This window comes from Acidovorax sp. AC410 (assembly GCF_979253235.1).
The window spans coordinates 234,633-290,244 of sequence record NZ_CEEDCG010000001.1 but is presented as its reverse complement, the minus strand read 5'-3'; the positions used below and the strand labels follow the sequence as shown (position 1 = coordinate 290,244).

General features: G+C 65.3%; 53 protein-coding genes and 1 tRNA gene (1 of these 54 running past the window's edge). 36 read left to right on the top strand and 18 right to left on the bottom strand.

Annotated elements, in window-relative coordinates; all coding sequences use genetic code 11:
• Positions 1–135 precede the first annotated feature (135 nt).
• Both AC0IZS_RS01290 and AC0IZS_RS01285 read right to left on the bottom strand, forming a co-directional pair.
• Positions 136–621: a peroxiredoxin gene (locus AC0IZS_RS01290; RefSeq protein WP_322596052.1), complete on the bottom strand. Its 486-nt coding sequence runs from the start codon at positions 619–621 to the stop codon at positions 136–138.
• A 199-nt stretch (positions 622–820) separates the two neighbouring features.
• On the bottom strand, positions 821–1,198 hold the full coding sequence (locus tag AC0IZS_RS01285) for an Mth938-like domain-containing protein (protein ID WP_471633987.1): 378 nt from the start codon (positions 1,196–1,198) through the stop codon (positions 821–823).
• A gap of 145 nt (positions 1,199–1,343) precedes the next feature.
• Between AC0IZS_RS01285 and AC0IZS_RS01280 the strand changes: the two genes are divergently transcribed.
• From AC0IZS_RS01280 to AC0IZS_RS01250, 7 genes are all read left to right on the top strand, one after another.
• Positions 1,344–2,579 (top strand): pyridoxal phosphate-dependent aminotransferase, encoded by a 1,236-nt coding sequence (locus AC0IZS_RS01280; protein WP_471633986.1) that lies wholly within the window; start codon positions 1,344–1,346, stop codon positions 2,577–2,579.
• A 37-nt stretch (positions 2,580–2,616) separates the two neighbouring features.
• A complete protein-coding gene (locus tag AC0IZS_RS01275; protein WP_471633985.1) occupies positions 2,617–3,657 on the top strand; it encodes a DUF1176 domain-containing protein in 1,041 nt (346 codons plus the stop codon).
• An 11-nt stretch (positions 3,658–3,668) separates the two neighbouring features.
• Positions 3,669–5,003 carry a homoserine dehydrogenase gene (locus AC0IZS_RS01270; RefSeq protein ID WP_471633984.1) on the top strand — a complete coding sequence of 445 codons (1,335 nt, stop codon included), beginning with the start codon at positions 3,669–3,671 and terminating at the stop codon, positions 5,001–5,003.
• Between the two features lie 42 nt (positions 5,004–5,045).
• Positions 5,046–6,476 carry a threonine synthase gene (gene thrC, locus AC0IZS_RS01265; RefSeq protein WP_471633983.1) on the top strand — a complete coding sequence of 477 codons (1,431 nt, stop codon included), beginning with the start codon at positions 5,046–5,048 and terminating at the stop codon, positions 6,474–6,476.
• A 138-nt stretch (positions 6,477–6,614) separates the two neighbouring features.
• Positions 6,615–7,160 (top strand): molybdopterin-guanine dinucleotide biosynthesis protein B, encoded by a 546-nt coding sequence (gene mobB, locus AC0IZS_RS01260; RefSeq protein WP_471633982.1) that lies wholly within the window; start codon positions 6,615–6,617, stop codon positions 7,158–7,160.
• Positions 7,157–8,395 (top strand): molybdopterin molybdotransferase MoeA, encoded by a 1,239-nt coding sequence (locus AC0IZS_RS01255; protein WP_471633981.1) that lies wholly within the window; start codon positions 7,157–7,159, stop codon positions 8,393–8,395. Before mobB ends, AC0IZS_RS01255 begins: the two co-directional genes overlap by 4 nt.
• Complete coding sequence (locus AC0IZS_RS01250; protein ID WP_471633980.1) at positions 8,392–8,643, top strand: MoaD/ThiS family protein; 252 nt, start codon at positions 8,392–8,394, stop codon at positions 8,641–8,643. The genes AC0IZS_RS01255 and AC0IZS_RS01250 overlap by 4 nt, the downstream gene beginning before the upstream one ends.
• Positions 8,644–8,666: 23 nt before the next feature.
• Here the strand turns inward: AC0IZS_RS01250 and dapA are convergent, their stop codons facing one another.
• From dapA to AC0IZS_RS01230, 4 genes are all read right to left on the bottom strand, one after another.
• The gene (gene dapA, locus AC0IZS_RS01245) at positions 8,667–9,572 is read right to left on the bottom strand and encodes a 4-hydroxy-tetrahydrodipicolinate synthase (protein ID WP_471633979.1); all 906 of its coding nucleotides are present in this window, start codon (positions 9,570–9,572) and stop codon (positions 8,667–8,669) included.
• 268 nt (positions 9,573–9,840) lie between these two features.
• A complete protein-coding gene (locus AC0IZS_RS01240; RefSeq protein WP_471633978.1) occupies positions 9,841–10,182 on the bottom strand; it encodes a hypothetical protein in 342 nt (113 codons plus the stop codon).
• Between the two features lie 32 nt (positions 10,183–10,214).
• Positions 10,215–11,342 (bottom strand): acyltransferase family protein, encoded by a 1,128-nt coding sequence (locus tag AC0IZS_RS01235; RefSeq protein WP_471633977.1) that lies wholly within the window; start codon positions 11,340–11,342, stop codon positions 10,215–10,217.
• Between the two features lie 86 nt (positions 11,343–11,428).
• Complete coding sequence (locus AC0IZS_RS01230; RefSeq protein WP_471633976.1) at positions 11,429–11,683, bottom strand: hypothetical protein; 255 nt, start codon at positions 11,681–11,683, stop codon at positions 11,429–11,431.
• A 63-nt stretch (positions 11,684–11,746) separates the two neighbouring features.
• Here AC0IZS_RS01230 and AC0IZS_RS01225 point away from each other — a divergent pair, with 63 nt between their 5' ends.
• The 5 genes from AC0IZS_RS01225 to AC0IZS_RS01205 all read left to right on the top strand — a co-directional run bounded on the left by AC0IZS_RS01225 (position 11,747) and on the right by AC0IZS_RS01205 (position 17,161).
• A complete protein-coding gene (locus tag AC0IZS_RS01225) occupies positions 11,747–11,977 on the top strand; it encodes a hypothetical protein (RefSeq protein ID WP_179681553.1) in 231 nt (76 codons plus the stop codon).
• Positions 11,974–12,465, top strand: a complete 492-nt coding sequence (gene moaE / locus AC0IZS_RS01220; protein WP_471633975.1) for a molybdopterin synthase catalytic subunit MoaE — start codon at positions 11,974–11,976, stop codon at positions 12,463–12,465. The genes AC0IZS_RS01225 and moaE overlap by 4 nt, the downstream gene beginning before the upstream one ends.
• A 146-nt stretch (positions 12,466–12,611) precedes the next feature.
• The gene (gene clpB, locus AC0IZS_RS01215; RefSeq protein WP_471633974.1) at positions 12,612–15,221 is read left to right on the top strand and encodes an ATP-dependent chaperone ClpB; all 2,610 of its coding nucleotides are present in this window, start codon (positions 12,612–12,614) and stop codon (positions 15,219–15,221) included.
• Positions 15,222–15,272: 51 nt separating this feature from the next.
• Positions 15,273–15,614, top strand: coding sequence for a hypothetical protein (locus tag AC0IZS_RS01210; RefSeq protein WP_471633973.1), 342 nt, complete (start codon positions 15,273–15,275; stop codon positions 15,612–15,614).
• A gap of 107 nt (positions 15,615–15,721) precedes the next feature.
• Complete coding sequence (locus tag AC0IZS_RS01205) at positions 15,722–17,161, top strand: coniferyl aldehyde dehydrogenase (RefSeq protein WP_471633972.1); 1,440 nt, start codon at positions 15,722–15,724, stop codon at positions 17,159–17,161.
• Here AC0IZS_RS01205 and AC0IZS_RS01200 read toward each other — a convergent pair.
• Together AC0IZS_RS01200 and AC0IZS_RS01195 are read right to left on the bottom strand one after the other, a co-directional pair.
• Positions 17,133–18,974 (bottom strand): ATP-binding response regulator, encoded by a 1,842-nt coding sequence (locus tag AC0IZS_RS01200; RefSeq protein WP_471633971.1) that lies wholly within the window; start codon positions 18,972–18,974, stop codon positions 17,133–17,135. The genes AC0IZS_RS01205 and AC0IZS_RS01200 overlap by 29 nt on opposite strands.
• Positions 18,961–19,596 (bottom strand): response regulator, encoded by a 636-nt coding sequence (locus tag AC0IZS_RS01195; protein ID WP_471633970.1) that lies wholly within the window; start codon positions 19,594–19,596, stop codon positions 18,961–18,963. The genes AC0IZS_RS01200 and AC0IZS_RS01195 overlap by 14 nt, the downstream gene beginning before the upstream one ends.
• Positions 19,597–19,781: 185 nt before the next feature.
• Here AC0IZS_RS01195 and AC0IZS_RS01190 point away from each other — a divergent pair, with 185 nt between their 5' ends.
• The 3 genes from AC0IZS_RS01190 to AC0IZS_RS01180 all read left to right on the top strand — a co-directional run bounded on the left by AC0IZS_RS01190 (position 19,782) and on the right by AC0IZS_RS01180 (position 22,160).
• Positions 19,782–20,336 carry a hypothetical protein gene (locus tag AC0IZS_RS01190; RefSeq protein ID WP_471633969.1) on the top strand — a complete coding sequence of 185 codons (555 nt, stop codon included), beginning with the start codon at positions 19,782–19,784 and terminating at the stop codon, positions 20,334–20,336.
• Positions 20,337–20,479: 143 nt separating this feature from the next.
• On the top strand, positions 20,480–21,001 hold the full coding sequence (locus AC0IZS_RS01185; RefSeq protein WP_035202087.1) for a GNAT family N-acetyltransferase: 522 nt from the start codon (positions 20,480–20,482) through the stop codon (positions 20,999–21,001).
• A gap of 7 nt (positions 21,002–21,008) precedes the next feature.
• Positions 21,009–22,160 carry a methyltransferase gene (locus AC0IZS_RS01180; RefSeq protein WP_471633968.1) on the top strand — a complete coding sequence of 384 codons (1,152 nt, stop codon included), beginning with the start codon at positions 21,009–21,011 and terminating at the stop codon, positions 22,158–22,160.
• 26 nt (positions 22,161–22,186) lie between these two features.
• Here AC0IZS_RS01180 and AC0IZS_RS01175 read toward each other — a convergent pair whose 3' ends face one another.
• Complete coding sequence (locus tag AC0IZS_RS01175) at positions 22,187–22,732, bottom strand: hypothetical protein (protein WP_471633967.1); 546 nt, start codon at positions 22,730–22,732, stop codon at positions 22,187–22,189.
• Positions 22,733–22,874: 142 nt separating this feature from the next.
• Here AC0IZS_RS01175 and AC0IZS_RS01170 point away from each other — a divergent pair, with 142 nt between their 5' ends.
• Positions 22,875–23,840, top strand: a complete 966-nt coding sequence (locus AC0IZS_RS01170; RefSeq protein WP_471633966.1) for a tRNA dihydrouridine synthase — start codon at positions 22,875–22,877, stop codon at positions 23,838–23,840.
• A gap of 1 nt (position 23,841) precedes the next feature.
• Here AC0IZS_RS01170 and AC0IZS_RS01165 read toward each other — a convergent pair whose 3' ends face one another.
• From AC0IZS_RS01165 to AC0IZS_RS01125, 9 genes are all read right to left on the bottom strand, one after another.
• A complete protein-coding gene (locus tag AC0IZS_RS01165; protein ID WP_471633965.1) occupies positions 23,842–25,701 on the bottom strand; it encodes a phospholipase D family protein in 1,860 nt (619 codons plus the stop codon).
• 114 nt (positions 25,702–25,815) lie between these two features.
• Complete coding sequence (locus tag AC0IZS_RS01160; RefSeq protein WP_471633964.1) at positions 25,816–27,018, bottom strand: ammonium transporter; 1,203 nt, start codon at positions 27,016–27,018, stop codon at positions 25,816–25,818.
• Positions 27,019–27,206: 188 nt separating this feature from the next.
• Positions 27,207–28,334, bottom strand: coding sequence for a bifunctional diaminohydroxyphosphoribosylaminopyrimidine deaminase/5-amino-6-(5-phosphoribosylamino)uracil reductase RibD (gene ribD / locus AC0IZS_RS01155; RefSeq protein WP_471633963.1), 1,128 nt, complete (start codon positions 28,332–28,334; stop codon positions 27,207–27,209).
• Positions 28,335–28,370: 36 nt separating this feature from the next.
• Complete coding sequence (locus tag AC0IZS_RS01150) at positions 28,371–28,820, bottom strand: type IV pilin protein (protein WP_471633962.1); 450 nt, start codon at positions 28,818–28,820, stop codon at positions 28,371–28,373.
• A gap of 29 nt (positions 28,821–28,849) precedes the next feature.
• A complete protein-coding gene (locus AC0IZS_RS01145) occupies positions 28,850–32,449 on the bottom strand; it encodes a pilus assembly protein (protein ID WP_471633961.1) in 3,600 nt (1,199 codons plus the stop codon).
• Positions 32,450–32,544: 95 nt separating this feature from the next.
• On the bottom strand, positions 32,545–33,330 hold the full coding sequence (locus AC0IZS_RS01140; protein ID WP_471633960.1) for a pilus assembly PilX family protein: 786 nt from the start codon (positions 33,328–33,330) through the stop codon (positions 32,545–32,547).
• Between the two features lie 21 nt (positions 33,331–33,351).
• Complete coding sequence (locus tag AC0IZS_RS01135; protein ID WP_471633959.1) at positions 33,352–34,278, bottom strand: PilW family protein; 927 nt, start codon at positions 34,276–34,278, stop codon at positions 33,352–33,354.
• A 1-nt stretch (position 34,279) separates the two neighbouring features.
• Positions 34,280–34,927 (bottom strand): type IV pilus modification protein PilV, encoded by a 648-nt coding sequence (pilV, locus tag AC0IZS_RS01130; RefSeq protein ID WP_471633958.1) that lies wholly within the window; start codon positions 34,925–34,927, stop codon positions 34,280–34,282.
• Positions 34,928–34,986: 59 nt separating this feature from the next.
• Complete coding sequence (locus AC0IZS_RS01125; protein ID WP_471633957.1) at positions 34,987–35,634, bottom strand: GspH/FimT family pseudopilin; 648 nt, start codon at positions 35,632–35,634, stop codon at positions 34,987–34,989.
• A 405-nt stretch (positions 35,635–36,039) separates the two neighbouring features.
• On the opposite strand from AC0IZS_RS01125, the gene rpsO reads away from it, so the two are divergent.
• The 20 genes from rpsO to nuoN all read left to right on the top strand — a co-directional run.
• On the top strand, positions 36,040–36,306 hold the full coding sequence (gene rpsO / locus AC0IZS_RS01120) for a 30S ribosomal protein S15 (RefSeq protein WP_005793232.1): 267 nt from the start codon (positions 36,040–36,042) through the stop codon (positions 36,304–36,306).
• A gap of 208 nt (positions 36,307–36,514) precedes the next feature.
• Positions 36,515–38,764, top strand: coding sequence for a polyribonucleotide nucleotidyltransferase (gene pnp, locus AC0IZS_RS01115; RefSeq protein WP_471633956.1), 2,250 nt, complete (start codon positions 36,515–36,517; stop codon positions 38,762–38,764).
• A gap of 103 nt (positions 38,765–38,867) precedes the next feature.
• Positions 38,868–39,854, top strand: a complete 987-nt coding sequence (locus AC0IZS_RS01110) for an NAD(P)H-quinone oxidoreductase (protein WP_471633955.1) — start codon at positions 38,868–38,870, stop codon at positions 39,852–39,854.
• Between the two features lie 2 nt (positions 39,855–39,856).
• On the top strand, positions 39,857–40,618 hold the full coding sequence (tpiA, locus tag AC0IZS_RS01105; protein WP_471633954.1) for a triose-phosphate isomerase: 762 nt from the start codon (positions 39,857–39,859) through the stop codon (positions 40,616–40,618).
• Positions 40,619–40,646: 28 nt separating this feature from the next.
• Entirely contained in the window at positions 40,647–41,027 is a 381-nt protein-coding gene (gene secG / locus AC0IZS_RS01100; RefSeq protein WP_471633953.1) for a preprotein translocase subunit SecG, read from the top strand.
• A 115-nt stretch (positions 41,028–41,142) separates the two neighbouring features.
• Positions 41,143–41,227: transfer RNA gene (locus AC0IZS_RS01095), tRNA-Leu, on the top strand.
• 74 nt (positions 41,228–41,301) lie between these two features.
• On the top strand, positions 41,302–41,661 hold the full coding sequence (locus tag AC0IZS_RS01090; RefSeq protein ID WP_322596017.1) for an NADH-quinone oxidoreductase subunit A: 360 nt from the start codon (positions 41,302–41,304) through the stop codon (positions 41,659–41,661).
• 27 nt (positions 41,662–41,688) lie between these two features.
• On the top strand, positions 41,689–42,168 hold the full coding sequence (locus AC0IZS_RS01085) for a NuoB/complex I 20 kDa subunit family protein (RefSeq protein ID WP_007849129.1): 480 nt from the start codon (positions 41,689–41,691) through the stop codon (positions 42,166–42,168).
• A 9-nt stretch (positions 42,169–42,177) separates the two neighbouring features.
• Positions 42,178–42,786 carry an NADH-quinone oxidoreductase subunit C gene (locus tag AC0IZS_RS01080; protein WP_471633952.1) on the top strand — a complete coding sequence of 203 codons (609 nt, stop codon included), beginning with the start codon at positions 42,178–42,180 and terminating at the stop codon, positions 42,784–42,786.
• Between the two features lie 27 nt (positions 42,787–42,813).
• Positions 42,814–44,067, top strand: a complete 1,254-nt coding sequence (locus AC0IZS_RS01075; protein ID WP_471633951.1) for an NADH-quinone oxidoreductase subunit D — start codon at positions 42,814–42,816, stop codon at positions 44,065–44,067.
• A complete protein-coding gene (nuoE, locus tag AC0IZS_RS01070) occupies positions 44,064–44,591 on the top strand; it encodes an NADH-quinone oxidoreductase subunit NuoE (protein ID WP_471633950.1) in 528 nt (175 codons plus the stop codon). The genes AC0IZS_RS01075 and nuoE overlap by 4 nt, the downstream gene beginning before the upstream one ends.
• Positions 44,588–45,946 carry an NADH-quinone oxidoreductase subunit NuoF gene (gene nuoF / locus AC0IZS_RS01065; protein ID WP_471633949.1) on the top strand — a complete coding sequence of 453 codons (1,359 nt, stop codon included), beginning with the start codon at positions 44,588–44,590 and terminating at the stop codon, positions 45,944–45,946. Before nuoE ends, nuoF begins: the two co-directional genes overlap by 4 nt.
• Before the next feature lie 15 nt (positions 45,947–45,961).
• On the top strand, positions 45,962–48,097 hold the full coding sequence (nuoG, locus tag AC0IZS_RS01060; protein ID WP_471633948.1) for an NADH-quinone oxidoreductase subunit NuoG: 2,136 nt from the start codon (positions 45,962–45,964) through the stop codon (positions 48,095–48,097).
• On the top strand, positions 48,094–49,176 hold the full coding sequence (gene nuoH / locus AC0IZS_RS01055) for an NADH-quinone oxidoreductase subunit NuoH (RefSeq protein WP_322596011.1): 1,083 nt from the start codon (positions 48,094–48,096) through the stop codon (positions 49,174–49,176). The genes nuoG and nuoH overlap by 4 nt, the downstream gene beginning before the upstream one ends.
• Positions 49,177–49,188: 12 nt before the next feature.
• The gene (gene nuoI / locus AC0IZS_RS01050) at positions 49,189–49,701 is read left to right on the top strand and encodes an NADH-quinone oxidoreductase subunit NuoI (RefSeq protein WP_121453038.1); all 513 of its coding nucleotides are present in this window, start codon (positions 49,189–49,191) and stop codon (positions 49,699–49,701) included.
• 53 nt (positions 49,702–49,754) lie between these two features.
• Positions 49,755–50,423 (top strand): NADH-quinone oxidoreductase subunit J, encoded by a 669-nt coding sequence (locus AC0IZS_RS01045; RefSeq protein WP_471633947.1) that lies wholly within the window; start codon positions 49,755–49,757, stop codon positions 50,421–50,423.
• Positions 50,420–50,728: an NADH-quinone oxidoreductase subunit NuoK gene (nuoK, locus tag AC0IZS_RS01040; RefSeq protein ID WP_005793248.1), complete on the top strand. Its 309-nt coding sequence runs from the start codon at positions 50,420–50,422 to the stop codon at positions 50,726–50,728. The genes AC0IZS_RS01045 and nuoK overlap by 4 nt, the downstream gene beginning before the upstream one ends.
• Before the next feature lie 31 nt (positions 50,729–50,759).
• Positions 50,760–52,811 (top strand): NADH-quinone oxidoreductase subunit L, encoded by a 2,052-nt coding sequence (gene nuoL / locus AC0IZS_RS01035; protein ID WP_471633946.1) that lies wholly within the window; start codon positions 50,760–50,762, stop codon positions 52,809–52,811.
• A gap of 13 nt (positions 52,812–52,824) precedes the next feature.
• Positions 52,825–54,300, top strand: coding sequence for an NADH-quinone oxidoreductase subunit M (locus tag AC0IZS_RS01030; protein ID WP_471633945.1), 1,476 nt, complete (start codon positions 52,825–52,827; stop codon positions 54,298–54,300).
• Between the two features lie 24 nt (positions 54,301–54,324).
• Positions 54,325–55,612: the 5' portion of an NADH-quinone oxidoreductase subunit NuoN gene (gene nuoN, locus AC0IZS_RS01025; RefSeq protein WP_471633944.1), read on the top strand. The gene runs 206 nt beyond the window's last position; 1,288 of the gene's 1,494 nt are visible here — the first part of the coding sequence; the start codon lies at positions 54,325–54,327; its stop codon lies off the right edge, out of view.

Sequence of the window (55,612 nt, the reverse complement as noted above, 5' to 3'; positions counted from 1 at the left end):
CTGGAGGCCAAGGCGGCTTTGTCGGGGAGGGCGGTCGTTGCGAAATCCGGAAGCATTGGCCCCATTATGCCCATTCCCGGTGGCGCCTACGCTCCGGGCGGGAAGGGCTGTTGCGAACGCGCCCGCAACCTGGTTTCAGGCAGCTTTCTTCAGGGCCTTGATGCCCTTGACGGCCTTGAGCACTTCGTCCACGTGGCCGGGTACCTTCAGGCCGCGCCATTCCTGCACCAGCAGGCCGTCGGGGCCGATCAGGAAGGTGCTGCGCTCGATGCCCTTGACCTTCTTGCCGTACATGATCTTGTTCTTGACCACGCCGAACATGTGGCACATCTTCTCTTCGGTGTCGGCGATCAGCTCGAACGGCAGTTCCAGCTTTTCCTTGAAGTCGTCGTGCGACTTCATGTTGTCGCGCGACACGCCGAACACGGCAGCGCCGGCCTTCACGAAGTCCTTGTACTTGTCGCGGAACTGCATGGCCTCCGTCGTGCAGCCCGGGGTGTTGTCCTTGGGATAGAAGTACAGAACCAGAATCTGGCCAAGGTGGGAGGTGTTGGAGACCTTGATTCCACCGGTTGCGTTGGCTTCAAATTCAGGGAGGGGTTTGTTGACAACGATCGCCATATCACTTCAATCTCTCAGGATGTAGTCGTTGATAAGCCAGGGGAGTGGGTGTTATTGCTTTTGGAAGGCCCCTGACCGCAACCGGAGATTTTACCCTGAAACGGACTCTTTCGCGAATCGCATTCTGTAACCAAAGTACACAGACCGGAACCTGTTCGGTACCTGCGGACCCTGTAGCGCGGGTATCCGGGCCCTGGCGTCAGGGGGCGGGCTCCAGCAGCAGCGCTGCAACCACATTGCGGCCCTCGCCGGCCAGGATGTTGTAGGTGCGGCAGGCGGCGGCGGTGTCCATGGTTTCCAGGCCCAGGCGGCGCGCCATCAGCGGCTGCAGCCACGCGGGCGGTGGAAAGCGGTTGCGCTGGCCGCTGCCGAAGATGACCAGCTCGGTCTCGAGTGCCGCCAGCTCGGCAAAGTGTTCGGCCGTGAGGTCCTCGAAGCGCGTGCAGGCCCAGGCCTGGCGCAGCCCGTTCGAGCCGACGATCACGCTGTGGGTGATCTTTTCGCCATCCACCCCGATCCAGCCCGGGCCATAGCCCGTGACGGTTTGTGCGTTGGCTTTGTCCGGCTGGAATTTCATGGTGTGCGGTGGGTGCGCGCGCTGCGGGCCCCCGGGCCCGCCTCGCTGGTGATCTGTGGTCAAATTATAGGTTTCGCCCATCGGCCGGCCCCGTTGGCTGACCCTGGCGCGAACCGCACTTTTTCTCCACCGCACCCTCCAGCGCATGAAAACCGTCCAGAAATCCGCCAAGCTTGCCAACGTCTGCTACGACATCCGGGGCCCGATCATGGACGCGGCCAAGCAGATGGAGGAAGACGGCCACAAGATCATCAAGCTCAACATCGGCAACCTCGCGGTGTTTGGCTTCGACGCGCCCGAAGAGATCCAGCAGGACATGATCCGCAACCTGCCCAATTCGGCCGGCTACTCGGACAGCAAGGGCATCTTCGCGGCCCGCAAGGCCGTGATGCACGAGACGCAAAAGCAGGGCATCAAGGGCGTGGCGCTCGACGACATCTACCTGGGCAATGGCGCCAGCGAACTGATCGTGATGGCCACCAACGCCCTGCTGGACAACGGCGACGAGTTGCTGCTGCCCTCGCCCGACTACCCGCTGTGGACGGCGGCGGCCAGCCTCTCGGGCGGCACGCCCGTGCATTACCTGTGCGAAGAGGCCAATGGCTGGATGCCCGATCTGGCTGACATCCGCGCCAAGATCACGCCGCGCACCAAGGGCATCGTGGTCATCAACCCGAACAACCCCACGGGCGCGCTGTACTCGGACGAGTTGCTCAAGGGCATCGTGGCCACCGCGCGCGAACACGGCCTGGTGATCTTTGCCGACGAGGTCTACGACAAGGTGCTGTACGACGGGGCCACGCACACGGCCATTGGCTCGCTCAGCGAAGACGTGCTCACGCTCACCTTCAACTCGCTGTCCAAGAGCTACCGCTCCTGCGGTTACCGCGCGGGCTGGCTGGTGGTCTCGGGCGACAAGAAGCCGGCGCGCGACTACATCGAGGGCCTGAACATGCTCTCCAACATGCGCCTGTGCGCCAACGTTCCGGGGCAGTGGGCCATCCAGACCGCACTGGGCGGCCACCAGAGCATCAACGAGCTGGTTTGCGAGGGCGGGCGCCTGCGCAAGCAGCGCGACCTGGCCTACGAGCTGATCACGGCCATCCCGGGCGTCACTTGCGTGAAGCCACGCGCGGCGCTGTACATGTTCCCGCGCCTGGACCCCGCCATCTACCCCATCCAGGACGACCAGCAGTTCTTCCTGGAGCTGCTGCAGGAAACCAAGGTCATGCTGGTGCAGGGCACGGGCTTCAACTGGGCCGCGCCCGACCACTTCCGCATCGTGTTCCTGCCCCACGAGGACGACCTGCGCGACGCCATCGGGCGCGTGGCACGCTTCCTGGAGCAGTACCGCAAGCGCCAGCAGACCGCGGCTGCCTGAGGCGGCCGGGCCCGCTGACCGACAGGAGACCTGCCCCATGCGCAACCGCCTTGCCGCCCGTGTCCTGGCACTGCTCGCCTGCCTGCCTGCGCTGGTGCTGGCGGTGCAGGCCGCCGACAAGGCGCCCGTGGGCTTCACGCACAAGGACTGGGCGCTGCAGTGCGACAACACGCGAGCCTGCCGGGCCGTGGGCTACCAGGCGGAAGCCGGGGACTCCGAACCCGTCTCCATCCGCCTGACGCGCGAAGCCGGGCCCGGCACGCCGGTACTGGTGGATTTGCAGGTGTCGACCGAGAAGGCCACGCCGGCGTCGCTGAACCTCAAGGTGGGCAAGCTCTCGCTGACCGGCCTCGCAGGCGACATTCCCCGCGTTCCCGCCGGCCAGGTGGCGGCATTGCTGCAGGAGCTGCAGAAGAACGACGAAGCCGTCGTCACGGCGGGCAAAGACCGGTGGGTGCTGTCGCTCGCCGGAGCCAACGCGGTGCTGCTCAAGATGGACGAGGCCCACGGCCGCGTCGGCACGCCAGGCGCCCTGGTGCGGCGCGGTACCCAGGCCGAGTCCTCGGTGCTGGCCGCCGTGCCGGCGCCGGTGGTCCATGCCGTGCGCCCGCTGCCTGAGCGCAAGGGCGATGCCGCACTTGCCAGGCCGCTGCTGGCCGCCATCGACGCCAAGGAGGTGGCCGGGCGCTGCAATGGCGACGCGCCCCAACCTGCCAACGTGCAGGTGCATCGCCTCACAGATGGCAAGGTACTGCTGGCCATCCCCTGTGCCATGGGCGCCTACAATTTCGGTGGACTCAACTGGCTGGCCAACGACCGCCCGCCCTACCAGCCGCAGCAACTCGACGCCGAAGGCGAATTCGATGCTGCGGACGCATCGATCCGCTCCTCCATGAAGGGACGCGGCATCGGTGACTGCTGGTCCATCGAGGAGTGGCATTTCGACGGCCGCAGCTTCGTGCGCACCGGCGAATCGGGCGACAGCATGTGCCGAGGCTTTGCCGGCGGCGCCTGGCAACTGCCTGCCTACACCGCCAAGGTGGTTCTGCCCACCAACCCCGTTTCCAGGAAACCCTGATTTTTATGACCATGAAACCCATCCAAGTAGGCCTGCTGGGCATCGGCACCGTCGGCAGCGGCGTGTTCAACGTGCTGCAACGCAACCAGGAAGAAATCCGCCGCCGCGCGGGCCGCGGCATCGAGATCACCATGGTGGCCGATCTGGACGTCGAGCGTGCCCGGGCCGCAGTGGGTGCTGGCATCCAGGTCGTCAACGACGCGCGCGCCATCATCGCCAACCCCGACATCGACATCGTCATCGAGCTCATCGGCGGCTACGGCATCGCGCGTGCGCTGGTGCTCGAGGCCATCGCTGCCGGCAAGCACGTGGTCACCGCCAACAAGGCGCTGCTGGCCGTGCATGGCACCGAGATCTTCGCGGCCGCATCGGCCAAGGGCGTGATGGTGGCCTTCGAGGCCGCCGTGGCCGGTGGCATCCCCATCATCAAGGCGCTGCGCGAAGGCCTCACGGCCAACCGCATCCAGTGGATCGCCGGCATCATCAACGGCACCACCAATTTCATCCTGTCCGAGATGCGCAGCAAGGGCCTGGATTTCGACGTGGTGCTCAAGGAAGCGCAGCGCCTGGGCTATGCCGAGGCCGACCCCACGTTCGACATCGAAGGCGTGGACGCCGCGCACAAGGTCACGCTGATGAGCGCCATCGCCTTCGGCATCCCGGTGCAGTTCGACAAGGCCTACGTCGAAGGCATCACCAAGTTGGGTGCGGCCGACATCAAGTATGCCGAGCAACTGGGCTACCGCATCAAGCTGCTGGGGATCACCAAGCGCGCGGACAAGGGGATCGAGTTGCGCGTGCACCCGAGCCTGGTGCCCTCCAAGCGCCTGATCGCCAACGTCGAAGGCGCCATGAACGCCGTGGTGGTGCAGGGCGATGCCGTGGGCACCACGCTGTACTACGGCAAGGGCGCGGGCAGCGAGCCCACCGCCAGCGCCGTGATCGCCGACCTGGTGGACATCGCCCGCCTGCACACGGCCGACCCCGAGCACCGCGTGCCGCACCTGGCCTTCCAGGCCAATACGCTGACCGACGCCATGGGCACGCTGCCGCTGCTGCCCATGAGCGAAGTGGTCACCAGCTACTACCTGCGCCTGCGCGTGGCCGACCAGGCCGGCGTGCTGGCCAAGGTCACCGGCCTGCTGGCCGAGGCCGGCATCAGCATCGACGCCATGCTGCAGCGCGAAGCCGATGAGGTGGGCGGCGAGGGATCCACGCAGACCGACCTCATCATCCTCACGCACGACACGCGCGAAGGCACCATGGACACCGTGCTGGCCCAGATGCAGGCCCTGCCCACCGTGCTGGCCCCCATCACGCGCATCCGCAAGGAAGAACTCAACTGACGCAGCCGGCACCTGCGTTGTGAACGCAGACGGGACACCACCATGAAATACCTCAGCACCCGCGGCCATGCAGACCGCAAGCAGTTCTGCGACATCCTGCTCGAAGGCCTGGCGCCCGATGGCGGCCTGTACCTGCCCGAGCACTATCCGCAGGTAGACGACGCCATGCTCACGCGCCTGCGCAAGGCCTACCACGAGCAGGGCTACGCCGAGCTGGCCTTCCAGATCCTGTCGCTGTACATCGACGACATCCCGGCCGCCGACCTCAAGGCCCTGTGCGAGAAGACGTACACCGCCGAGGTCTTCGGCACCGGCGAGATCGTGCCCCTGCGCCACCTGGAAAACAGCCTGTGGCTCGAAGCCCTGTCCAACGGCCCCACGCTGGCCTTCAAGGACATGGCCATGCAGCTCCTGGGCAACCTGTTCGAATACGAGCTGGGTCGGCGCGGCGAAGAGCTCAACATCCTGGGCGCCACCAGCGGCGACACCGGCAGCGCGGCCGAGTACGCCATGCGCGGCAAGAAGGGCGTGCGCGTCTTCATGACCAGCCCGCACGGCCGCATGAGCGCCTTCCAGCAGGCGCAGATGTTCAGCCTGCAGGACGAGAACATCCACAACATCGCCATCGAGGGCGTGTTCGACGACTGCCAGGACATCGTCAAGGCCGTGAGCAACGACCTGCCCTTCAAGCGCAAGTACAAGATCGGCACGGTCAACTCCATCAACTGGGCGCGCCTGCTGGCCCAGGTGGTCTACTACTTCGCCGGCTACGTGCAGGCCACGGAGCGCAACGACCAGCAGGTCAGCTTCACGGTGCCGAGCGGCAACTTCGGCAACATCTGCGCCGGCCACGTGGCACGCTCCATGGGCCTGCCGATTGCGAAACTGGTGCTGGCCACCAACGAGAACGACGTGCTCGACGAGTTCTTCCGCACGGGTGTGTACCGCGTGCGCAGCAGTGCCGACACGCATGAAACGTCCAGCCCTTCGATGGACATCAGCAAGGCCAGCAATTTCGAGCGCTTCGTGTTCGACCTGCTGGGCCGCGATGGTGCGCGCACCAAGGCCCTGTTCGGCGATGCGCTGGCCAAGGAGGGCCAATTCGACCTGAGCGCTGACCCGCACTTTGCCGAGGCGGCCACCCGCTACGGCTTCGAGAGCGGCAAGAGCACCCATGCCGACCGCCTTGCCACCATCCGCGACAACTTCCAGCGCCATGGCGTGACCATCGACACCCACACCGCCGATGGCGTGAAGGTGGCCCTTGCGCACCACAGCGACCCGACCGTGCCCATGATCGTGCTGGAGACGGCCCTGCCGATCAAGTTCGCCGAGACCATCGTGGAAGCCCTGGGCCAGGCGCCCGAGCGGCCCGCGAAGTTCGCCGGCATCGAAGACCTGCCCAAGCGCGTGCAGGTGATGCCGGCCGACGTGCGCCAGGTGCAGGCCTACATCGAGCGCCACTGCCAGTGAGGCGCCACCTGCCCGCCGCGCCATGGTGCGCCGGGCAGCAATGAGCGCCTGTCGTTCGGGACGCCCTGGGGTGTCCCTGTCGCTCTGTGACGGAGCTTGGTGGACCATGGATGCCATGGCCTTGCGCAGGAGCATGGAATGAAGGTGGTAGGTTTTGCAGGGTTTTCCGGCAGCGGCAAGACCACGCTGGTCGAGCAGCTCATTCCCGAGATGCGGCTGCGCGGCCTTCGGGTCTCGGTGGTCAAGCACGCGCACCACAGTTTCGACATCGACCACGTGGGCAAGGACACCTGGCGCCACCGCGAGGCCGGTGCCTTCGAGGTGGTGGCCGCCTCCGACCGGCGCCTGGCGCTGGTGCGCGAGTTCGAGCAGCCCGCCGAGCTCACCGTACACCACCTGCTGGCCGAGCTCTACCAGGGCGTGGACTGGGTGCTGGTGGAGGGCTTCAAGGACAGTGACCTGCTCAAGGTCGAGGTCTGGCGTGCCCCCGAGGCCGGCCAGGACGCCAAACCCGTGCGCTATGCCGAAGACGATTTCGTGGCGGCGGTGGCCACCGATGCGCCGGAGCGACTGCCGGTGCCCACGGGCCTGCCCCTGCTCGACCTGAACGACCCCGCGCAGGTCGTGGACTGGCTGCTGCACTATGCCGAGCGCTTCGAATACGACTGGGATCTGCACCAATGAGACCTCTCACCGCTTTCAAGCCCCTCAAGTCCCTGGCCGACGCACTGACCGAACTGCTGGAGCGCGCCACCCTGCTGGCAGGCACCGATACGGTCACCACCTTCGATGCGGACGGCCGGGTGCTGGCCCAGGACGCCGTCTCGTCGCTGCAGGTGCCTCCCAACGACAACAGCTCCATGGACGGCTACGCCGTGCGCCGCGCCGACGTGGCGACTGCAGGCACGGTGTTGCCCGTGTCGCAGCGCATTGCCGCCGGCAGCGCGGGCGCTCCTCTGCAGCCGGGCACGGCCGCGCGCATCTTCACGGGCGCGCCGATCCCCGAAGGCGCTGATGCGGTGCTGATGCAGGAGGACTGTGAAGCCCTGGACGATGGCAGCAGCGTGCGCGTCAACACCGTGCCGGCTGCTGGCCAATGGATACGCCGGGCCGGCGAGGACATCACCCGCGGCGCCGTGGTGCTGTCCGCCGGCACCCGCCTCACGCCCGCCGAGCTGGGCCTGGCGGCGAGCATCGGCCTGCACCAGCTGCAGGTGGCACGCCGCCCGCGCGTGGCGCTGTTTTCCACCGGCGATGAACTGGTCATGCCGGGGGATGTGCCGCCCGAACAGATGCGCCCGGGCGCCATCTACAACAGCAACCGCTTCTTCCTGCGGGCCATGCTGCTGCGCCTGGGCTGCGAGGTGACCGACCTGGGCATCGTGCCCGACCGGCGCGATGCGACCGTGCAGGCCCTGCAACAGGCGAGCGAGGCCCACGACCTGATCCTCACCAGCGGCGGCGTGTCCGTCGGTGAAGAGGACCACATCAAGCCCGCCGTGGAGTCGCTCGGAACGCTGGACCTCTGGCAGATCGCCATGAAGCCGGGCAAGCCCTTTGCCTATGGGCGCATCGGCAGCGCCCACTTCATGGGGCTGCCCGGCAACCCGGTGTCGAGCTTTCTGACCTTTGCACTGCTGGTGCGCCCCTTTTTGCTGCGCCTGCAGGGCGTGCAGGCCGTGGCACCGCGCGCGCTGCCCGCCACGGCGCATTTCGCCTGGCCCCGGGCCGACAAGCGCCGGGAGTTCCTGCGCGTGCGGCACAACGCGGCGGGCGGGCTGGACCTGTTTTCCAACCAGAGTTCGGGTGTGCTCACCTCCGCCGCCTGGGGCGACGGCGTGGTGGACAACCCCGCTGGCCAGACCATTGCACCGGGCGATACGGTGCAGTTCATTGCCTTTGCGGAGCTGCTGGGATGAAGATCACCGTGCGCTATTTCGCCTCCATCCGCGAGGCCATCGGCCAGGGCAGCGAGGCCGTGGACACCGCTGCCGCGACCCTGGGTGAACTGCGCGATGAGCTGATCGCGCGCGGCGGCGCCCATGCCAGCAGCCTGGCGCGGGGCCGGGCCGTGCGCATGGCGCTGGGCCAGGTGATGAGCGGCGAGACCGCCGCCCTGCACGAAGGCGCCGAGGTGGCGTTCTTCCCGCCCGTCACGGGCGGCTGAACCTGTCGCGCACTGCGCCCAGGCTACAGGGCGCGCAGGCGCTGTACCAGTGCTGGCGAGGCCACCATCATGGGTGCGCGCAGCTCACTGCACATCTCTCCGGCGTGCGCGAGCATGGCCTTGAGGGGGGCGGGGTTGGGTTCTGCAAAGCAGGCCTCGATCCACGGTTGCAGGGCCTGCCAGGCGCGGCGGGCCTGGGACAGATCGCCCCCGCGCAGCAAGCCCACCAGTTCCACAAACTGCGCTGTCTGCCAGTGCGCGCAGGCAGAGATGGCGCCCGCGCCGCCCAGTGCCAGCGTATTGAAGATTTGCGCGTCTTCACCCGTCAACACCTGGAGGCGGCCATCCGCGATCAGGACTTGCGTCTTGGCAGAGCTGCCGCCGCAGTCCTTGATGGCCTGGATGCGGGGGTGTGCCGCCAGTGCCAGCAGGGTCTCGCAGGTGAGTGTGGCGCCCGTGCGGTAGGGAATGTCGTAGATGACCACAGGTACCGTGCTGGTGTCGGCGATGGCGCGGAACCAGTGCAGCAGGCCGTCTTGTGACGGGCGGATGTAGTGCGGCGCGGACACCAGCAGGCCCGCCAGGGGGTAGCGCGCCAGGGTCTGCACCTGGTCAAGCACCTGCCCCTGGTGGTAGCCCGAGACACCCATCACCACGGGCAGGCCGCGAGCGGCTTCGAGCACGGTTTCCAGCACCTGCAACTGCTCGGCCTTGTCCAGGGCTGCGGCCTCGCCGGTGGAGCCGCAGGCGACGAAGCCTGAGACGCCTTCGGCGCGCAGCCGGGCTGTCAGGGTGGCCAGGGCAGGGTGGTCCACCGCGCCGTCCTTGAACGGCGTGACCAGAGCGATCCAAAGACCGCTGAAGACGGGGAGGACGGGGTGGTTGGCTGCAGCAGGTACGGCCGCAGTGGCAATCGTCAGGGGGGACATGCGAAAACATCCTTTCAGGTTCGACCAAGGGAAGAACCGCCAGGCTGCGCGCGCGGAATACCGGGAAAGAAAGGGAGGAAGGGGAAAAGGGAGCTGTCTTTCTGCCAGGGGTTCCGTCGCTCATCCGGACGGAACCACAGCTCCGGTCAGATGAGCTCTGGTTTTTTGGCTTTGACCACGCACTGCACGGCCACCGCGGGTGCGGTGTTCAGGGCTGGGGTGCAGTGGGTGGTCATGGCACGCAGTATAGCGGCAGGAGCCTGTTGCGTCAGTCCTGCCCGGGCGCCGGTTCCACGGGGGGGATGAGCTCGGGGCACTGCCAGACCAGCAGCTCGGCCAGGCGCGTCACGATCCAGGTGGCCTCGGGCACGGAGACGCCGGACTCGCCCGCGCACAGCCCGGCATGGATGCGCCGCAGGATCTCGGTCTCGGAAGGGGCCTGCACGTGGTAGAGCGTCTGGGCATGCTCCACCAGGTGCCCGGCCAGGTCCTCGCACAGCTCGTAGCGCGTGCGCACCACACTGGCCGGCTCGCGCAGGCGCTGGCGGGCGTCGCTGTACACGGCCATGAAGGAGGGGGGAACGTGGATCTGGTTGTCGTCGTCGTGCATGGCGCAGGCAGTTCGAAATGGCAGTGGAAGGGTCAGGCCGCGGCGCTGTTCGGCACGCTGCTGCGGTTCTTGCTGCGAAAGCGCTTGCCGTATTCGATCATCGGCTGCTCTACGGCGTAGTACAGCCCGGTGGCCAGCAGCAAGGTGGCAATGACGACGCCCAGGTGGGCGCCCACGCCCGACCATTGCAGGTTGACATAGACCACGACCATCACCTTGGCATGGACAAGGTACAGCGAATACGAAATCTTGCCGATGTAGCGCACCAGCACGTCCTGGATCGGCGGCAGCTTGAGGAACAGGATGAACACACAGGCCAGGCCCACGGCGGCCAGCGGCTGCGGCGCAAAGCCCGTGACTACCTGCCACTGCGACCACAGCAGGATCAGCAGCAGCGCCACGGGCCACAGGACGCTGCTGGGGATGCGCCTGAGCACCTTCTCGTAGCGGTAGATCACCGTGCCCATCACGAAGAAGTACAGGTAGCCCACGATGTTGGACTTGATCAGCGCATGCTGTAGCACGGGTGAGTACTCCACGCCGACGCTGCGCGCCTGGCCCAGGTACAGGAAGTCGAGCGCACCGGTGTTGGCCGCCTTGATCCAGGCGACGGACAGCAGCGTGGACAGGGCCAGCACGGCCAGCCAGAAATGCCGCCAGCGCACGCGGTGCGCCACCAGGGCCAGCAGCACCACGATGGCGTACCAGAACAGTTCCACCGTGAGCGTCCAGCCTACATGCACGCGGTCGAAGAAAAGGCTGCTGCGCACGGACAGTTGCTGCAGGTTGAGCAGGTTGAGCAGGAAATGCGGGTAGTCGTTGACCACCAGTTGCCGGAACCCGGGAACCAGCGCCATCTCGACCAGCACGATGCCCACCAGGGCCACCCAGTACACCGGGAAGATGCGAAAGAACCGCGCCTTGGCATAGTCGCCCAGGGAGTTGCGCTCGGCGCTCTGGATGATGAGGTAGCCCGAGATCAGGAAGAACAACTGCACGCCGATGCCGCCGCCATCGGGGCCGAACAGCGGCACCGGAATGCCGGCGTAGACCGAGAAGTGGTGCAGGGCCACCGAAAGGATGGCGCAGGCGCGCAGGACGTCGATGTTGTTGTCGTGTTCTACCGATCGCAGGCGCTGCGTGATGTCAGAAAATTTCATGGACAGGAGGTCGGTCCGCCCGGCATGGGCGGTTTGGCGTCCCTGGGGGCGCCGTTGGCATCAAATATTGGCGACGGCCCGGCGGCTCAGTCGGGGGTGAACAGCCGCTCGAACCTCACCCGGTCCGCGTCCAGCTCGAAGGTCACCACCTGGCCCATCTTCATGTCCGAGAGCCGGCAGGCGGCAAACAGCGTGGTCTGGCCGGCCAGGTCCATGCTATCGAGGTCCACCAGGGCATAGGGATGGGGCACGAACACCTCGTGCGCGAAGATGTCCTTGCTGCGGTTGCGCGGCGACGGGTAGAGCTTGTATTTTTCGGTGGTGATGGTTTGTGTGGCCATGGGGGGTACAGTTCTGCCGGATGCTACAGACAATCGACTTCATTTTTCAGAAAAAACAATTCCATGGCAAAACCCAAGAGTGAATGGCCCGCCAAGGTACTGGCGTTGATCCAATCAGGCAACCACCCTGCGGCCATTGCGCAGGTCAAAGTGGCCCCGACCGTGACCGACGTCACGCGTTTGCAGGCCCTGGTGGCCAAGCTGCCCCGTACCCCCGCCCTCGTGCAGCTGGAAAAGGTGCTCGAAGAGGAGCGCGCCCTTCTGGCCGCCCCGCGCCTGCACCGTTCGCCATGATGTCGCCCCAGGCACGCAGCGTCTCCATCCAGACGGCGGACTTCGATCTGTCCGCCGAGGTTGCCGCGCTGCGCCATGGGGACCGCCGCGTGGGCGCGGTGTGCGCCTTCGTGGGCACGGTGCGCGACCGCAACGACGGCGACGACGTGGCCTCCCTGGAGCTGGAGCACTACCCGGGCATGACCGAGAAGTCCATCGCTGCGATGGTGGATGCGGCCTGCGAGCGCTTCGAGCTCTTTGGGGTTCGTGTGATCCACCGGGTGGGGTTGCTGCAGCCCCTCGATCAGATCGTGCTGGTGGCGGTGACCAGCGCCCACCGGGGCCAGAGTTTCGAGGCCTGCGAGTTTCTGATGGACTACCTCAAGACCCAGGCGCCGTTCTGGAAGAAGGAGGTCACGCCTGCCGGCGCGCGCTGGGTCGATGCGCGCGTGAGCGACGACGCAGCGCTGACCCGCTGGGGCATCGCTGCGTCCAATGTCGACATGTAAGTGTTGGTAATAGCGCGCGCTGGGCCGCAAAAGCGGGCGCGCACGAGCAGGGTCTGGTACTGCCCGCTGGCCTGACCGGGCCCGGGATGCTTGAAATACTTACCGAAAGTCCCCATATGTGACGCAATTCGGAAGGACATTCACCCATGCGTCTCGACAAATTCACCACCAAGTTCCAGGAAGCCCTGAGCGACGCCCAGACGCTCGCCCTGGGCAATGACAACGCCTATATCGAGCCTGTACACATGCTCGTGGCCATGCTGCGCCAGGAGGACGGGCCGCGCGCGCTGCTGCAGCGCGCCGGTGTCAATGTGCAGGGCCTGCTGGCCGCAGCGGAAAGCGCAGTCAAGCGCCTGCCGGCCGTGCATGGCCAGGACCAGGTGCAGGGCGGGCCCGAGCTCGGCCGCGTGCTGCAGGCCACCGAGAAGGAGGCCATCAAGCGCGGCGACCAGTTCATCGCCAGCGAGCTGTTCCTGCTCGCGCTGATCGACAGCAAGGGCGAGGCCGCCACCCTTGCCAAGGACAACGGCCTCACGCGCAAGAGCCTGGAGGCGGCCATCGAGGCCGTGCGCGGCGGCCAGAAGATGGACAGCCCCGACGCCGAAGGCCAGCGCGGAGCGCTCGCCAAGTACTGCATGGACCTGACCGAGCGCGCCCGCATGGGCAAGCTGGACCCGGTGATCGGCCGCGACGACGAGATCCGCCGCGCCATCCAGGTGCTGCAGCGGCGCACCAAGAACAACCCCGTGCTCATCGGCGAGCCCGGCGTGGGCAAGACCGCCATCGTGGAAGGCCTGGCCCAGCGCATCGTGGCCGGCGAGGTGCCCGAGTCGCTCAAGGGCAAGCGCGTGCTCAGCCTGGACATGGCGGCCCTGCTGGCCGGTGCCAAGTACCGTGGCGAGTTCGAGGAGCGCCTGAAGGCGGTGCTCAACGAGCTGGCCAAGGACGAGGGCCAGACCATTGTCTTCATCGACGAGCTGCACACCATGGTGGGCGCCGGCAAGGGCGAGGGGGCCATGGACGCGGGCAACATGCTCAAGCCGGCCCTGGCGCGCGGCGAGCTGCACTGCGTGGGTGCCACCACGCTCGACGAATACCGCAAGTACATCGAGAAAGATGCCGCGCTGGAGCGCCGCTTCCAGAAGATCCTCGTGGGCGAGCCCACGGTGGAGGCGACCATCGCCATCCTGCGCGGCCTGCAGGAGAAGTACGAGGTGCACCATGGCGTGGACATCACCGACCCGGCCATCGTGGCCGCGGCGGAGCTGTCGCACCGCTACATCACCGACCGCTTCCTGCCCGACAAGGCCATCGACCTGATCGACGAGGCGGCGTCCAAGATCAAGATCGAGATGGACTCCAAGCCCGAGGTGATGGACAAGCTCGACCGCCGGCTGATCCAGCTGCAGATCGAGCGCGAGGCCGTGCGCCGCGAGAAGGACGAGTCCTCGGTCAAGCGCTTCGGCCTGATCGAGGAGGAGATCGTGCGCCTGCAAAAGGAGATCGCCGACTACGACGAGATCTGGCAGTCCGAGAAAGCCCAGGCCCAGGGCAGCGCGCATGTGCGCGAAGCCATCGACAAGCTCAAGTTCCAGATCGAGGAGTTCACGCGCAAGGGCGACTTCAACAAGGTGGCCGAGCTGCAGTACGGCAAGTTGCCGGACCTTGAGCGCCAGCTCAAGGAAGCCCAGGCCAAGGAGGCCGGCAAGGATGGCGTGGCCAGCGCGCCGCGCCTGCTGCGCACGCAAGTGGGTGCCGAAGAGATCGCCGAAGTGGTGAGCCGCGCCACGGGCATCCCCGTGGCCAAGATGCTGCAGGGCGAGAAGGACAAGCTCTTGCAGATGGAAGGCAAGCTGCACGAGCGCGTGGTCGGCCAGGAAGAAGCGATCACCGCCGTGGCCAATGCCATCCGCCGCTCGCGCTCGGGTCTGTCCGACCCGAATCGCCCCACGGGCTCGTTCCTGTTCCTGGGCCCCACGGGCGTGGGCAAGACCGAGCTGTGCAAGGCGCTGGCGGGTTTCCTGTTCGACAGCGAGGACCACCTGATCCGCATCGACATGAGCGAGTTCATGGAAAAGCACTCGGTGGCCCGCCTCATTGGTGCGCCCCCGGGCTACGTGGGCTACGAGGAGGGCGGTTACCTGACCGAGGCCGTGCGCCGCAAGCCCTATAGCGTGCTGCTGCTCGATGAGGTGGAGAAGGCCCACCCCGACGTGTTCAACGTGCTGCTGCAGGTGCTCGATGATGGCCGCCTGACCGATGGCCAGGGCCGTACCGTGGACTTCAAGAACACGGTGATCGTGATGACCAGCAACATCGGCTCGCACCTGATCCAGGCCATGGTGGGGCAGGACGCCGAGGACATCAAGGAAGCGGTGTGGGGGGAACTCAAGAACCATTTCCGACCCGAATTCTTGAACCGCATCGATGAGACGGTGGTGTTCCACGCGCTGGATGCGAAGAACATCGAGGCGATTGCACGCATCCAGCTGCAACTGCTTGAAGCGCGACTGGCCAAGATGGATCTGCAGCTGCAGATCTCTGCGCCAGCGCTCGAAGAGCTGGCCAAGGTGGGGTTCGATCCGGTGTTTGGTGCCCGTCCGCTCAAGAGGGCCATCCAGCAGCGCATCGAGAATCCCTTGTCCAAGCTGCTGCTGGAAGGCCGGTTCCCGCCCAAGAGCGTGATCCCGGTGACGGTGGATCCGGTGCTGGACCCGGGTGTCTTCCAGTTCGGCGGGGCGTCTGAGCCCGCTTGACGGGAAAAAGGGCGGCCCTGGGAGGCCGCCCGTTGAAAGGAAAGGTGTCGTTTGAACAATCTTGTTTCGGCTCTGGTGCGCTTTACCGTGCGTGCCCTGGTGCTGGCCATGGGGCTGGTGGTGTTCCTGAGCCTGCTGGCTGCAGCGCTGGTGCTGGGTTTGGCGTGGGCAGCGCGCGCGACCTGGGCACGGCTCACGGGCCGGCCCATGACCCCCTGGGTCATGCGGGTCGACCCGCGCACGGGATTCAGCGCTGCCATGCGCTCCAGGGCGCAGTGGGGCGCTGCACGCCAGCCCGATGCGGCCGCCGAGCCGCCAGCGCCGTCGCGGCGCGGCGGGGTGCTTCCCGGGGCCGTGGAGGTGACCGACGTGGAGCCGCGCGAGCTGCGCTGAGCGCTGGTGCAAAGCCGCAGCAGGCGCTGAAAGCGGTGCTCGGCATGCCCCTCTAGACGCGCCGGCATGGTCCGGCGGCAGGGGCCGGGCGCTCTATCATGCGCTCCATGACACCAGCCGACATCCACGCCCTTTTTGAAACCCAGCGGCAGGCAAGCCGCACCCAGGTCGAGGTGCCTTTGCTCGTGCGCCGCGAGCGCCTGCTGCGCATGCGCAAGCTGCTCGATGAAAATGGGCCCGTGCTGGCGGCGGCCGTGCAGGCCGATTTCGGCATGCGCTCGCCCCGGCTCACCGAGGTGGCGGATTTCTTCGTGCTGCGCACGCTGCTGTCGCACACCTTGAAGCACCTGGCGCGCTGGATGAAGCCGCAGAAGGTGCGCACGCCCATCTACCTTCAACCTGCCTCCGCGCACATACAGCGCCAGCCGCTCGGGGTAGTGGGGGTGATCGCTCCCTGGAACTACCCTGTGCAATTGGCGCTTGCGCCCGCCATCACGGCGCTGGCTGCGGGCAACCGTGTGATGCTCAAGCCCAGCGAGCTCACGCCCCACACCTCGGCCCAGCTGGCGCTGCTGGTGGCGCAGTTCTTTGCGCTCGAGGAATTCTGCGTGGTGCAGGGCGATGCCAACCTGGCGGCACTGTTTGCCTCGCTGCCGTTCGACCACCTGGTGTTCACCGGCTCGACGCCCGTGGGCCGCAAGGTGGCGCTGGCGGCCGCGCAGAACCTCACGCCCACTACGCTGGAGCTCGGTGGCAAGTCGCCCTGCATCATCGACGGCCACTGCGACATGCAGGATGCAGCGCTCAAGATCGCCCATGGCAAGCTGCTCAATGCCGGGCAGACCTGCATCGCGCCGGACTATGTGCTGGTGCCGCGCGGGCGCGAGACCGAGTTTGCCAATGCCTACCGGGCCGCCGTGGCACGCCTGTTCCCGACCATCGAAGGCAATCCGGACTACGCTTCCATCATCACGCCGCGCCACCACGCGCGCCTGCGCACCATGCTGCAGCAGGCGCAGACGCAGGGGGCGGAGGTGCAGCCCATCGACCCCACGGCAGGCAAGCCGGTGGTGAACACGGTGGGCACGCTGGGCGATGGCGCAAGCCGCCAGATGCTGCCCACCCTGGTGTTCGGCGTCACTTCGGACATGCAGATCATGCAGGAGGAGATCTTCGGGCCCGTCTTGCCGGTGATCTCGTACGAGCGCCTGGACGATGCCGTGGCACACATCAATGCCGGCCCGCGGCCGCTGGCGCTGTACTGGTTCGGCCAGAGCGAGGCGGTGCGTGACGACGTGCTGCGCCGCACCGTGAGCGGTGGCGTGACGGTGAACGACACGCTGATGCACATCGCGCACGACAACCTGCCCTTTGGCGGGGTGGGCGACAGTGGCTGGGGCGCCTACCACGGGGAGCAGGGCTTTTTGCGCTTTTGCCACCAGAAGTCGGTGCTGGTGCAGTCGCGCTGGGCGATGGGCTCGCTGTTCTACCCGCCCTACGGCGCACGCTTCGACCAGGTCATGGGGCTTCTTCGCCGCTGGCTGTAGCCAGGGCATCGGGCGGCGGGGACTCTGGCACGGCGCCGCTGATCAGTTGCACGATGGCATCGCGCAACTGCCCCGTGGACACCGGCTTGTGCAGCAGCAGGGCCGAGGTGGTCTGCGCGTCGCGCAGGCGCTGGGGCGAGGTGTCGCCGGTCATGATGATGGCCGGCACCGCTACGCCCAGGTAGGCGCGCAGGGCCTGCAGCACCTGCTTGCCGGTTTCTTCGTGGCGCAGGCGGAAGTCGGTGATGATCAGGTCGGGCGTGCTGTCCTCGATGTGATCGAGGGCATCGGCGCTGGATTCGGCCGTGGTGCAGTGGCAGCCCCAGCTTTGCAGCAGGGCCTGCATGCCCAGGCGCACCGACTCGTCATCGTCGATGGCCAGCACATGCAGGCCCGTGAGATCGAAGTGGTTGAACGAGGGCGGGGCTTCGTCCTCCAGAGCGCCCTGCCAGGCGTCGAGCCAGAGCCGGAACACCGAGCCCCGCCCGGGACGCGAACTCAGCTCCACCGAGGTGCCCATCTCGCGCGCCAGGCGTTTCACGATGGCCAGACCCAGCCCCAGGCCCTTGCGGCGGTCGCGCTCGGGGTTGCCCAACTGGTGGAATTCCTGAAAGATGTTGTCCCACTGGCTTTGCGGTATGCCGGCCCCGGTATCCCACACCTCCAGCGCGATGCGCCGCCCCCGGCGGCGGCAGGCGATCAGCACGCCGCCGCGTGCGGTGTAGCGCAGCGCGTTGGAGATGAAGTTGTGCATGACCAGCATGACCAGCGAGCGGTCGGCATAGGCTGCGGTGGAGGTCTCGTGCGTGCGGTACACCAGCCCCGCATTGTCGGCCTGCACGCCGAATTCCTGCTCCAGCGCGGTCAGCAGGGGCTGCACGGCGAAGGCAGCGGGCCGCATCTTGACGACGCCGGCCTCCAGCCGCGAGTAGTCGAGCAGGGTGGTGAGCATTTCCACGGCCGCGCTGGATGCGGCCTGCGCGTGGCCCAGCACGGTCAGCTGGTGCGGGCTCATGGGGCTGCGCTGCAGGGTTTCCAGGAACAGGCCCATGGCATGCAGCGGCTGGCGCAGGTCGTGGCTGGCGGCGGCGAGAAAGCGGGATTTGTCCCGGTCGGCGCGCTCGGCTTCTTCTTGCGCGGCCAGGGCGCGCTGCGATTCGGCGCGCAGCTCGGCCACCAGCCGCTCATTGTCGAGCTTGAGGGCGATGCTGCGGCGGGTGGCCGTGTCGCCCGTGCTGGCCTGCAGCCCGGTGAGGGCGTAGTACACCAGCACCAGGAACAGGGCAGGCCACATGGCAGGGCCGCCGCTCATGGCCACGGCCACGAAGATGCCCCCGACAGCGCAGCTGAGGTAGGTGATGTAGGCACGGTACAGCGGAGCCCCCAGGCCCAGCGCACCGGAGGAGACGGTGCTGACAATGCCGATGGCGTAGATCACGCTTTCGGGATAGCCCCAGTACAGCACCACGTAGCCCAGGCTGCCCCAGCTCAGGCCCATGGCGGCCATGCAGGCCATGAGCTTGCGTGCCGAGTGCAGCACCGGGTCGCGTTGCGGCGCCATGCCGCGCAGCGTGATGTACACCCCGATGACCACCAGCGCGTGCGAGACCAGCCAGATGCTGACCACCTGGGTGTCGGCCACGCGCGCCATCACCCACAGGGTGCCCAGCGCCGTGGCCAGGGACGCCAGCAAGGTCATGGGGAAGTTCTGGCGCAGCAGCGTGACCTGCTCGCGCAGCACCTCGTCGCGCTCCCAGCGCCGGCGTGCCCAGGGCCAGCGCGGGATCAGCGGCAGGGCTTCAGACAACGTCATGGAGCGGCGGCATGGACAGGCCCAGGCGCTGCGCGGCCAGCAGCGCGGCACTGCGGCTGTTGACGCCCAGCTGCGCAAAGATGGCAGCCACATGCACGCGCACGGTGTTCTCGCTCAGGCCCAGGTGGCGCGCGATGACCTTGTTGGGCTTGCCGGTGCACAGCAGCGACAGCACTTCGAGCTGGCGCGCAGTGAGGCTGGGCGCAGCAGGTGCGCGCAGGGAGGCGGTATTTCCGCTGTTCGCGGGAAAGCAGGGCTGGCCGGAGAGTGCGACGCTGATCGCCTCCAGAATGTCCTCGCCGCTGGCCGATTTGGGCAGGAAGCCATCGGCGCCACGCGAGCGGGCTTCGTAGACCGCATCGGGTGCGATGCTTGCAGATACGAGTACGATGCGGGCGGTTGGATACGATTGACGCAGAAGGCGCAGGCCGTCGAGTCCGCTCATGCCCGGCAGCTGGATGTCCAGCAGCACCAGGTCCACCGGGGCCGGGGGCAGGGCACAGGCTTCGGCGATCGAGCCGGCTTCGGCAATCGAGCCGACGGAGGGGTGGTCCTGCACGATCAGGCGCAAGCCGGTTCGGAACAGGGTGTGGTCGTCAATGAGCAACAGGCTGGCGGGCATGCCATGAGTATTGCGCACAACACCCCACGAGGGAACGGGTGTGAACTAGTCCATTTGTGCGATGGACGCAATGGCAGGCGGTTTTTAGACTTTCCTCCATGCAGTGACCCTGGTACCGTACGGGATCGGCGTACTGTGGCGGTTGGGTCGGCCCAACCTTCTTCCAACCACCAGGGGAATACAACATGGCTGCCAGCGCTCTTTCGAACCCAACGCCTTCATCGCCCGAGCACAAGCCCTCTGCGGGCGTGGGAGTGGGCGGCAATTGCATTGCACAGATCGTGCATGACAACTGCCCGGACCTGCTGGCATCGGCGGGCGTGATCATCGAGCACCTGGATGCGCAGGCCGGCAATTGGCAGTTTTCGATCGACAATGGCCTGACCTGGCGCAGCGCCCGCACCGACCTCATCAACCGCCCGGGCTGCATGGGCCTGGCGCTGGACCGCGATGCCCGCCTGCGCGTGCTGCCTTTCAGCGGCCACCGGGTGAGTGGCGTGCGCATTGTGTTCCATACCGTGCAGCGCAGCCACGGCCAGGGCAGCGGCAGCTACCGCGCCTATGCCCCGGATGAGCGCGATGGGGGCTCGCGCAGCGTGACCCTGGTGGTGGGGTTGAATGCCGTCAACGGCATGCCGCCCGAGGTGAAGGTGCCCCGCCCGCGCAACAAGCGTGCGCTGGCCCAGTCGGCCCGCGAACGCGCAGGCGATGGCCTCGGAGGCTCGCTGGCCCTGGCCTGACAAGGCATTTGGGGTCGCTTTCGGGGGCTGGTCTGCAAGGGACTGCAGGCCCGGGTACCCTACCGGCGAGGGGTGAAAAACCGTTTGCGGCGACAATGCCGGTCCTTTCGTTTTTTCACACCCTGTTTTCGTTCGGTTTTTTCATGTCCAGTATCCAGGTTCGTCCCGCTACGCTTCGCGATGCCAAAGCCATCGCCCAGATCCACACCGTCTCCGCCCAAGAGGCTTACAAAGGGCTGGTGCCAGACGAGCAATTGAAGTCCATGTCCTCCGTCGACAAGCGCCAGGCCTACTGGCGCGAAGCCATCGAGTATTGCGAGCCCCAGGTGCAGGTGGCCATCGATGGCGAGAAGATCGTCGGTTTTGTCGGCTATGACCGCTCGCGCGATGAGAAGTCCCGCCCCACCACAGGCGAAATCTGGGCCATCTACGCCGCCCCCACCCACTGGAACCAAGGCGTCGGCCTGGCCCTGTGGGATGCTGCCCGCGATGGTCTCCAGGAAGAAGGTTGCACCAATGTCACGGCCTGGGTGCCGCTGCGCAACGAGCGCGCCATCCGTTTCCACGAAATGGCGGGCTTCAAGCAAGAACTTTCCACCGCCAAGACCAATGTGATCGGTGGCGTCAAGATCGAAGAAGTGCGCCTGAAGCGCCCCATCAACTAAGGCTTCGATGATCGAGTGGAACCACCTGGGCCAGGCCCACAGTGCCCAGTGGCGCTCCGAGAGCAGCGCCCCTGTCCCCCGCCGGGTGGTGACCGCTGATGACACCCTGTCTGCCGATACCGCCTACCGCCTGGCCTGCGAGGGCACGGGCCTGCTCTGGCAGGGCGACTTCCAGAACGCGCGCATGCTGCTGCAGGCGCTGATGCGCCGGGTGGACCGCAAACCGGCCAAGGCGGCGGCCAAGGCTGCCGAAAAGGCGGCGACCGCCACCCCGGCCCAGGCGTTTCACCTGCACCGCCAGGCGCAAGCCCAGCGCGCGCGGGTGCTGTCGTCGATCCTGATCCCCCTCTCGCCTGACTACGGCATCGATCTGCGTCGGGCTCCGGACTGGCGCCAGGCCTGCACCGAGGCCTGGGGGCCGGCCCGTGGCGAAAGCTCGGTGGCCACGCTGCGCGAGCTGCTGGGCCTGGTGGGCGCCTTCGAATGGCGCAAGAAGGGCGTGGAAGTGCCCGCGCTGGGCGAGGGCCCGCACAACCGCATCCACCCGCACTATGGGGTGTTCTCTCCGGTGCGGGGCGAGTATGTGGACCTGGTGGCCAATACCTCGCTGCCCACCACCGCGCTGGCGTTCGACATCGGCGCGGGCACCGGCGTGCTGTCTGCGGTGCTGGTGCGCCGCGGCGTGCAGCGCGTGGTGGCCACCGACCAGGATCCGCGCGCCATGGCCTGCGCGCGTGACAACCTCAAGCGCCTGGGCGTGCTCGATCGGGTGGAGTTGCTACAGGCGGACCTGTTTCCGCCCGGGCAGGCTCCGCTGGTGGTGTGCAACCCTCCCTGGGTGCCGGCGCGCCCGAGCTCGCCCATCGAGCATGCCGTGTACGACGAAGGCAGTCGCATGCTGCGCGGCTTCCTGGCGGGCCTGGCGGCCCACCTGGAGCCGGGTGGCGAAGGCTGGCTGATCCTGTCGGACCTGGCCGAGCACCTGGAACTGCGCCCGCGCGAGCAACTGCTGGGCTGGATTGCCGAGGGCGGGTTGCGTGTGCTGGGTCGCCATGACGTGCAGCCCCGGCATGCCAAGGTGGCCGACGCCGGCGACGCCCTGCACGCCGCCCGTGCTGCCGAGGTGACCTCTCTTTGGCGGTTGGCGGCCATCAGCTGAGCAATTGCCCCGCGAGCCCGGGGAAATTACACCGGGGATGGCGTGCTGGTGGGTTCCTGGGGCAGCAACTGGTCCATGCGGTCGCGTATGGTCTGGGCGCGCTCGGGCCCGGCCATCTGCGCCACTTCCTCCAGCAAGGCTTCACCGACGTCGAGCATGCTGGCGCGGTCGCGTGCACCGCGCAGGGCCTCGTGGAACTGCCGCGCCAGTGCGGGGTCGCGGCGCGCGAACATGCGCTCGCAGATGTCGAACAGGTACATGCGCGTGCCGGCCAGTGAGCGCAGCGCGTCGCTGGGGTTTCCTGCGGTCGGTGTCGTGGTGGGCTCGGAAATCACCAAAGGGGCTGTGGCCGCCGCTGGCGGGGGTGCCTCTGGCAGGGCGGCCGGGCCGGTGAGATAGCCCTGGCGCATGAGGTTGTCCACGATCTGCGCGCCGATGCCGTTGTACATGGCCTGCAGGTCGGACAGCGACTTGCCGTCGGCCAGCAGCAACAGGGACCGTTCGCGCAGGCTCAGCGTGCGGACGCCGGGTGACAGTTCCAGGCGGGCTTTGTCGGTTTTTTGGAGCAGCATGGTGGGGACGCGGGGCGGGCATGGAGCGGGGTGCCTGCGATTGCAGCACCCTGGCATGACGCTGTGATGACCCGGCTGCCGCACAATGGCGGGTTGCCCGCTTCCCCTGTGGGTGGTTTTTCTCTGTGACCTTGCTTCTGCGATGACCCTGCTGCTGGCCCCGATGGAGGGGCTTCTCGATTTTGTGCTGCGTGATGTGCTCACCCGCGTGGGCGGCGTGGACCGCTGCGTGTCCGAGTTCATCCGCATCACGGGCACGCTGTTGCCGGACAAGGTGTTCCTGCGCTACCTGCCCGAACTGCGCAATGGCAGCCGTACGCTGGCCGGGGTGCCGGTGCGCGCCCAGTTGCTGGGCTCCGACCCCGTGAGCATGGCCGAGAATGCGGCGCGCCTGGCGGCGCTGGGCCCCGAGGGGATCGACCTGAACTTTGGCTGCCCGGCCAAGGTGGTGAACCGCCACGGGGGTGGTGCCGCCCTGCTGCAGGAGCCCGAGCGCATCGCCGCGCTGGTGGCCGCGGTGCGGCGCGCCGTGCCGGCGCACCTGCCGGTCTCGGCCAAGATGCGCCTGGGCTTCAACGACGCGGGCCTGATGCGCGAGTGCGCGCAGGCCATGGAAGCGGGTGGCGCCTGTGAGCTGGTGGTGCATGCCCGCACCAAGGTCGATGGCTACCGGCCCCCGGCGTATTGGGAGCAGATACCGGCCATCCGTGCTGCGGTGGGGCTGCCCGTCGTGGCCAATGGCGAGATCTGGACCGTGGCCGACGCGCTACGCTGCCGCGCGGTGTCGGGCTGCGATGCCTTGATGCTGGGTCGCGGCATGGTGGCCGACCCGGGGCTGGCGCGGGCCATCCGTGCCAGTGATGCCAGTGCACCGGGGACCGACACCGTGGAATGGGACGACCTGCTGCCGCACATCGCCGCGTTCTGGCAACTGGTGTGCGACGACCTGGAGCCGCGCCAGCGCGCGGGTCGCCTCAAGCAGTGGCTGAACCTGATGCGTCGGCGCTTCCCCGAAGGCGAGGTGGCGTACCAGCATGTGCGGACGATGACGGACCAGCGTGCCATCACGGCCTGGGTGGACGCTTTGCAGGACCGCGTCACGGGCTGAATCAGAGCAGGTGGTCTGGGGCGAGCGGGCCGAGCAATTGCAGCAGCAGGCGCAACGGCGCGCTGGCATCAGGTTCCGTGGTGCTGTTTTGCAGGCCGCTGCCCTGCGGCGCATGCCACAGCAACTGGTTGCCCGGCTGCTGCAGTTCCACACGCCAGGCCAGTTCGCCCAGGGCCGGTTCCAGCTGCGTGGTGATGCGCCGGGACAGTTCGGTGCTGCGGATCAGCAGCGCGATCTCGGTGTTCTGCCTTTGCGAGCGCATATCGAGGTTCATCGAGCCGATGGCGACCAGGCGGCCATCCATCACCAGCAGCTTGGAGTGCAGCATGGCGCGCGAACTGCCCACCGAGCCGGTGGGCGAAGAGCCGCTGCCGCCCGAGGAGCCACCCGGGCTGCCGAACGCACTGCCCAGGCCGCTGAGTTCGCTGCGCATTTCGTAGAGCTCCACCCCCATGGCCAGCAGCTCCGGCCGGTGCCGGGCATAGCCGGCATGGGCAATGGGTGCGTCGTTGGACGCCAGCGAGTTGGTGAGCACCCGCACACGCACGCCACGTTGGCGGGCCTGGGCAAAGGCCTGTTTCATGTCGGGGCCGGGCACGAAGTAGGGTGAGACGATGAGCAATTCGCGCCGGGCCTGGCCCATCAGGTGCAACAGACCGTCCACCACCGTGTCGCCCTCGCCGGCATCGTTGGTGTCCGTGGAGGGGGGCGCCGCCGCGCCGCTTGCGGCTGCCGGTGCATGGCCCCCCGCAGAAGGAGCGATGCGTGCCGCTTGCAGGGCATTGGATCCGGTGGCGGGTGCCGTGGCCGGCGACGCCATGTTGGCAGGGCCTTCGGCCGGGATCTTGGCGGGCTGGTCAACCAGCACCACGGCGGGCGCCCAGACAAAGGCGGCGCTGCCCAGGTCCATGGGCTGGTAGTCCCAGATGCGGTTGTGTGGGGCTCCCGGGTGGGCAAGGGCATCCTGTCCCTGGGCCGGCACCTTGGCGGGCGGCTGCGATGCCTGGGTATTGCTGTCCAGGGCCACCTGGCGCTCCCGTTCTGCCGCGTCGGCCGCTTCGTACTGGTGGCGCATGGCGTCCAGCTCCTCGCGCGTGACCAGGGACTGCACGGGGTAGGCGCGCTGGTTGTTCCAGTAGTGGTCGAAGCTGCGCGAGAGGTCCTGCACGATGGGGCCGGCGGCCAGCACGTCCAGATCGACGAAATTGCCGGCATCGGCTGTGCCGAAGTAAGCGTCGCCCAGGTTGCGCCCGCCGGTGACGCCCATGGCGTTGTCGGCAATGAAAAGCTTGTTGTGCATGCGCTGCTGGGCCCGTGAAAAGTCCGTGACCGCGCCGAACATGCGGCCCAGCGTGGAGCCGCGCGCGCCCGTGAGCGGGTTGAACATGCGCATCTCGATGTTGGGCACGAAGGCCAGGCGCATGACCTGCGCATCGCGCCCGGCACTGTGGAAGTCGTCGAGCAGGACCCTGACCCTCACTCCACGCCCGGCGGCCGACACCACGCTCCGGAGCAGGCGCTCGGTGCTGGCGTCGGCGTGGATGGCGTAGTACTGCAGGTCCAGCGTCTTCGTTGCTGCGTCCACCAGTGCCAGGCGGCTGCTGTAGGCCGCCTGGGGCCCGCCCAGCAGCAGGAACCCCGACGGGTAGCGCCCTGCTGCGGCCTGCCGGCTGGTTTCCACCAACTGCCCCAGGGGCGTGCTGGCGGGGGAGGCGAGGGCGCTGGATTCGGGGCGGGTCACGTCCTGGGGCAGTCCCGCGCAACCCGTGGCCACCGCCACGGTGAGCGTGGCAGCCAGGGCCATCCAGCCGCAGCGGGCGGCGGTGGCAAGCTCTTTGAAAGTGGCGATGGGGGCGGGCATGGGGAGGAGGCCTTCTGGATACTACCGAAGGTATAGCCCGCGCCCCGCGCCCCCGCTGTCGGACGGCGCGCCGAAACGTAACGCCGTGTGAACGGCGCCACGCTTGGCAACTGCTTACCAGCTGACTTCGCGGTCTGGCGTGGCGCTGATCTTGTGGATGGAAAGGTCGGCGCCGTCGAATTCCTCTTCCTGCGATAGCCGAAGGCCCACGGTGGCCTTGAGGGCGCCGTAGACCACCAGCCCGCCCAGGACCGCCCAGACCACGCCCAGGGTGGTGCCGATCAACTGCGCGCTGAAGGCCACCCCGCCGAGGCCGCCCAGGGCCTTGCTGCCGAAGATGCCGGCGGCCAGGCCGCCCCAGGTGCCGCACAGGCCGTGCAGGGGCCAGACGCCGAGCACGTCGTCGATCTTCCACCGGTTCTGCGTCAGGGTGAACAGCAGCACGAAGATGGTGCCGGCAATGGCGCCCGTGACCAGTGCGCCCAGCGGGTGCATCAGATCGGAGCCTGCGCACACGGCCACCAGGCCGGCCAGCGGGCCGTTGTGTACGAAGCCCGGGTCGTTCTTGCCCAGCACCAGGGCGGCCAGCGTGCCGCCCACCATGGCCATCAGCGAGTTGACCGCGACCAGCCCCGAGAGCTTGTCCACGGTCTGCGCGCTCATCACGTTGAACCCGAACCAGCCGACCACCAGGATCCAGGCGCCGAGGGCCAGGAACGGGATGTTCGATGGCGGGTGGGCCGAGATGGCGCCATCCTTGCGGTAGCGGTTGGCGCGCGAGCCGAGCAGCACCACGGCAGGCAGGGCGATCCACCCGCCCACGGCATGCACCACGACCGATCCCGCGAAGTCATGGAACTCTTCGCCCGTGAGCGACTTGATCCAGGCCTGCACGCCGAAGTGCTGGTTCCAGGCGATGCCCTCGAAGAACGGGTAGACGAAGCCGACGATGACGGCCGTGGCGATGAGCTGCGGCCAGAACTTGGCGCGCTCGGCAATCCCGCCCGAGACGATGGCCGGAATGGCCGCCGCGAAGGTCAGGAGGAAGAAGAACTTGACCAGCGAATAGCCGCTCTGCTGGACCAGGGTCTCGGCACCTACGAAGAAGTGTGTGCCATAGGCCACGCTGTAGCCCACCACAAAGTACACCACGGTGGACACGGAGAAGTCCACCAGGATCTTGACCAGGGCATTCACCTGGTTCTTCTTGCGGACCGTGCCCAGCTCCAGAAAGGCGAACCCGGCATGCATGGCCAGCACCATGATTGCCCCGAGCAGAATGAACAAGGCGTCCGTGCCCTGTTTGAGTGCTTCCATACCATCTCCACGCGATTGTTTGATCTGTTTTGGTGCATCTCACTGCGGCATGCAATGAATGCACCAAAACCAAGCAAAAAATGCGCCAGCATGTGGCATGCGTCACCGGGGTGGTGCTGGGTTGTTTTGGTGCATGGACTCTCCAGTGGGCTGGCCCAGCTGGGCATGGACCACGGGGAGTCGGCGGGTCAGAAGTTATCGCGCCCCTGAACCCGTGCCACAATGCGCAGATCGGGTCCGATGTGCTCCACCGAAACGTATTCGAGCGAGGTCCCATCCGCCAGGGCTTGCAAAGGCGCTGTCTGGGCTATGCCCAGGCCCGGCCCGAGCAGCCGGGGTGCGAGGTAGAGCAGCAACTCGTCCACCAGCCCCTCGCGCAGGAAGGACCCGTTGAGCTTGTGGCCGGCCTCCACATGCAATTCGTTGATGGCACGCCGGCCCAGGTCCTGGAGCATGGCGCCCAGGTCCACCTTGCCCTGGGGATTGGAAAGTTGGATCACGGTGGCGCCGCGGCCTTCCAGTGCCGCCTTTCTTTCGCGGTCATCGCTGGCGGTGTAGATGAGGCAGGTGCGGCCCGGGATGGAGAACAGGCATGCCTGCAGCGGGGTCTGCAACTGGCTGTCCACGATCACCAGGTGCGGCTGGCGCGGCGTGGCAACTTCGCGCACGTCCAGGCGCGGGTCGTCATCGAGCACCGTGCCGATGCCCGTGAGCACGGCGCAGGCGCGCGCGCGCCAGGCATGGCCATCGGCCCGTGCGGCGGGCGAGGTGATCCACTGGCTCTGCCCGTTGGCCAGCGCGGTGGTGCCGTCCAGGGACGCGGCGGTCTTCATGCGCACCCAGGGCGTGCCGCGCACCATGCGGCTGAAAAAGCCGATGTTGAGCTCGCGCGATTCTGTCGCGCCAGGGCCCACGACTACATCCACCCCAGCAGCGCGCAGGCGCGCAAAGCCCTGGCCCGAGACCAGGGGGTTGGGGTCTGCCAGCGAGGCCACCACCTTGCCGATGCCGGCACCGATCAGCGCATCGCAGCAGGGCCCCGTGCGGCCCTGGTGAGAGCAGGGCTCCAGCGTGACGTAGGCGGTGGCTCCGCGCACGTCGTTGCCCAAGGCTGCCGCATCGCGCAGCGCCATGACTTCGGCGTGCGGGCCGCCGGCCTGCTGGGTGAAGCCCTGGCCGAGGACGTTGCCATCGGGCGTGGTGATGACGCAGCCCACGCGGGGATTGGGGTTGGAAAGACAAAGCGCCTGAGTGGCTAGCTCAAGCGCTTTTGTGGTGTGTTGTTGTTCCGAAGAGGTCGCCATGGTGGCGTGCATGCTAGCGCATGCGGGGCCTGTCGGATGGGGGCGGGGTCACTTGTTCCAGCAGTCGGCCACGGTAAGGGTAGCGGGAGTGAACGCCACCATGTTTCGAGTCCCTGTATTGGTCAGCGTCAGATTGCCGCACTTGTCACCTGATTGAGGTGTGCCTGCCTTGCGTGTGGCGGTCAGAGTAAAGGCGGCATTGGTGGAAGGGCCCCCTACCCCATTGCCGATGGAAATAGTGTAGCGCTTGGCTGGGTCTCCGGCCCAGGTCATATTGGTGGGGAGTGCAAGGGGGTACACCCCCGTGGCCGTCGAGGCGCGCTCCAAATACTGGGCAGCTTGCTGCAGACCGGCGCGCGCATCAGCACGGTGACCGCGCCGGATGAACTCTGTGTAGCTGGGTATCGCGACCGCAGTGAGGATGCCAACGGTGGCCACCACCGTCATGAGCTCAATGAGGGTGAAGCCTCGTTGCCGTGCAGGTATGTTGCTGTTCATTCTGTGCATCGTACATTCCTTAGGCCAGATTAACGGATCTGGCGCCAGCTAGGACGCATGGATTCCTCGGGTGGAGCGGCAAGCCTTTCGCCTCCGGGGCTTCCGCCGCCACCGCCACTGCCGCCCGTGCCCTTGGCATCCATGTCGATATTCTCGAACTTATCCTTCTTGATGATGCTGTGTGGACCCTTGGTCACTTTGGCCCGCGAGACACCCTGGTCGGCCGCAGTGTACGACTTGTCAGCGTTCATATCCACGATCTGGAACGTGGGGCGCTTTCCGTCCATGATGTTGACAAAGGTGCGGTACTGGCGCTCACCATCCACGGAGGTCGAGTCGCAGCTCTCGACGTTCGGATCCACATTGGAGCCCTTGGCGGGGACTTGCGACCACACCGTGAGGAGGTTGGTTGCGTCGTAGAACTCCAGGGGTTTCAGCAGCCGCTCGCCCACGGCAGGCAGGTCCATGTACCAGCCGTTGTAGTTGCCCCATGTCTCCAGTTTGAGTTCATCCACGACATCGACCGTGGCATAGTCGGCGCTGACATCGGTGAATTTCTGCTGCGCCAGCTTGGCCGTTGCGACACCTGTACCCAGCGCCGTGGGGGTGGGGACGCAGTCTGCACCATTGGGGCAGCTTCCGCCGCCAGGATGGACCTCCAGTCGCTTGCTCGCTCCGGTGCCCACCACGCGGTACCGGGTATTGTCCAGAACGGAGTACAGGGATTGCACATCCACATTGGATGGGTCGGTGACATCCACATTGCGGCCCGTGCCAAAGGCGACCATCATGCCGCCCACGCGCGAGGTTGTCGCCGTGGGGCCGCTGCCCGTTTTCTTGTTCCGGTCATTGGCGCGCACAGTCGGGGCCGTGGAAATCGGCTGGATCTTGGTGCGCGACGCATTGCCCAAGGCTGCCGGTCCCTGGGCCGTGAACAGCGGGCTGCCGCCGAAGGCGACCTTCCAGTTGCCAGCGGTGGCGCTGGTCAGGTCAAACTTCCACATATTGCCTCGGTTGTCTCCAGCGTAGACGACATCGATGCGGCTGTCACCATCCAAATCCACCACGCGCGGCGCGCCAAGCCCATTGTCGTTGGCATTGCCTGTACCCGCGGCCTGGGTGGTGGTGGGAATGCGCACCAGCTCACGCAGGCCGTCCAGGTACTGGATCAGCAGCACCGGGCGCTGGTTGGTGCTGTTGTAGCCGTTGCCCAGCACTACCGCCCAGCGGTTGTTGTTCATTCGTGTGATCTGCGTGGTGCGCATGGCGTCGGTTTCACTGCGCACGGGCCGGGCCGTGATGTGGCCGATGTCCTTGTCTTCTTCCACTACCTTGTCGCACATCGTTTTTTCAGCCCCCGTCATAGCGCCGCAAATGGGGGCCGCTTCGGTGGAGCCGCGTGTACGGTCGAGCTTGACAAGGGTCTGAGCATTGCCTTCGGAAAAACCGGGTACGGAGGTCGGGGACGCGGTGCCGGTGGGGTTAGTCACATCCAGCACGAAATAACCTTTGCCCCCCTGGCCCAAGGTGCCTACCAGGTAGGTGCGCCAGTCGGGGACAAAGGCCGCATAGTTGGGGTCGGTGGGATCTTGTGCGCCTCCGTTGGCGTCGATGTCCCCGGTCATGGGCGATCCGTCGACAAAATAACGGTGCTTGTTGTTGTACTGTGGGTCGGTCAGCAGGTTCAGGGTGGGTATCACCCCCCGAGGCACGTAGGCCAGCTTCTCCTGGCCATCGGCCGTTGAAAAACCGTGCAGCATGCCATCGTTTCCGCCCACGTAGATCATGGGTGGGCGTGACTTCTCGCTGCGCACGAAGTTCGCGTAGCCCTTGAGCAGCGAATCTCCTGCAGGCGCGCCGGTGTACCACACATCGGAGTTGATGATGTCGCCCTGGCGGCTCTGACGTTCGCGATAGGGCTTGGTTGCGGTATATCCGGTGTCGTCGGAACCCTCCTTGCTGCGCTCACCACGGATGTAGTCAAGCCGTTCCTGGCCTTTGGTGGCTGTTTCGACGGTGCCGCCAACATTCGTTTGCAGCCAGGTCTTCTGTGCCGTGCTGAGGTTGGCTTCGTCCGACGCCCACTTGAAAGGCACGCCACCCCGGTATTTGCTGGTGTCCCATTTGTCGCTCCAGCTCAGTACCAGACGGGTGCTTATGGTTGCCAGGGCATCCAGCTTGTCTGCGGTATTCTTGCCGCCCCAGCCTGGGTCGCTGACGGAGCTGCCGTCGGGTTTCACCCGTTCGGCAGTCACGAACCCCTTCCAGCCATTGGTGGGCTCATAGGCCGCCGTGTACTTGCCCACTTCGCTGCGCGAGACGTTGGAGCCGCTGGTGGCGCTGGCGCTCAGATCGGGATCGGTGGCGGTATTGATCTGGCCGAAGATTTCGCGGAAGGCCTTTTCCAGGTCTTCGCCTTTGGTCACTGCATAGAAGCGCCCGCGGCCGTTCAGGGCCGCATGCCACAGGTCCAGCGAACGCCTGTCTTCGGCACTCATGGCGGGCCAGGTCTTGGTGCCCGTCACCAGATCGCGGAAGCTGCCGTCATAGCCAAACGGGGTCTTTTCCGTGGGGGCTGCAATGGTGGGGGCACCCGGCCAGGTGGTGGATACGGTGCTGAAGCCGATGGTGTAGGTCACCATATGCGTCCACGTGGCTGGGTTGTAGCGTGGGTTCCAGTAGCGCTCCAGGATGGCATCCTTGTTTGCGGTGTCCTTGCCGAAATTCTCGGTGGCGGGGGCCTTTCGGTAATCCGCCGCAGGCTGCATGGTGCCGGTCAATCCCGAAGTCTGCATCGGCGTTGCCCAACTGTAGAACGCCCAGTCGGCCAATGTCTTCGTCTGGGTATCGCGGTAAAGGGCGGTTTTGGCTTGTTCGGCAGTGGTTCCCCCATACACATTGCCATCCGGCAAGGTCAGGCTGGTTGCGTTGTCGCGCTTGGCAGTGTTTGGAATGTCGTAGTCAGTACCGTTCCAGCGGCCGTCCGTCATCATGATGTGATAGGTCCGGCGGCAGGCCAGGTAGGGGCTCGCCGTTGTGCCGGGGTCCGACGCCCAGGCGCTGCTGGTGCCCAGCGGCTGGCGCATGTATTCGTCAGCCTGCTTGAACATCAGGTGGGAGGGCGTGCCGTTGGTCGCCTTCAGGTTGCTGATGAAGCTGATGAAGTTGTTGCGGTGGGCCGTGTTCAGCCGGCGCATGGAGTTGGTCTTCATGGTGGAGCTGTTGACGCTGAGCGCGTCGGGCGAACCACCGTTGTTCCACATCGCCTGCCAGGACAGCCGGATCTTCTTGTCGGGCAGCAGTGTGGTGTCGCGGAAGATACCGCCTACTCCGCCACTGCCGACCATCGTGTACTTCAACACGTTGATGCGCTTGGCGTTGGCAGGCCAAGTGCCATCGACGTTGGGTATCGTCTGGTTGTTGCTCGTGCTGGCTTCGCTGTCCAGGCGGTATTCCATACTCCCAGAATCGTCGATCGAGATGATCACATTGGGCGAGACATAGGGCTCCACTGTGCCTGGCGGCGACTGTGCCAGGTCCAGAGCCCAGGCGCCATGCGGCGCCAGCGCGGCGCTTGCCGCCAGGGCGATGAGGTGCTTGCGAAAACGGGGGGCTGCGGTGCGGGGCATGGCGCGCTCCTTGGAGGGTTGGGTATGAAAACTAGCGCCAGAACTTGTCGGTCAACGGTCCAGGCGATTTTGAAGGTTGGTATGGTGGAGCTGCTTCAGTTTTTGCGAAGTTGCCGCACATACGTCTGCTGTAGCACAGCCATCGTGTTGGGCTTGCGCCCATACGCCACAGCAGTGATGCGGTATGCCACATTGGGGCTCAAGTTCAGGCGCAGCACGTCGGGTTTGCTAGGGTCAATGATCACACTGGAATTGCTATCGTCGTAGCGCAGCAATTCAATCCAGTACCAGCCGCCCTGGTTGTTGGGGGAGGCTGCGCTCCACTGAAGGATGGGATTCGCGGGGGAGCTTGTATCTCCCTGGGTTGCGCCGGTGTACTGGCCATAGCGCGCACCGATGCCGGGCTGGGTCATGTCCTCGAGCTTGACTTCGCCAGACTTCAAATCAAGCGGTAGTGGGAGCGTTGCGTTCGTGTAGTTCCAGAAGTCTTGCCGCCCTGTGCGTTTGGTGCACAAGCCGGTGCGGCATTTGGTTGTCTGGGTGTCCAGGCTGGCCAGAAGAGGTGTGACTTCCTGCGCATCCACTGGAATCTTGTCGGCGGCGGCAGTCAGGTCGCGGCATGTGGCTGCGGTGCAGGGGGTGCCGTCTGCAAACTCGCGCCGGATGTCGAGCTCGGCGTCTTGCAGCAAGGCCTGGGCGGCCTCGAAAGCACGTTGGTAGTCGGCGTCGTTGCCCACAACCATTTCGTTGAACAGCGAAGTGCGGGACGCCCACAGTGCCAGCAGCATGGACAGCATGACGAAAACGATGACGATAAACAGCGCCACGCCTCGCTGCTGTGGGCGCAGTGGCCGGTGGTTGGGGAGGGAGGGCCTTGGCATGGGGACTTTTCTCGTCAAGGGTTACATGGAAGCGGTCAGCCCCTGGCTGCGCATCTGGAAGACGTTGCGAAACACGGAGTGGATGCGGCGCGCTCGCGCGCCGGTCAGGGTGGTCATGTCCACAGCGGTGCCGTTGCAATCGGTGTACGTGCTGCCAACGGGCATGCTGACGGACTCGGTGCCATAGAGCACCAGGCACACCTCCACTGCCTGCACGCGGCCCCAGTTGGTGCCCACTCCGGCTGCGTCGACAGTTTGTATGGTGGGGTTGCCCAGCGCGCTCACGGTGTCCTGCAGCAGGTAGCGCACCTGGAAGTTGGCAACGTTCTGCGCGATCGACTGGGCCGCCGCACTGTTGCCGCTGCATTGCAACTCACTGCCGGTGAGCTGAAAAATGCTCTCCAGGCGCTGGTCTGCATTGGCACCGTCAGGGCCGCCGACGCAGTTGCGTGCCAGCGTTTGTTCTGCGGCACTGCTGAAAACGGGCTCCGTAAAGCGGCGGTAGCCCAGGGTGACGGTCGCTGGCGTGTTGGTGCCGGCAATCGTATCCGTGGAGGGGTTGAAACCCTTGGCACTGCCCGAGGCGGGGGCGGTGGCTTCAAAACCCACGGGTGCAATGTACAGGTCTTGCGCAATGAGGGAGCTGGGATTCATGTTCAAGCGCACTGAGCCCGCCTGGCGCAGCTGCAGGCCAATGACACGCATGGCGTAGGCTGCCTGCTGTTGAATGCCGCTGGTGTCGGTCACCGTTCCTGAGATGCCGCGCGACAACGTGAGTGCGCCCATGGCCACCGCAATAGTCAACAGGCCGATGGTGACGCCCACCATCAACTCGATCAGTGTGAACCCGCGTTGTGCGCGTGGAGTTTTCAGCAGGGCTTTGTGTAGATTTCGGCCAGGGTGACGCCTGGCCGGGCAGGCGATGGGGAGGGCATTTTTTTCACGCATGTCAAACCCCTGGGCAGTAGTACATGGTGGCATTGCTGCCGGGGGCGTAGGGTGCGCAGCGGGCTGCGACAGGGATGTACTGGAGGTGGCAAGTGAAGTTGGCGGGGCAGAGAAAAGCTGCGCCATTGCTCAGGGTGCCGTCGGCGGCCCGAACCTTGGTGGCATCGATGTCATCCTTGTAGGCGGCAGTGATCTCACGCTCATTCTCGCGCCAGGCGATCATCACTCCCAGTTGGCGCCGTTGCCCAGCTGCCACGGCGGCTTCGGCTGGCGGTATGAAGATGCTGGCCTGGCCAAGGGGGAGGTTGTCCCGGACGGTCTTTTTCCAGACGGCCAGGTCATAGGTTGCCAACTGCGTGTGGGTGCAGCCGGTGGCGCAGCTGCCTACCGTTGGGGTGGCCGCGAACGTTGTGACGTAGCTGGCCATGTCTACCAACGCGTTCGGGTTGGTCTTCATGCGTTCGCCCAGGTCTTCAATAAGGCGGATGGCTTGCGCTCGGCGCAGCGAGGTTGACGTATCGGTCAGGGTGCGCATTTGGACGCCCAGGACGCCAAGGATGCCCAGAGACATGACGGCGATGGCGACCAGGGACTCGATCAGGCTGACGCCGTGTTGCGAGCCAGAGTGTCGGACGTTTGCGGAACGCATGGAAAATCCTCTTTGACCAGGGCGGGGGGTTCTTGCGGATTCGGGGTAGAGGGGGGGGCTCAGCATGCTTCGCCCCCCTTCTTGCGGACAATGCGTCCCCCGGTGCCGACACACAGGCGGGCAGAACTGATGTCGGCCATGGTTTTGGTTTCGGGTGTGATATCAAAGAACAGGTTGGTAGGAACACCTGCTCCGGCTCCCGTCGAGTGCGAGGCCATTCCCCAACGGTCTACGACGATCTTGCCCGTGCTGCCTGCCAAGCTTACTGTCATCCGGGTGGACTCTGGCACGTTTTGCAGAGCGCATTCATTGGGTTGGACTGCAGAATTGCAGGCATCCTTCAAGCCGTTGCCATTCACGTCGAAGAACACTTCCCAGCCGCAGCCCCATTGAGCTACCCCTACACCGTTGTTACAGGTTCCGGCGTCGTTGTTATCTTTCTTGAGGATGATGACGTTCCCACCTCGTTTGATGGCTTCTGAGCGCGCCAGATACATGGTGGATGTCATGCTTTCCGCCGTATCTCGAACCCGCCAACGCTCAATCAGTGGCCTGAAGCTGGGTCCGACCAGTGCGCTCAATACCGCCACAATGGCCACGACGACCATGAGTTCAATGGCCGTGAACCCGCCACTGGAGCGCGGGGCTCTGCCGGGTGTGTGAACTCCAGACCAATGATTAAGGCTCGGTGCTTGCATGATTTTCATATTAAGTGACCGGATGTGACGTGACCATGGTGTACTGACCAGTGGCATGGAAGCCGGGACGAGCGGCCGGAAGCTGTATCGCCAAGGGTACTGCCGTCGCTTCCTGCTGCCGGGCGGCCCAGGCAAGTGTGCCAGGCCGTTTTGCGCTTCCTGTTGCACTTGAAGCTGTTTTGTCGCTTGCTTTTGTGTGGTGCAGGGCGCAGGCCCTTCTGTGCCAAGTCTGGAGATTCTGGGCGCAACTGAAGGCTTCGGCAAGCCAAAAAGACCCATTTCCCAGGGCGCAGGCTATAATCCGATGGTTTTGCATGGTGCAAGACGCACGCCACCGGCCTTTCCAGCGGGTGGCGCAAGTAAAAACCGGGGTCTTCGGCGTTCTACTGCAGCCCCCATCCAAGGAAAAAACAAATGATCGCATCCTCCATCAAGGCCGAAGTCGTCAAGGCCAACGCCCGTGCTGCCAACGATACCGGTAGCCCAGAAGTGCAAGTGGCCCTGCTGACGGCCCGCATCAACGAACTGACCCCCCACTTCAAGACGCACGCCAAGGACCACCACGGTCGCCGCGGCCTGCTGCGCATGGTGAGCCGTCGTCGCAAGCTGCTGGACTACCTCAAGGCCAAGGACGCTGACCGCTACACCGCCCTGATCGCCAAGTTGGGTCTGCGCAAGTAATCCCGATTGCATGCCAAAACGCCTGGGTTAGTCCGCTAGCTCAGGCGTTTTTTACTTCGGAGCCGCAAAACAGAGCGAAGCTGTGTCATTCCAACGGGCCTGCCGCCACCGCGCGCAAGAGCAGGTCCGCTGGAATGGCATCGTGTTCTGAATTGCCCTCCACGCCAGGCTGGCAGTGCGCTGCCAGCTACAACAAAAGGAGCTGAACATGAGCATTTTCAACAAAGTCACCAAGACCTTCCAATGGGGCGACAAGACCGTCATCATGGAAACGGGCGAAATCGCCCGCCAGGCCTCCGGCGCCGTGCTGGTGAACATCGATGACACCGTGGTGCTGGCCACCGTGGTGGCTTCCAAGTCGGCCAAGCCCGGCCAGGACTTCTTCCCCCTGACGGTGGACTACATCGAGAAGACCTACGCCGCCGGCAAGATCCCCGGCAGCTTCTTCAAGCGCGAAGCCAAGCCCAGCGAGCACGAAACGCTGACCAGTCGCCTGATCGACCGCCCGATCCGCCCGCTGTTCCCCGAAGGCTTCTTCAACGAAGTGCATGTGGTGATCCACACCGTGTCGCTGAACCCTGAAGTCGACGCTGACATCGCCGCCCTGATCGCCACCAGCGCCGCCCTGGCCATCTCCGGCATCCCGTTCACCGGCCCCATCGGCGCCGCGCGCGTGGGCTACATCAACGGCGAATACGTGCTGAACCCCGGGCAGACTGCGCGCAAGAGCTCGCAGATGGACCTCGTGGTCGCCGGTACCGAAGCCGCCGTGCTGATGGTGGAGTCCGAAGCCCAGCAACTGTCCGAAGAAATCATGCTCGGCGCCGTGGTGTTTGGCCACCAGCAGGGCAATGTGGCCATCAACGCCATCCATGACCTGGTGCGTGATGCCGGCAAGCCCGCATGGACCTGGCAAGCCCCTGCCAAGGACGAAGCCCTGATCGCCAAGGTCGGTGCCCTGGCCGACGACAAGCTCGCTGCCGCCTACCAGATCCGCAACAAGCAAAGCCGCACGCAAGCCTGCCGCGAAGCCTACGCTGCCGTGATGGCTGGCCTCAAGGCCGAAGGCGTGGAATTCGACGCCGTCAAGGTCGAAGGCATGCTGTTCGACATCGAAGCGCGCCTGGTGCGCAGCCAGATCCTGGCCGGCGAGCCCCGCATCGACGGCCGCGACACGCGCACCGTGCGCCCCATCGAGATCCGCAACAGCGTGCTGCCCCGTGCCCACGGCTCGGCCCTGTTCACGCGCGGTGAAACCCAGGCGCTGGTCGTGACCACGCTGGGCACCGAGCGCGATGCCCAGCGCATCGACGCCCTGGCCGGCGAGTACGAAGACCGCTTCATGATGCACTACAACATGCCTCCCTTCGCCACCGGCGAAGTGGGCCGCATGGGCTCGACCAAGCGCCGCGAAATCGGCCACGGCCGCCTGGCCAAGCGGGCCCTGGTCGCTGTGCTGCCGACCAAGGAAGAATTCCCCTACACCATGCGCGTGGTGTCGGAAATCACCGAATCCAACGGCTCCTCGTCCATGGCTTCGGTCTGCGGTGGCTGCCTGTCGATGATGGACGCCGGCGTGCCCATGAAGGCGCACGTGGCCGGTATCGCCATGGGTCTGATCAAGGATGCCAACCGCTTTGCCGTGCTGACCGACATCCTGGGTGATGAAGATCACCTGGGCGACATGGACTTCAAGGTGGCCGGTACCACCGCTGGTATCACCGCGCTGCAGATGGACATCAAGATCCAGGGCATCACCAAGGAAATCATGCAGGTCGCCCTGGCCCAGGCCAAGGAAGCGCGCATCCACATCCTGGGCAAGATGCAGGAAGCCATGGGTGAGGCCAAGACCGAAGTGTCCAACTTCGCGCCCAAGCTCTACACGATGAAGATCAACCCCGAGAAGATCCGCGACGTGATCGGCAAGGGTGGTTCCGTGATCCGTGCGCTGACCGAAGAGACCGGCTGCCAGATCAACATCGAGGAAGACGGCACCATCACCATCGCCGCCACCGACAACGCCAAGGCCGATGAAGCCAAGCGCCGCATCGAGCAGATCACGGCCGAAGTCGAAATCGGCAAGGTCTACGAAGGCCCCGTGACCAAGATCCTGGACTTCGGTGCCCTGATCAACCTGCTGCCTGGCAAGGACGGCCTGCTGCACATCAGCCAGATCGCACACGAGCGCGTCGAGCGCGTGGGCGACTACCTGACCGAAGGCCAGATCGTCAAGGTCAAGGTCATGGAAACCGACGAAAAGGGCCGCGTCAAGCTGTCCATGAAGGCCCTGGCCGACCGCCCTGCGGGTGGTGGATTCAGCGACCGCCCAGTTCCCCAGGAGCGTGGTGACCGCGAACCCCGCCGCGACCAGGGCCGTGATCGCCAGCCAGCCGACCAGCAGCAGCAACAACAGCAGTCGCTGCCATCGGATGGCGCTTCTGGCCAGGTGAACGGCTGATCCAGCGTCTTGGCTTCCGCCGCCGGGCGGGCTGCTTGCAGCAGCCTCCTGCCGGCGGTGGCCGAGACCGGTGATTTCCATGCCATCAACCACGGACCATCCTATGCAAGCGGTGGAGATTTCCTCGTTCGGCGCGCCCGAGGTGTTGCGCCTGGGTGAGCGCCCCGTGCCTGTGCCGGCTGCGGGCGAGCTGCTGATCCGCGTGAGCGCCAGTGGCATCAACCGCCCCGACGTGCTGCAGCGCATGGGCCACTACGCGCCTCCGCCCGGCACTTCCGACCTTCCCGGTCTGGAGGTGGCGGGTGTGGTGCAGGCGGGGGATGCCGATGCCCTGGCCCGGTCAGGTCTGGCCGTTGGCGACCGAGTCTGTGCGCTGGTCGCCGGTGGTGGCTATGCCCAGTGGTGTGTGGCGCCGGCCGAGCAGTGCCTGCCGGTGCCTTCCGGGTTCAGCGATGTCGAAGCGGCCTCGCTGCCCGAGACCTTCTTCACGGTGTGGAGCAATGTCTTTGACCGTGGTCGCCTGCAGGCGGGGGAAACCCTGCTGTTGCAGGGTGGCACCAGTGGTATCGGGGTCACGGCCATTCAGTTGGCGCGTGCCTTCGGCGCCACGGTGATCGCCACGGCCGGCAGCGACGACAAGTGCCAGGCCTGCCTGGACCTGGGCGCGCACCATGCCGTCAACTACAAGTCGCAGGACTTCGTGGTGGAGGCCAGGCGCATCACCGATGGCAAGGGTGTCGACGTGGTGCTGGACATGGTCGCGGGCGGCTATGTCGCGCGCGAAGTCGAATGCCTGGCCGAGGATGGCCGCCTGGTCATCATTGCTGTGCAGGGCGGGGTCAAGAGCGAGATCAATGCCGGCCTGGTGCTGCGCCGCAGGCTCACCATCACCGGCTCCACCTTGCGCCCACGCCCGGTGGCGTTCAAGGGTGCCATCGCCCGCGCCTTGCGTGAGCGGGTGTGGCCCTTGCTCGCCGCCGGCACGGTGCGTCCGGTCATCCACAGTACGTTTGCTGCGGCCGATGCGGCCAAGGCGCATGCCCTGATGGAATCCAACCAGCACATTGGCAAGATTGTTTTGACGTGGTGAACATGAAAAAGAAGCTCATCGCAGGCAACTGGAAGATGAACGGCGGCCTGGCCGCCAACGAAACGCTGCTGCAGGCGTTGTTGCAGGGGCTGGCCTCGGCGGTACCGCAGTGCGATATTGCGGTGGCCGTGCCGGCGCCTTACCTGGCCCAGGTACAGGCCCTGGTGGCTGGCTCGGGCATTGCCCTGGCGGCGCAGGACGTGTCGGCGCACGAGCAGGGCGCCTACACCGGCGAGGTGTCGGCTGCCATGCTCAAGGAGTTTGGTGCGCGCTATGTGCTGGTGGGGCATTCCGAGCGCCGCCAGTACCACGGCGAAACCGATGCCGTTGTGGCCGTCAAGGCGCAGCGCGCGCTGGCGCTGGGCATCACGCCCATCGTCTGCGTGGGTGAGACCCTGGCAGAGCGCGATGCAGGCGAGACCGAAGCCGTCGTCAAGCGCCAGCTGGCTGCGGTGATCCATCTCAATGGCCATTGCATCAGCGAAATCGTGGTGGCCTACGAGCCGGTCTGGGCCATCGGCACGGGCCGCACGGCGTCGCCCGAGCAGGCCCAGGCGGTGCATGCCGTGCTGCGTGCGCAACTGGCTGCGGCCAGCGAGCATGCCGACCGCATCCACCTGCTGTATGGCGGCAGCATGAATGCCGCGAATGCGGCCGAACTGCTGGCGCAGCCGGACATCGATGGTGGCCTGGTGGGCGGTGCTTCGCTCAAGCCCGGCGATTTCTTGCAGATCATTGGTGCAGCCCCTGCGGGCCGCGCCTGAAGCTATTCAAATCAGGAGTAAACAGAGAATGAATGTGATCGTGAACGTGGTTCTGGCGGTGCAGATGCTCACCGCCCTGGGGATGATCGGGTTGATCCTGATCCAGCACGGCAAGGGTGCCGACATGGGCGCCGCTTTCGGCAGTGGCAGTTCGGGCAGCTTGTTCGGGGCCAGCGGCAGCGCCAACTTCCTGTCGCGCACCACGGCGGTGTTGGCGGCGGTGTTTTTCGCTGCCACACTGGCTCTGGCATACTTCGGCAACGCGCGCCCCGCCAGCTCCGGCAGTGTGCTCGAAACGCCTGCGGCGACTTCGCCCGCGCCAGCCTCGGCTGCGTCGGGTGCAGCCCCTGCTGCGATTCCTGTGCCTGTGGTGCCGGCCTCCGGTGCGGCGCAGATCCCGACCAAATAATCTGCACTAATTTGGGCCCTGAACTGCAGAGCAGGGTTTTTACGGAGTAGAATCCTGGATTGTCTGGAAAGCCAAAACCGCAAGGTTCCTCATGCCATCCAGGCACATACATCCAGCCGTCGTGGTGAAATTGGTAGACACGCTATCTTGAGGGGGTAGTGGCGAAAGCTGTGCGAGTTCGAGTCTCGCCGACGGCACCAAAACAAAGGCCTCCCCGACATGACCCAGCAAGGGCCATGTCGGGCCAGGCCACAGCGGTGAGCACATCCTCAAGATGAACCTCGATCAGTACCTCCCCGTCCTTTTGTTCATCTTGGTCGGCATCGCCGTCGGCGTTGTCCCTCTTCTCATTGGATATGTCCTCGGTCCCAACCGCCCGGACGACGCCAAGAATTCCCCTTACGAGTGTGGCTTTGAAGCCTTCGAGGATGCGCGCATGAAGTTTGACGTGCGCTATTACCTCGTCGCCATTCTCTTCATCCTGTTCGACCTCGAAATCGCGTTTCTCTTCCCGTGGGCGGTCACGCTCCATGAGGTGGGTGCCGCTGGTTTCGTTGCCGTGGTGATATTCCTGACGATCCTCGTCGTGGGCTTCGTCTACGAGTGGAAAAAGGGCGCCCTCGACTGGGAATGACAGCGGGCTTCAACAAGGACTGATGCAATGATTGAAGGCGTGATGAAGGAAGGCTTCATCACCACGAGCTATGACTCCGTGGTGAATTGGGCCAAGACCGGCTCGTTGTGGCCCATGACCTTTGGTCTGGCCTGCTGCGCTGTCGAAATGATGCATGCGGCGGCCGCGCGTTACGACATCGGCCGCTTTGGCGCCGAGGTGTTCCGTGCCAGCCCCCGCCAGTCCGATCTGATGATCGTGGCTGGCACGCTGTGCAACAAGATGGCGCCTGCGCTGCGCAAGGTGTACGACCAGATGTCGGAGCCCCGCTGGGTGCTGTCGATGGGCTCGTGCGCCAACGGCGGTGGTTACTACCACTACAGCTATTCCGTGGTGCGCGGTTGCGACCGCATCGTGCCCGTGGATGTCTACGTGCCGGGCTGCCCGCCCACGGCCGAAGCGCTGATCTACGGCATCATCCAGTTGCAGCAGAAGATCCGCCGCACCAACACCATTGCGCGCGTCTGAGGGTTGACGATGACATCTGTTGCCATTCGCCCTGAAAAAATCCAGGACACCGTCGCTGCCGTGCTGGGCGACAAGGTCCGCAAGATCCACGTGGCCCTCGGTGAGGTCACCGTCGAAGTCTCCCCCGCCGACTACCTCGCTGCCATGCAGCAGCTGCGCGATGCGCCCGGCTGCCAGTTCGAGCAACTGATCGATCTGTGCGGCGTGGACTACTCGGCCTACGCCGACGAGGTCAACGAAGGCGCGCGCTACTGCGTGGTGTCGCACCTGCTGTCCGTCAGCCTGAACCAGCGCCTGCGCGTCAAGGTGTTCTGCGCGGATGACGATTTCCCGGTCGTGGCCTCCGTCGCCGATCTGTGGAACTCGGCCAACTGGTACGAGCGCGAAGCGTTCGATCTGTTTGGCATCGTGTTTGACGGCCACAACGACCTGCGCCGCATCCTGACCGATTACGGCTTCATCGGCCACCCCTTCCGCAAGGACTTCCCGCTGTCCGGCCACGTCGAGATGCGCTACGACGCAGAGCAACGCCGGGTGGTCTACGAGCCCGTTTCGATCGAGCCGCGCGAGATTACGCCGCGCATCATCCGCGAAGACAAGTACGGAGGCCTGCACTAAGGCGCCCTGCGCCCCACGTGACCCACCATGGCTGAAATCAAGAACTATTCCCTGAACTTCGGACCGCAGCACCCTGCAGCGCACGGCGTGTTGCGCCTGGTGCTGGAGCTCGACGGCGAAGTCGTCCAGCGCGCCGACCCGCACATTGGCCTGCTGCACCGTGCCACCGAAAAGCTGGCCGAGCACAAGACCTACATCCAGTCGCTGCCCTACATGGACCGCCTGGACTACGTGTCGATGATGTGCAACGAGCACGCCTACTGCCTGGCCATCGAGAAGCTGCTGGGCCTGGAAGTGCCCGAGCGCGCGCAGTACATCCGCGTGATGTTCTCCGAAATCACGCGCCTGCTGAACCACCTGATGTGGCTTGGCTCGCACGGCAACGACTGCGGCAGCTCCACCATCCTGATCTACACCTTCCGCGAGCGCGAAGACCTGTTCGACATGTACGAAGCCGTCTCCGGCGCGCGCATGCACGCGGCGTACTTCCGTCCGGGCGGCGTCTACCGCGACCTGCCGGACTCCATGCCGCAGTACAAGGTCAGCAAGATCAAGAACGCCAAGGCCCTGGAGGCCATGAACCAGAACCGCAAGGGTTCGCTGCTCGACTTCATCGATGACTTCACGCAGCGCTTCCCCGGCTGCGTGGACGAGTACGAGACCCTGCTCACCGACAACCGCATCTGGAAGCAGCGCACCGTGGGCATCGGCGTGGTGCCGCCCGAGCGCGCGCTGAACCTGGGCATGACCGGCCCGATGATCCGCGGCTCCGGCATCGCATGGGACCTGCGCAAGACCCAGCCCTACGACGTCTACGACCGCATGGACTTCGACATTCCGGTGGGCAAGACGGGCGACTGCTATGACCGCTACCTCGTGCGTGTGCAGGAGATGCGCGAATCCAATCGCATCATCAAGCAGTGCGTGGACTGGCTGCGCGCCAATCCGGGTCCTGTCATTACCGACAACCACAAGGTGGCTGCGCCCGATCGTGAATCCATGAAGTCGAACATGGAGGAGCTGATCCACCATTTCAAGCTCTTCACCGAAGGTTTCCACGTGCCCGAGGGCGAGGCCTATGCCGCCGTGGAGCACCCCAAGGGCGAGTTCGGCATCTACCTGGTCAGCGACGGCGCCAACAAGCCCTACCGCCTGAAGATCCGTGCGCCCGGCTTTGCGCATCTGGCCACGCTCGATGAGATGGCGCGCGGCCACATGATCGCCGACGCCGTGGCCATCATCGGCACCATGGATATCGTGTTCGGGGAGATTGACCGATGAGTAATACCGAAGCGAAGAACCAGACCGCTGGCGCCATCACCGAGGCGACGCTCGCCCGCTTTGCGCGCGAAGTGGCCAAGTACCCGCCCGAGCAGAAACAGTCGGCCGTGATGGCCTGCCTGTCCATCGTGCAGCAGGAGCAGGGCTGGGTCAGCCGCGAGAGCGAGGCCGTGATCGCCGACTACCTGGGCATGGCCCAGATCGCGGTGCATGAAGTCACCACGTTCTACAACATGTACAACCAGCAGCCGACGGGCAAGTACAAGCTCAACGTCTGCACCAACCTGCCTTGCCAGCTGCGTGACGGCCAGAAGGCGCTGCACCACCTCGAGAAGAAGCTGGGCGTGACCATGGGCGAGACCACGCCGGACGGCCTGTTCACGCTGCAGCAGTGCGAATGCCTGGGCGCCTGCGCCGATGCGCCCGTGATGCTGGTCAACGACCGCACCATGTGCAGCTTCATGGACAACGACAAGCTCGACCAGCTCGTGGACGGCCTCAAGGCTGCGGAAGGACAAGCATGACCACCGCTGCACAGATCCTCTCGCAGTTCCAGGCCACGGGCGTCCAGACCTGCTTCCACGACCGCCACATCAACCCGCAGATCTATGCGGGCCTGGACGGCACGAACTGGAGCATCAAGGATTACGAAGCGCGCGGCGGCTACGAAGCGCTGCGCAAGATCCTGGCCCAGGGCGAAGGCGCTGGCCTCACCCAGGACCAGGTGATCGCCACCGTCAAGGAATCGGGCCTGCGTGGCCGCGGCGGCGCGGGTTTCCCCACCGGCCTCAAGTGGAGCTTCATGCCCCGCTCGTTCCCTGGTCAGAAGTACCTGGTGTGCAACTCCGATGAAGGCGAGCCGGGCACCTGCAAGGACCGCGACATCCTGCAGTTCAACCCGCACATCGTCATCGAAGGCATGATCATCGCGGCCTACGCGATGGGCATCTCCGTGGGCTACAACTACATCCACGGCGAAATCTTCCAGACCTACGACCGTTTTGAAGAAGCGCTCGAAGAGGCACGCGCCGCCGGCTACCTGGGCGACAAGATCCTGGGCAGCAACTTCAGCTTCCAGCTGCATGCGGCGCACGGCTTTGGCGCCTACATCTGCGGCGAAGAGACCGCGTTGCTCGAATCGCTCGAAGGCAAGAAGGGCCAGCCGCGCTTCAAGCCGCCGTTCCCGGCCAGCTTCGGCCTGTACGGCAAGCCCACCACCATCAACAACACCGAGACCTTCGCGGCCGTGCCATGGATCATCCGCAATGGCGGCCAGGCCTACCTCGAATGCGGCAAGCCCAACAACGGCGGCACCAAGATCTTCTCGGTCTCGGGTGACGTGGAAAAGCCCGGCAACTACGAAGTGCCCATGGGCACGCCGTTCGCCAAGCTGCTCGAACTCGCCGGTGGCGTGCGCAAGGGCCGCCAGCTCAAGGCGGTGATCCCCGGCGGCTCGTCCTCCCCGGTGCTGCCGGCTTCCATCATCATGGAATGCACGCTGGACTACGACTCCATCGCCAAGGCCGGCTCGATGCTGGGCTCGGGCGCCGTCATCGTGATGGACGACTCCCGCAGCATGGTCGAGAGCCTGCTGCGCCTGTCCTATTTCTATTCGCACGAGTCCTGCGGCCAGTGTACGCCGTGCCGCGAAGGCACGGGCTGGATGTGGCGCGTGATCGATCGGATCCAGCATGGCCAGGGGCGCGATGGCGACCTGAACCTGCTCAATTCGGTGGCAGACAACATCCAGGGGCGCACCATCTGCGCCCTGGGTGACGCAGCGGCCATGCCGGTGCGTGCCATGATCAAGCACTTCCGTCCGGAATTCGAAGCGCTGATCCGCCAAGAGAAGACCCCCCAGGCTTCCGCCTCCGCCTGATCGCGAGAAACGCATATGGTTGAAATCGAACTCGACGGGCAGAAGGTAGAAGTCGCCGAAGGCTGCATGGTGATGCATGCAGCCGAAAAGGCCGGCACCTACATTCCCCATTTCTGTTACCACAAGAAGCTGTCCATTGCCGCCAACTGCCGCATGTGCCTGGTGGACGTGGAAAAGGCACCCAAGCCCATGCCCGCCTGCGCCACGCCGGTGACGCAGGGCATGATCGTGCGCACCAAGAGCGACAAGGCCATCAAGGCCCAGCAGTCGGTCATGGAATTCCTGCTCATCAACCACCCGCTGGACTGCCCCATCTGCGACCAGGGCGGCGAGTGCCAGCTGCAGGATCTGGCCGTGGGCTACGGCGGTTCCTCCTCGCGCTACGAGGAAGAAAAGCGGGTGGTCTTCCACAAGGACGTGGGCCCGCTGATCTCCATGGAAGAGATGAGCCGCTGCATCCACTGCACCCGCTGCGTGCGCTTCGGCCAGGAAGTGGCCGGCGTGATGGAGCTCGGCATGATCCACCGCGGCGAGCACTCCGAGATCACCACTGTGGTGGGCGATACCATCGATTCCGAGCTGTCGGGCAACATGATCGACATCTGCCCCGTGGGCGCGCTCACGAGCAAGCCGTTCCGCTACAGCGCCCGCACCTGGGAACTGTCGCGCCGCCGCTCGGTCAGCCCGCACGACTCCACCGGTGCCAACCTCATCGTGCAGGTCAAGAACCACAAGGTCATGCGCGTGGTGCCGTTCGAGAACGAAGCCGTCAACGAATGCTGGATCGCCGACCGCGACCGCTTCTCGTACGAATCGCTCAACAGCGACGAACGCCTGACAGCGCCCATGCTCAAGCAGGGCGGAGTCTGGAAGACCGTCGACTGGCAGACCGCGCTGGAGTACGTGGCCAATGGCCTCAAGAACATCAAGAACGACCACGGCGCCAACAGCATCGGCGCCCTGGTCAGCCCGCACAGCACGCTCGAAGAGCTGTACCTGGCCTCCGCCCTGGTGCGCGGCCTGGGCAGCGACAGCATCGACTACCGCCTGCGCAACGCCGAGTTCGCGGCGCCCGAAGGCATCCGCTGGCTCGGCACGTCCATCGCTTCCCTGTCCACGCTGCAACGCGTGCTGGTGTTGGGCTCCAACCTGCGCAAGGACCATCCGCTGTTCGCCCTGCGCGTGCGCCATGCCGTGCGCCATGGTGCCCAACTGAGCGTGGTCGACTCCTCCGTCGGCGACTGGGCCATGCCCATCAAGCACCAGCTTCTGCAGGACGCCAGCCAGTGGGTCCAGGCCCTCGGCTCCATCGCCTCGGCTGTCGCCCAGGAAAAGAACGTGGCGGCGCCGGCTGGCGCAGCCCAGGCCACCGAGGCCAGCCTGGCCATCGCCCGCTCGCTGCTGGGTGGTGAGCGCAAGGCCGTGCTGCTGGGCAATGCCGCCGCGCACCATGGCCAGGCCGCAGCGCTGCTGGCCCTGGCCAACTGGATCGGCGAGCAGACCGGCGCCACCGTCGGCTACCTCACCGAAGCCGCCAACACCGTGGGTGCCCAGTTCGCTGGCGCCCATCCCGTGGGCAGCGGCCTCAACGCCGGCCAGATGCTGGCGGGCGGCCTCAAGGCCGTGCTGCTGCTCAACACCGAACCGGCTTTCGACGCGGCCAACGGCGCACAAGCCGCCGCAGCCATCGGCCAGGCGCAGATGGTCGTGACGCTGAGCCCTTTCAAGGCCAACATGGACATCAGCGACGTGCTGCTGCCCATCGCGCCGTTCACCGAAACCTCGGGCAGCTTCGTCAACGCCGAAGGGCGCCTGCAGAGCTTCCACGCCGTGGTGCGCCCGCTGGGCGACACGCGTCCCGCCTGGAAGGTGCTGCGCGTGCTGGCCAATGTGCTGGGTGTGCCCGGTTTCGACTTCGAGACCTCGCAGGACGTGCTGGCCCGTGCCACCAACGCCCCTGCGGGCAAGCTGGCCATGCTGCCGGCCGAGCAACTGTCCAATGCCGTGGCCCAGGTGCCGCAAGCGGTGGCGTCCGTGGGTGAGCCGGCAGTGGCCTCCATCTACCAACTCGATGGCCTGGTGCGCCGCGCCACCTCGCTGCAATTGACGGCCGATGCCCGCATGGCGGCCGGTGAAGGAGTGGCGGCATGATCGACGCGCTGTACAACGGCGGGCTGAACCTCCTGCCCTTCGCCTGGTGGACGGGCGCGGCCTGGCCCGTGCTGTGGATCCTGCTCAAGATCGTCGTGATCGTCGCGCCCCTGATGGGCGCAGTGGCCTACCTCACGCTGTGGGAGCGCAAGCTCCTCGGTTTCATGCAGGTGCGCCATGGCCCCAACCGGGTCGGCCCCATGGGCCTGCTGCAGCCGCTGGCCGACGGCCTCAAGCTGATGACCAAGGAAATCATCCAGCCTGCGGCCGCCAGCAAGGGCCTGTTCGTGCTGGGCCCGCTCATGGCCATCATGCCCGCGCTGGCCGCCTGGGTAGCGATCCCCTTCGGCCCCGATGTGGCCCTGGCCAACGTCAATGCCGGCCTGCTGCTGGTGATGGCGATTACCTCCATCGAAGTCTATGGCGTGATCATCGCCGGCTGGGCATCGAACTCCAAGTACGCCTTCCTGGGCGCACTGCGCGCCTCGGCACAGATGGTGAGCTACGAAATCGCCATGGGCTTTTGCTTCCTGGTGGTGATCATGGTGTCGGGCAGCATGAACCTGACCGAGATCGTGATGTCCCAGTCCCGCGGCATGGCCGCCAACATGGGCCTGACCTTCCTGTCCTGGAACTGGCTGCCGCTGCTGCCGATCTTCCTGGTGTACCTGATCTCCGGCGTGGCCGAGACCAACCGCCACCCCTTCGACGTGGTCGAAGGCGAAGCCGAAATCGTGGCCGGCCACATGGTCGAGTACTCGGGCATGGGCTTTGCGGTGTTCTTCCTGGCCGAATACGCCAGCATGTGGCTGGTGTCCATCCTGGCGGCGCTGATGTTCCTGGGCGGCTGGCTGTCGCCCATCGACAGCGTGCTGTTCAACTGGGTGCCGGGCTGGATCTGGCTGGGCATCAAGACCTTCGTCGTGGTCTCCATGTTCATCTGGATCCGCGCCACCTTCCCCCGTTTCCGCTATGACCAGATCATGCGCCTGGGTTGGAAGATATTCATTCCGGTCACCCTGGTGTGGCTGCTCATCGTCGGCGGGTGGTTGCTCTCGCCGTGGAACATCTGGAAATAAGCGGGGACACACATGACTGCTGTTGCTGCTGCTGCACCTTTCTCGTTCAAGGACTTCTTCAAGAGCTTCATGCTCGTGGAGCTGCTCAAGGGCATGGCCCTGACGGGCCGCTATGCGTTTCGCCGCAAGGTGACCGTGCAGTTCCCCGAAGAGAAGACACCTCTATCGCCGCGCTTTCGCGGCCTGCATGCCCTGCGCCGTTACGACAACGGCGAAGAGCGCTGCATCGCCTGCAAGCTGTGCGAGGCCGTGTGCCCCGCCATGGCGATCACCATCGAATCCGACGTGCGTGACGACGGCTCGCGCCGCACCACGCGCTACGACATCGACCTGACCAAGTGCATCTTCTGCGGCTTCTGCGAAGAAAGCTGCCCGGTCGATTCGATCGTCGAGACACACATCTTCGAATACCACGGCGAAAAGCGTGGCGACCTGTACTTCACCAAGGACATGCTTTTGGCCGTTGGTGACCGGTACGAGGGTGAGATTGCCGCAGCCAAGGCTGCGGACGCCAAGTACCGCTGAGCGGTCGCGATCCCATCCATCCCGTCGCCAGACTTTCTATAAAGACCTGATTCATGGACGCCAAGACTGGTTTCTTCTACCTCTTCTCGGTCGTGCTGCTGTTTGCAGCCTTCCGGGTGATCACCGCACGCAACCCCGTGCATGCGGTGCTGTACCTCATCCTGGCTTTCTCGCAGGCGGCGGCCGTGTGGCTGCTGCTCAAGGCCGAGTTCCTGGCCATTGCCCTGGTGCTGGTGTACCTGGGCGCGGTGATGGTGCTGTTCCTGTTCGTGGTGATGATGCTGGACATCCACATCGACACCGTGCGCAAGGGCTTCTGGAAGCACTTCCCACTCGCTGCCTTCGTGGGCGCGCTGATCGCCCTGGAAATGGCCGCCGTGCTGATGGGCGGTTTCCGTGGCATGGAAGAGCCCAAGGCCGCCGCGGTGGTGCTCGACGCTGCCGGCAAGGTGGTGCAGTACTCCAACACCAAGGAACTGGGCAAGCTGCTGTACACCCAGTACCTGTACCCCGTGGAAATCGCGGCCGTGATCCTGCTGGTGGCCATGATCGCCGCCATCGCCCTGACCCTGCGCCAGCGCAAGGACAGCAAGGCCATCAACCCGTCGCAGCAGATCCGCGTGCGCGCTGCCGACCGCCTGGAAGTGGTGAAGGTCGCCGCCACGCAAAAGCCCGCACCCGAAGTGCCGGCAGAGCCTGCCGCCGAGGAGAAGAAGCCATGACATTGACCCTGGGACATTTTCTTTCGCTGGGCGCGATGCTGTTCGCGCTGGCGGTGATCGGCATTTTCCTGAACCGCAAGAACCTGATCGTGCTGCTCATGGCCATCGAGCTGATGCTGCTGGCCGTCAACATGAACTTCGTGGCGTTCTCGCACTACCTGGGTGACATGCATGGACAGGTGTTCGTGTTCTTCATCCTGACGGTGGCCGCGGCCGAGTCGGCCATCGGCCTGGCCATTCTGGTGCTGCTGTTCCGCAACAAGTCCAGCATCAACGCGGAAGACCTCAACACCCTCAAGGGTTGATGAGCCACCCGTATTCCCAAGGTTCTCAAGAATGAGTCAAACCCTCTCTGCTTCAACGCTCCTGGCCGTGCCTTTGGCACCGCTGGCGGGCGCACTGCTGGCCGGCATCTTCGGCACGACCTTCGGCGGCAACTGGATCGGCCGCCGGCTGAGCCACACCCTGACCATTCTGGGCGTGCTGGTGGCGTTCATCCTGTCGGCCATGACGCTCAAGAGCGTGGCGGTCGATGGCGCACGCTTCAACGAGACGCTCTACACCTGGATGGTGGTGGGCGGCCTGAAGATGGAGGTGGGCTTCCTGATCGACAGCCTCACGGCCATGATGATGGTGGTGGTGACCTTTGTGTCGCTGATGGTCCACATCTACACCATCGGCTACATGGAAGAGGACGAGGGCTACAACCGCTTCTTCTCGTACATCTCGCTGTTCACGTTCTCCATGCTCATGCTGGTCATGAGCAACAACCTGCTGCAGTTGTTCTTCGGCTGGGAAGCCGTGGGACTGGTGTCCTACCTGCTGATTGGCTTCTGGTTCAACAAGCCCACGGCGATCTTCGCCAACATGAAGGCCTTCCTGGTCAACCGCGTGGGCGACTTCGGCTTCATCCTGGGCATCGGCCTGATCGCTGCCTACACCGGCACACTCAACTACAGCGAGATTTTCGCCAAGTCGGGTGAGCTCGGCGGCATGATCTTCCCCGGCACCGAGTGGCTGCTGATCACCGTCATCTGCATCTGCCTGTTCATCGGCGCCATGGGCAAGTCCGCGCAGTTCCCGCTGCACGTCTGGCTGCCCGATTCGATGGAAGGCCCGACCCCCATCTCGGCACTGATCCACGCGGCCACCATGGTGACCGCTGGCATCTTCATGGTCTCGCGCATGTCGCCGCTGTTCGAGCTGTCGGACACCGCGCTCAACTTCATCCTGGTCATCGGCTCCATCACGGCGCTGTTCATGGGTTTCCTGGGCATCATCCAGAACGACATCAAGCGCGTGGTGGCCTACTCCACGCTGTCCCAGCTCGGTTACATGACGGTGGCGCTGGGCGCCTCGGCTTATTCCGTGGCCGTGTTCCACCTGATGACGCACGCCTTCTTCAAGGCGCTGCTGTTCCTCGGCGCCGGCTCGGTCATCATGGGCATGCACCACAACCAGGACATCCGCTGGATGGGCGGCGTGCGCAAGTACATGCCCATCACCTGGATCACCTCGCTGCTGGGTTCTCTGGCGCTGATCGGCACCCCCCTGTTCGCGGGCTTCTATTCCAAGGACAGCATCATCGAGGCGGTGCATTTCAGCCACCTGCCGGCTGCGCACTTCGCGCACTTCGCGGTGCTGGCCGGTGTGTTCGTCACGGCGTTCTACTCGTTCCGCATGTACTTCCTGGTCTTCCATGGCAAGGAACGCTACGACCAGAACCCCGATGCACACCACGGTGCGCACCACGACGACCATGGCCACGGCCATGGCGAGCACCACGATCCGCACGAGTCCCCCTGGGTGGTGACGGTGCCGCTGGTGCTGCTGGCGATTCCTTCGGTGGTGGTGGGCTTCCTGTTCATCCAGCCCATGCTGTTCGGCGACTTCTTCAAGGACGTGATCTTTGTCGATGCGGCCAAGCACCCCGCCATGGCCAAGCTGGCCGAGATCTTCCACGGCCCCGTGGCCATGGCCGTGCATGGCCTGCAGACCGCGCCGTTCTGGCTGGCCGTGGCCGGTGTGGCCCTGTCGTACTACATGTACATGGTGAACCCGGCCCTGCCGGCGGCCATCAAGCGCATCTGCATGCCGATCTACACCCTGTTCGAGAACAAGTACTACCTCGACTGGATCAACGAGAACATCCTGGCGCGCGGTGCCCGGGCGCTGGGTACCGGCCTGTGGAAGGGCGGCGACCAGGCCATCATCGACGGTGCGCTGGTCAATGGCTCCTGGAAGCTGGTGCGCGGCGTCTCCGGCGTGGTGCGCTGGGTGCAGACGGGCTTCATCTTCCACTATGCCCTGGTGATGATCCTGGGCGTGTTTGCCTTGATGACGTGGTTCGTCTGGGGCGATTTCTTCATGCAGCTCATCAAGAAATAAGGAAAAGAACAAAATGGGTCTGTTGAGTCTTGCAATCTGGGTGCCGATCGCCTTCGGCGCGCTGCTGCTCGCGGTCGGCCGCGACGAGCACGCTCCCGCCGTGCGCTGGTTGGCCCTGCTCGGGTCGGTGATCGGCTTCCTGGTGACCATTCCGCTGTACCAGGGCTTCAAGCTTGGTACGGCGGCCATGCAGTTTGTCGAAAAGTTCGAGTGGATCGAGCGCTTCAACGTGCACTACCACCTGGGCGTGGACGGCATCTCCTTCTGGTTCGTGCCGCTCACCGCCTTCATCACGGTGATCGTGGTGATCGCCTCGTGGGAGGCCATCACCGAGCGCGTGAACCAGTACATGGGCGCGTTCCTGATCCTCTCGGGGCTGATGATCGGCGTGTTCAGCGCGCTCGACGGCATCCTGTTCTACGTGTTCTTCGAGGCCACGCTGATCCCGATGTACCTGATCATCGGTATCTGGGGCGGCCCGAACAAGATCTACGCGGCGTTCAAGTTCTTCCTGTACACGCTGCTCGGCTCGCTCTTGATGCTGATCGCACTGATCTTCCTGTACAACCAGTCCGGCGGCAGCTTCGACATTGCCACCTGGCACCAGCTGCCCCTGAGCTCCACGGCCCAGACTCTGCTGTTCTTCGCCTTCTTCGCCGCGTTCGCGGTGAAGGTGCCGATGTTCCCGTTCCACACCTGGCTGCCCGACGTACACGTGGAGGCGCCCACCGGTGGCTCCGCCGTGCTGGCGGCCATCATGCTCAAGCTGGGTGCCTACGGTTTCCTGCGCTTCTCGATGCCCATTGCCCCCGACGCCGCGCGCGAATGGGCGTGGCTGATGATCACGCTGTCGCTGATCGCCGTGATCTACGTCGGCCTGGTGGCCATGGTCCAGAAGGACATGAAGAAACTGGTGGCCTATTCGTCGGTGGCGCACATGGGCTTCGTGACCCTGGGCTTCTTCATCTTCAACGACCTGGGCGTCTCCGGCGGCCTGGTGCAGATGATTGCCCACGGCTTTGTTTCGGGCGCCATGTTCCTGTCCATCGGCGTGCTGTACGACCGCGTGCATTCCCGCGAGATCGCGGCCTATGGCGGCGTGGTCAACACCATGCCCAACTTCACGGCCTTCGCGCTGCTGTTCGCCATGGCCAACTGCGGCCTGCCGGGCACTGCCGGGTTCGTGGGCGAGTGGATGGTGATCCTGGGTGCCGTCAAGGCCAACTTCTGGATCGGCCTGGCCTCGGCCACGGCACTGATCTTCGGCGCCGCCTACACCCTGTGGATGTTCAAGCGCGTGTACCTGGGCCCGGTGGCCAACGACCACGTCAAGGAGCTCACCGACATCAACAGCCGCGAATTCCTCGTGATGGCGCTGCTGGCGATTGCCGTGCTGGCCATGGGCCTGTACCCACGCCCCTTCACGGACGTGATGGACACTTCGGTCGCGGAACTGCTCAAGCATGTCGCACTGTCGAAGCTGAACTGACCAGACTGAACTGAGAGATTCGAGATGATTGACAACATCAGCTGGCTTGCGATTTACCCCGAGATTGTTCTCCTGGTCATGGGCTGCGTCATTGCGCTCGTTGACCTGGGTGTGCACAGCCCCCGCCGCACGGCCACCTACGTGCTGACCATGCTCACGCTGGCCCTGGTGGCTGGCCTGCAGGCCATGTATGCCAGCACCGGCAGCACCTTCTACGGCTTTGGCAACATGGTGGTCAGCGACTCCATGGGCAACTGGCTCAAGTGCTTCGCCACCGTGGCCGTGATGGTCACCCTGGTCTATGGCCGCCCCTACGCGGCAGACCGCGACATGATGCGCGGTGGCGAGCTGTTCACGCTGTCGGTGTTCGCGCTCCTGGGCATGTTCATCATGATCTCGGGCAACAATTTCCTGATGATCTACCTGGGCCTGGAGCTCTTGACCCTGTCGAGCTATGCCCTGGTGGCCCTGCGCCGCGACAACGCCACTGCGACCGAAGCCGCGATGAAGTACTTCGTGCTCGGCGCCATGGCCAGCGGCTTCCTGCTGTACGGCCTGTCCATGGTCTACGGTGCCACGGGCTCGCTCGACATCGGCCAGGTGTTCAAGGCCGTCAACTCCGGCCAAATCCGCCACCAGGTGCTGGTCTTCGGCCTGGTGTTCGTGGTCGCCGGCCTGGCCTTCAAGCTCGGCGTCGTACCCTTCCACATGTGGATTCCCGACGTCTACCAGGGTGCTCCCACGGCCGTCACGCTGATGATCGGCGGCGCGCCCAAGCTGGCGGCGTTCGCCATCACCATCCGCCTGCTGGTGGACGGCCTGCTGCCCCTGGCCATCGACTGGCAGCAGATGCTCGCGGTGCTGGCCATCGGCTCGCTGCTGGTGGGTAACCTCGCCGCCATCGCGCAGACCAACCTCAAGCGCATGCTGGCCTATTCGACCATCTCGCAGATGGGCTTCGTGCTGCTGGGACTGATGTCGGGCGTGGTCAATGGCAACGTCGAAGCCGCCGCGGTCGAGAACGCCTACAGCGCCTCCATGTTCTACGTGGTGAGCTACGTGCTGACCACGCTGGCCGCCTTCGGCGTGATCCTGCTGCTGGCCCGCGAAGGTTTCGAGAGCGAAGAGATCGCCGACTTTGCCGGCCTGAACCAGCGCAGCCCGCTGTACGCTGCCGTGATGGCCGTGTGCCTGTTCTCCATGGCCGGCATCCCGCCCATGGTCGGCTTCTACGCCAAGCTGTCGGTGCTGCAGGCCCTGGTGGCATCGGGCCAGGCGGCCTACATCGCCATGGCAGTGTTCGCCGTCATCA

Bases quoted from the DNA above. Each gene is read 5' to 3' on its own strand.
- AC0IZS_RS01290 (WP_322596052.1), bottom strand. From the start codon at position 621: ATGGCGATCGTTGTCAACAAACCCCTCCCTGAATTTGAAGCCAACGCA.
- AC0IZS_RS01285 (WP_471633987.1), bottom strand. From the start codon at position 1,198: ATGAAATTCCAGCCGGACAAAGCCAACGCACAAACCGTCACGGGCTAT.
- AC0IZS_RS01280 (WP_471633986.1), top strand. From the start codon at position 1,344: ATGAAAACCGTCCAGAAATCCGCCAAGCTTGCCAACGTCTGCTACGAC.
- AC0IZS_RS01275 (WP_471633985.1), top strand. From the start codon at position 2,617: ATGCGCAACCGCCTTGCCGCCCGTGTCCTGGCACTGCTCGCCTGCCTG.
- AC0IZS_RS01270 (WP_471633984.1), top strand. From the start codon at position 3,669: ATGAAACCCATCCAAGTAGGCCTGCTGGGCATCGGCACCGTCGGCAGC.
- thrC (WP_471633983.1), top strand. From the start codon at position 5,046: ATGAAATACCTCAGCACCCGCGGCCATGCAGACCGCAAGCAGTTCTGC.
- mobB (WP_471633982.1), top strand. From the start codon at position 6,615: ATGAAGGTGGTAGGTTTTGCAGGGTTTTCCGGCAGCGGCAAGACCACG.
- AC0IZS_RS01255 (WP_471633981.1), top strand. From the start codon at position 7,157: ATGAGACCTCTCACCGCTTTCAAGCCCCTCAAGTCCCTGGCCGACGCA.
- AC0IZS_RS01250 (WP_471633980.1), top strand. From the start codon at position 8,392: ATGAAGATCACCGTGCGCTATTTCGCCTCCATCCGCGAGGCCATCGGC.
- dapA (WP_471633979.1), bottom strand. From the start codon at position 9,572: ATGTCCCCCCTGACGATTGCCACTGCGGCCGTACCTGCTGCAGCCAAC.
- AC0IZS_RS01240 (WP_471633978.1), bottom strand. From the start codon at position 10,182: ATGCACGACGACGACAACCAGATCCACGTTCCCCCCTCCTTCATGGCC.
- AC0IZS_RS01235 (WP_471633977.1), bottom strand. From the start codon at position 11,342: ATGAAATTTTCTGACATCACGCAGCGCCTGCGATCGGTAGAACACGAC.
- AC0IZS_RS01230 (WP_471633976.1), bottom strand. From the start codon at position 11,683: ATGGCCACACAAACCATCACCACCGAAAAATACAAGCTCTACCCGTCG.
- AC0IZS_RS01225 (WP_179681553.1), top strand. From the start codon at position 11,747: ATGGCAAAACCCAAGAGTGAATGGCCCGCCAAGGTACTGGCGTTGATC.
- moaE (WP_471633975.1), top strand. From the start codon at position 11,974: ATGATGTCGCCCCAGGCACGCAGCGTCTCCATCCAGACGGCGGACTTC.
- clpB (WP_471633974.1), top strand. From the start codon at position 12,612: ATGCGTCTCGACAAATTCACCACCAAGTTCCAGGAAGCCCTGAGCGAC.
- AC0IZS_RS01205 (WP_471633972.1), top strand. From the start codon at position 15,722: ATGACACCAGCCGACATCCACGCCCTTTTTGAAACCCAGCGGCAGGCA.
- AC0IZS_RS01200 (WP_471633971.1), bottom strand. From the start codon at position 18,974: ATGACGTTGTCTGAAGCCCTGCCGCTGATCCCGCGCTGGCCCTGGGCA.
- AC0IZS_RS01195 (WP_471633970.1), bottom strand. From the start codon at position 19,596: ATGCCCGCCAGCCTGTTGCTCATTGACGACCACACCCTGTTCCGAACC.
- AC0IZS_RS01190 (WP_471633969.1), top strand. From the start codon at position 19,782: ATGGCTGCCAGCGCTCTTTCGAACCCAACGCCTTCATCGCCCGAGCAC.
- AC0IZS_RS01185 (WP_035202087.1), top strand. From the start codon at position 20,480: ATGTCCAGTATCCAGGTTCGTCCCGCTACGCTTCGCGATGCCAAAGCC.
- AC0IZS_RS01180 (WP_471633968.1), top strand. From the start codon at position 21,009: ATGATCGAGTGGAACCACCTGGGCCAGGCCCACAGTGCCCAGTGGCGC.
- AC0IZS_RS01175 (WP_471633967.1), bottom strand. From the start codon at position 22,732: ATGCTGCTCCAAAAAACCGACAAAGCCCGCCTGGAACTGTCACCCGGC.
- AC0IZS_RS01170 (WP_471633966.1), top strand. From the start codon at position 22,875: ATGACCCTGCTGCTGGCCCCGATGGAGGGGCTTCTCGATTTTGTGCTG.
- AC0IZS_RS01165 (WP_471633965.1), bottom strand. From the start codon at position 25,701: ATGCCCGCCCCCATCGCCACTTTCAAAGAGCTTGCCACCGCCGCCCGC.
- AC0IZS_RS01160 (WP_471633964.1), bottom strand. From the start codon at position 27,018: ATGGAAGCACTCAAACAGGGCACGGACGCCTTGTTCATTCTGCTCGGG.
- ribD (WP_471633963.1), bottom strand. From the start codon at position 28,334: ATGCACGCCACCATGGCGACCTCTTCGGAACAACAACACACCACAAAA.
- AC0IZS_RS01150 (WP_471633962.1), bottom strand. From the start codon at position 28,820: ATGAACAGCAACATACCTGCACGGCAACGAGGCTTCACCCTCATTGAG.
- AC0IZS_RS01145 (WP_471633961.1), bottom strand. From the start codon at position 32,449: ATGCCCCGCACCGCAGCCCCCCGTTTTCGCAAGCACCTCATCGCCCTG.
- AC0IZS_RS01140 (WP_471633960.1), bottom strand. From the start codon at position 33,330: ATGCCAAGGCCCTCCCTCCCCAACCACCGGCCACTGCGCCCACAGCAG.
- AC0IZS_RS01135 (WP_471633959.1), bottom strand. From the start codon at position 34,278: ATGCGTGAAAAAAATGCCCTCCCCATCGCCTGCCCGGCCAGGCGTCAC.
- pilV (WP_471633958.1), bottom strand. From the start codon at position 34,927: ATGCGTTCCGCAAACGTCCGACACTCTGGCTCGCAACACGGCGTCAGC.
- AC0IZS_RS01125 (WP_471633957.1), bottom strand. From the start codon at position 35,634: ATGAAAATCATGCAAGCACCGAGCCTTAATCATTGGTCTGGAGTTCAC.
- rpsO (WP_005793232.1), top strand. From the start codon at position 36,040: ATGATCGCATCCTCCATCAAGGCCGAAGTCGTCAAGGCCAACGCCCGT.
- pnp (WP_471633956.1), top strand. From the start codon at position 36,515: ATGAGCATTTTCAACAAAGTCACCAAGACCTTCCAATGGGGCGACAAG.
- AC0IZS_RS01110 (WP_471633955.1), top strand. From the start codon at position 38,868: ATGCAAGCGGTGGAGATTTCCTCGTTCGGCGCGCCCGAGGTGTTGCGC.
- tpiA (WP_471633954.1), top strand. From the start codon at position 39,857: ATGAAAAAGAAGCTCATCGCAGGCAACTGGAAGATGAACGGCGGCCTG.
- secG (WP_471633953.1), top strand. From the start codon at position 40,647: ATGAATGTGATCGTGAACGTGGTTCTGGCGGTGCAGATGCTCACCGCC.
- AC0IZS_RS01090 (WP_322596017.1), top strand. From the start codon at position 41,302: ATGAACCTCGATCAGTACCTCCCCGTCCTTTTGTTCATCTTGGTCGGC.
- AC0IZS_RS01085 (WP_007849129.1), top strand. From the start codon at position 41,689: ATGATTGAAGGCGTGATGAAGGAAGGCTTCATCACCACGAGCTATGAC.
- AC0IZS_RS01080 (WP_471633952.1), top strand. From the start codon at position 42,178: ATGACATCTGTTGCCATTCGCCCTGAAAAAATCCAGGACACCGTCGCT.
- AC0IZS_RS01075 (WP_471633951.1), top strand. From the start codon at position 42,814: ATGGCTGAAATCAAGAACTATTCCCTGAACTTCGGACCGCAGCACCCT.
- nuoE (WP_471633950.1), top strand. From the start codon at position 44,064: ATGAGTAATACCGAAGCGAAGAACCAGACCGCTGGCGCCATCACCGAG.
- nuoF (WP_471633949.1), top strand. From the start codon at position 44,588: ATGACCACCGCTGCACAGATCCTCTCGCAGTTCCAGGCCACGGGCGTC.
- nuoG (WP_471633948.1), top strand. From the start codon at position 45,962: ATGGTTGAAATCGAACTCGACGGGCAGAAGGTAGAAGTCGCCGAAGGC.
- nuoH (WP_322596011.1), top strand. From the start codon at position 48,094: ATGATCGACGCGCTGTACAACGGCGGGCTGAACCTCCTGCCCTTCGCC.
- nuoI (WP_121453038.1), top strand. From the start codon at position 49,189: ATGACTGCTGTTGCTGCTGCTGCACCTTTCTCGTTCAAGGACTTCTTC.
- AC0IZS_RS01045 (WP_471633947.1), top strand. From the start codon at position 49,755: ATGGACGCCAAGACTGGTTTCTTCTACCTCTTCTCGGTCGTGCTGCTG.
- nuoK (WP_005793248.1), top strand. From the start codon at position 50,420: ATGACATTGACCCTGGGACATTTTCTTTCGCTGGGCGCGATGCTGTTC.
- nuoL (WP_471633946.1), top strand. From the start codon at position 50,760: ATGAGTCAAACCCTCTCTGCTTCAACGCTCCTGGCCGTGCCTTTGGCA.
- AC0IZS_RS01030 (WP_471633945.1), top strand. From the start codon at position 52,825: ATGGGTCTGTTGAGTCTTGCAATCTGGGTGCCGATCGCCTTCGGCGCG.